This is a genomic window from Dyadobacter flavalbus (genome assembly GCF_006149045.1).
GTDB classification, from domain to species: domain Bacteria; phylum Bacteroidota; class Bacteroidia; order Cytophagales; family Spirosomataceae; genus Dyadobacter; species Dyadobacter flavalbus.
The window spans coordinates 1-44,625 of record NZ_VBSN01000037.1 but is presented as its reverse complement, the minus strand read 5'-3'; the positions used below and the strand labels follow the sequence as shown (position 1 = coordinate 44,625).

40 protein-coding genes are annotated in these 44,625 nt (G+C 39.9%); 18 read left to right on the top strand and 22 right to left on the bottom strand.

Features of this window, described 5'->3' with window-relative positions; genetic code table 11:
• The 3 genes from FEM33_RS27030 to FEM33_RS11890 all read left to right on the top strand — a co-directional run.
• Positions 1-98: integrase core domain-containing protein (locus tag FEM33_RS27030; protein ID WP_139012245.1), on the top strand; the 98-nt coding region annotated here is incomplete at its 5' end.
• A gap of 230 nt (positions 99-328) precedes the next feature.
• On the top strand, positions 329-2,203 hold the full coding sequence (locus tag FEM33_RS11895) for a toprim domain-containing protein (RefSeq protein ID WP_139012244.1): 1,875 nt from the start codon (positions 329-331) through the stop codon (positions 2,201-2,203).
• An 82-nt stretch (positions 2,204-2,285) separates the two neighbouring features.
• On the top strand, positions 2,286-2,537 hold the full coding sequence (locus FEM33_RS11890) for a hypothetical protein (protein WP_139012243.1): 252 nt from the start codon (positions 2,286-2,288) through the stop codon (positions 2,535-2,537).
• On the opposite strand, the gene FEM33_RS11885 is transcribed toward FEM33_RS11890, so the two are convergent.
• The 3 genes from FEM33_RS11885 to FEM33_RS11875 all read right to left on the bottom strand — a co-directional run bounded on the left by FEM33_RS11885 (position 2,515) and on the right by FEM33_RS11875 (position 6,880).
• A complete protein-coding gene (locus tag FEM33_RS11885) occupies positions 2,515-2,913 on the bottom strand; it encodes a hypothetical protein (RefSeq protein ID WP_139012242.1) in 399 nt (132 codons plus the stop codon). The genes FEM33_RS11890 and FEM33_RS11885 overlap by 23 nt on opposite strands.
• An 11-nt stretch (positions 2,914-2,924) precedes the next feature.
• Positions 2,925-3,605 carry a ParA family protein gene (locus FEM33_RS11880; RefSeq protein WP_139012241.1) on the bottom strand — a complete coding sequence of 227 codons (681 nt, stop codon included), beginning with the start codon at positions 3,603-3,605 and terminating at the stop codon, positions 2,925-2,927.
• A 287-nt stretch (positions 3,606-3,892) separates the two neighbouring features.
• Positions 3,893-6,880, bottom strand: a complete 2,988-nt coding sequence (locus FEM33_RS11875) for a Tn3 family transposase (protein WP_139012240.1) — start codon at positions 6,878-6,880, stop codon at positions 3,893-3,895.
• Between the two features lie 119 nt (positions 6,881-6,999).
• On the opposite strand from FEM33_RS11875, the gene FEM33_RS11870 reads away from it, so the two are divergent.
• Positions 7,000-7,614: a recombinase family protein gene (locus FEM33_RS11870; protein WP_139012239.1), complete on the top strand. Its 615-nt coding sequence runs from the start codon at positions 7,000-7,002 to the stop codon at positions 7,612-7,614.
• Positions 7,615-7,651: 37 nt separating this feature from the next.
• Here FEM33_RS11870 and FEM33_RS11865 read toward each other — a convergent pair whose 3' ends face one another.
• The 5 genes from FEM33_RS11865 to FEM33_RS11845 form a co-directional block, all read right to left on the bottom strand.
• Entirely contained in the window at positions 7,652-8,062 is a 411-nt protein-coding gene (locus tag FEM33_RS11865) for a bleomycin resistance protein (protein ID WP_139012238.1), read from the bottom strand.
• An 18-nt stretch (positions 8,063-8,080) separates the two neighbouring features.
• Positions 8,081-8,290, bottom strand: coding sequence for a GDCCVxC domain-containing (seleno)protein (locus tag FEM33_RS26715; RefSeq protein WP_139012237.1), 210 nt, complete (start codon positions 8,288-8,290; stop codon positions 8,081-8,083).
• A gap of 6 nt (positions 8,291-8,296) precedes the next feature.
• Positions 8,297-8,884, bottom strand: a complete 588-nt coding sequence (merTP, locus tag FEM33_RS11855) for a mercuric transport protein MerTP (protein WP_139012236.1) — start codon at positions 8,882-8,884, stop codon at positions 8,297-8,299.
• Positions 8,881-9,267 (bottom strand): ArsR/SmtB family transcription factor, encoded by a 387-nt coding sequence (locus FEM33_RS11850; protein ID WP_139012235.1) that lies wholly within the window; start codon positions 9,265-9,267, stop codon positions 8,881-8,883. Before FEM33_RS11850 ends, merTP begins: the two co-directional genes overlap by 4 nt.
• Positions 9,268-10,559: 1,292 nt before the next feature.
• Positions 10,560-11,501, bottom strand: a complete 942-nt coding sequence (locus FEM33_RS11845; RefSeq protein WP_139012234.1) for a replication initiation protein — start codon at positions 11,499-11,501, stop codon at positions 10,560-10,562.
• 704 nt (positions 11,502-12,205) lie between these two features.
• Between FEM33_RS11845 and tnpA the strand changes: the two genes are divergently transcribed.
• Entirely contained in the window at positions 12,206-12,571 is a 366-nt protein-coding gene (gene tnpA / locus FEM33_RS11840; RefSeq protein ID WP_161597110.1) for an IS66 family insertion sequence element accessory protein TnpA, read from the top strand.
• A gap of 2 nt (positions 12,572-12,573) precedes the next feature.
• Positions 12,574-13,389: an IS3 family transposase gene (locus FEM33_RS11835; protein ID WP_139012232.1), complete on the top strand. Its 816-nt coding sequence runs from the start codon at positions 12,574-12,576 to the stop codon at positions 13,387-13,389.
• Here the strand turns inward: FEM33_RS11835 and FEM33_RS11830 are convergent.
• The gene (locus FEM33_RS11830) at positions 13,374-14,237 is read right to left on the bottom strand and encodes an ArdC family protein (protein ID WP_139012231.1); all 864 of its coding nucleotides are present in this window, start codon (positions 14,235-14,237) and stop codon (positions 13,374-13,376) included. The two genes, FEM33_RS11835 and FEM33_RS11830, sit on opposite strands and share 16 nt — an antisense overlap.
• 880 nt (positions 14,238-15,117) lie before the next feature.
• Between FEM33_RS11830 and FEM33_RS11825 the strand changes: the two genes are divergently transcribed.
• The 7 genes from FEM33_RS11825 (at position 15,118) to FEM33_RS11795 (ending at position 20,169) form a co-directional block, all read left to right on the top strand.
• Complete coding sequence (locus tag FEM33_RS11825; RefSeq protein ID WP_139012230.1) at positions 15,118-15,534, top strand: hypothetical protein; 417 nt, start codon at positions 15,118-15,120, stop codon at positions 15,532-15,534.
• Positions 15,534-16,514, top strand: coding sequence for a DUF5712 family protein (locus FEM33_RS11820; protein ID WP_139012229.1), 981 nt, complete (start codon positions 15,534-15,536; stop codon positions 16,512-16,514). Before FEM33_RS11825 ends, FEM33_RS11820 begins: the two co-directional genes overlap by 1 nt.
• A gap of 1 nt (position 16,515) precedes the next feature.
• On the top strand, positions 16,516-16,968 hold the full coding sequence (locus tag FEM33_RS11815) for a hypothetical protein (protein WP_161597109.1): 453 nt from the start codon (positions 16,516-16,518) through the stop codon (positions 16,966-16,968).
• A gap of 21 nt (positions 16,969-16,989) precedes the next feature.
• Positions 16,990-18,888 (top strand): type IV secretory system conjugative DNA transfer family protein, encoded by a 1,899-nt coding sequence (locus FEM33_RS11810; RefSeq protein ID WP_139012227.1) that lies wholly within the window; start codon positions 16,990-16,992, stop codon positions 18,886-18,888.
• A 12-nt stretch (positions 18,889-18,900) separates the two neighbouring features.
• Positions 18,901-19,143, top strand: a complete 243-nt coding sequence (locus FEM33_RS11805; protein ID WP_139012226.1) for a hypothetical protein — start codon at positions 18,901-18,903, stop codon at positions 19,141-19,143.
• Entirely contained in the window at positions 19,144-19,530 is a 387-nt protein-coding gene (locus FEM33_RS11800) for a hypothetical protein (RefSeq protein WP_139012225.1), read from the top strand. It abuts the gene before it with no gap.
• A gap of 150 nt (positions 19,531-19,680) precedes the next feature.
• On the top strand, positions 19,681-20,169 hold the full coding sequence (locus FEM33_RS11795; protein ID WP_139012224.1) for a DUF6934 family protein: 489 nt from the start codon (positions 19,681-19,683) through the stop codon (positions 20,167-20,169).
• 228 nt (positions 20,170-20,397) lie between these two features.
• On the opposite strand, the gene FEM33_RS11790 is transcribed toward FEM33_RS11795, so the two are convergent.
• From FEM33_RS11790 to FEM33_RS11745, 10 genes are all read right to left on the bottom strand, one after another.
• A complete protein-coding gene (locus FEM33_RS11790) occupies positions 20,398-20,649 on the bottom strand; it encodes a hypothetical protein (RefSeq protein WP_139012223.1) in 252 nt (83 codons plus the stop codon).
• Between the two features lie 469 nt (positions 20,650-21,118).
• Entirely contained in the window at positions 21,119-23,383 is a 2,265-nt protein-coding gene (locus tag FEM33_RS11785) for a DUF5916 domain-containing protein (protein ID WP_139012222.1), read from the bottom strand.
• Positions 23,384-23,553: 170 nt separating this feature from the next.
• The gene (locus FEM33_RS11780) at positions 23,554-23,718 is read right to left on the bottom strand and encodes a chromate resistance protein ChrB domain-containing protein (RefSeq protein ID WP_229214210.1); all 165 of its coding nucleotides are present in this window, start codon (positions 23,716-23,718) and stop codon (positions 23,554-23,556) included.
• A gap of 3 nt (positions 23,719-23,721) precedes the next feature.
• Complete coding sequence (locus FEM33_RS11775; RefSeq protein WP_229214211.1) at positions 23,722-24,627, bottom strand: DUF1259 domain-containing protein; 906 nt, start codon at positions 24,625-24,627, stop codon at positions 23,722-23,724.
• Positions 24,628-24,780: 153 nt separating this feature from the next.
• Positions 24,781-25,881, bottom strand: a complete 1,101-nt coding sequence (locus FEM33_RS11770) for an efflux RND transporter periplasmic adaptor subunit (protein ID WP_161597108.1) — start codon at positions 25,879-25,881, stop codon at positions 24,781-24,783.
• A 13-nt stretch (positions 25,882-25,894) separates the two neighbouring features.
• Entirely contained in the window at positions 25,895-29,035 is a 3,141-nt protein-coding gene (locus FEM33_RS11765) for an efflux RND transporter permease subunit (RefSeq protein WP_139012219.1), read from the bottom strand.
• 6 nt (positions 29,036-29,041) lie between these two features.
• A complete protein-coding gene (locus FEM33_RS11760; protein WP_082218137.1) occupies positions 29,042-30,415 on the bottom strand; it encodes a TolC family protein in 1,374 nt (457 codons plus the stop codon).
• 71 nt (positions 30,416-30,486) lie between these two features.
• Positions 30,487-31,752, bottom strand: coding sequence for a sensor histidine kinase (locus FEM33_RS11755; protein WP_082218138.1), 1,266 nt, complete (start codon positions 31,750-31,752; stop codon positions 30,487-30,489).
• Positions 31,749-32,423, bottom strand: a complete 675-nt coding sequence (locus FEM33_RS11750) for a response regulator transcription factor (RefSeq protein ID WP_139012218.1) — start codon at positions 32,421-32,423, stop codon at positions 31,749-31,751. The genes FEM33_RS11755 and FEM33_RS11750 overlap by 4 nt, the downstream gene beginning before the upstream one ends.
• 68 nt (positions 32,424-32,491) lie before the next feature.
• Positions 32,492-33,094: a recombinase family protein gene (locus FEM33_RS11745; protein ID WP_304488616.1), complete on the bottom strand. Its 603-nt coding sequence runs from the start codon at positions 33,092-33,094 to the stop codon at positions 32,492-32,494.
• Positions 33,095-33,227: 133 nt separating this feature from the next.
• Here FEM33_RS11745 and FEM33_RS11740 point away from each other — a divergent pair, with 133 nt between their 5' ends.
• Entirely contained in the window at positions 33,228-36,317 is a 3,090-nt protein-coding gene (locus FEM33_RS11740) for a Tn3 family transposase (RefSeq protein WP_139012217.1), read from the top strand.
• Between the two features lie 70 nt (positions 36,318-36,387).
• Here FEM33_RS11740 and FEM33_RS11735 read toward each other — a convergent pair whose 3' ends face one another.
• Genes FEM33_RS11735 through FEM33_RS11725 form a run of 3 tightly spaced genes read right to left on the bottom strand, consistent with a single transcriptional unit; the run spans position 36,388 to position 40,687 of the window.
• A complete protein-coding gene (locus tag FEM33_RS11735; protein ID WP_139012216.1) occupies positions 36,388-36,867 on the bottom strand; it encodes a hypothetical protein in 480 nt (159 codons plus the stop codon).
• 36 nt (positions 36,868-36,903) lie between these two features.
• Positions 36,904-37,701 (bottom strand): hypothetical protein, encoded by a 798-nt coding sequence (locus FEM33_RS11730; protein ID WP_139012215.1) that lies wholly within the window; start codon positions 37,699-37,701, stop codon positions 36,904-36,906.
• Positions 37,702-37,723: 22 nt separating this feature from the next.
• Positions 37,724-40,687 carry a helix-hairpin-helix domain-containing protein gene (locus FEM33_RS11725; protein WP_139012214.1) on the bottom strand — a complete coding sequence of 988 codons (2,964 nt, stop codon included), beginning with the start codon at positions 40,685-40,687 and terminating at the stop codon, positions 37,724-37,726.
• Positions 40,688-40,775: 88 nt separating this feature from the next.
• On the opposite strand from FEM33_RS11725, the gene FEM33_RS11720 reads away from it, so the two are divergent.
• The 4 genes from FEM33_RS11720 (at position 40,776) to FEM33_RS11705 (ending at position 44,503) form a co-directional block, all read left to right on the top strand.
• The gene (locus FEM33_RS11720; RefSeq protein WP_139012213.1) at positions 40,776-41,579 is read left to right on the top strand and encodes an XRE family transcriptional regulator; all 804 of its coding nucleotides are present in this window, start codon (positions 40,776-40,778) and stop codon (positions 41,577-41,579) included.
• 85 nt (positions 41,580-41,664) lie between these two features.
• Entirely contained in the window at positions 41,665-42,009 is a 345-nt protein-coding gene (locus FEM33_RS11715; RefSeq protein WP_139012212.1) for a hypothetical protein, read from the top strand.
• A gap of 39 nt (positions 42,010-42,048) precedes the next feature.
• The gene (locus tag FEM33_RS11710; protein ID WP_139012211.1) at positions 42,049-43,935 is read left to right on the top strand and encodes an ATP-binding protein; all 1,887 of its coding nucleotides are present in this window, start codon (positions 42,049-42,051) and stop codon (positions 43,933-43,935) included.
• 136 nt (positions 43,936-44,071) lie between these two features.
• Positions 44,072-44,503 (top strand): hypothetical protein, encoded by a 432-nt coding sequence (locus tag FEM33_RS11705; protein WP_201747738.1) that lies wholly within the window; start codon positions 44,072-44,074, stop codon positions 44,501-44,503.
• Positions 44,504-44,625: the final 122 nt, after the last annotated feature.

Genomic DNA, 44,625 nt, shown 5'->3' with positions numbered 1-44,625 from the left:
TTCAAGATTGGGTAGATGACTACAATAATTTCGCTCCCCATTCAGCTCTAAAAATGAAGACACCAAAAGAATATTTTATCTTTAAAATCGCTGCTTAACTAGTCCAGGTTTTAAGCGGAAAGAGCACGTTCTCTTTTTTTACGATCCTGTTTAATTATGTAATTTACACTGGGATTGTTAATGAATGCACTAGTTAAAATCCTTATAACCTTAGGTTTGTCAAGTTTTTGAGCGTATTTCATAACAGTAGAAATTAATAATAAATATATTTAGTATTCATTTATACATACGCAAAGTATTCATTATTTTTGAAAAAATGTAAACTATTATGAAAAGAGACTTAAATGAACTGGCATCTCGCATCAGTTTAGAAGACTTTGCTAAGTCTGAGTTTGGTTATAAAACAGATCATGAAAAGACATCCAGACGTTGGCCGACCTTAGTTAAGGACGATGAGAGAATCATTATTGGAAATGGGAAGGACGGAGATTTTTATTATAACGTCAATGATCCAAGTGATAAAGGCAACGCAGTGAAATTTGCGTTCAATCGTTCTAATAACTGGAAAGATACTTTTGAACGAATAGATAAATATTTAGAGCAGCCCCATACGGTATCGAGGGATAACCGAATGATCGAGGTTTCGGAGGATCGCCACATCGCTTTAAGTCGGGATTTTCAATTGAAGGAATTGAAGGACAGAAAATACCTTCATGAACGAGGAATTTCTGATGAAACAATTGATAGCGAGTCTTTTAAAAACAGGGTCTTTAATAAGACATTTGACTTAAAAGAGTATACAAATAAACTGATAGAAGAAAAGTTTCCTTCCGGAAGCTCTAAGGAACTTCATAATAAAGCTATTGACTTAGCCAATGCCAAAAACTATTCGGGGGATTACATATCGACGATCAAGAGCTTTAATTCTCAGCAGTCCCCTCTTACAGATTCTGAAAAGATTGAAAGATTATCCATTACAAAAGCACATTTTGACAAATCCGACGATCGTAAGATTGTAAATACTGCATTTCCTTTAAATAGTGAAGATGGAACTATCGGATTGATTGTAAGGAACAAGAATCTAAAAGAGATTGATGGATTCCGGGACATCGGCCTTTGGAGCTCGTCTCATGTTGAAGCTCCCAAATCCATTATCATCACCGAAAGCCCTATTGACTCATTAAGCCATTATCAGTTGCACAAACCAGAGAAGGCGATCTATTATTCTACTGGAGGAAGCCCTAGCAGCAATCAACCGATTATCTTACAAAATGAAATCTACCAATTAAAACCTGAGAAGGTGGTCTTGGCCAATGATAATGACCTTGGAGGTGTTAAATCCAACATTCAAATTCTGGACAAGTTGGAAGGGAAGAAAAATGATTTAGAAATAGGCCTTGTGACTAATGAAAAGTACAGTGCCTTAGCCATACTTAAAAGCCCAAATATAGATGACGCAGCAGCTCGTCTTGAAAATACTTTAAACCAGGGTGACGACTTTAAAGTAGCCCAGGCTAGGAGAACTGGCGATACAACAGCGGAGATACAGTTCCCCAAAAAAATAGAATATTTTCAAAAGATTGAAGAACACTTAATCCGCGAAAAGGGCTTAGAGAATCAAGTAGTTATCCATCGGCCTTTTGGTAAAGATTTTAACGAGGATCTTCAAAATTCACGCCCGTTTAGTCTCATAAAAGAAAAGGGTGACCAAAGGGAATTAATAGGCAAGTACGCTTTGGCTTCTGAGGCGAAAGAAGCTATTGAAAGACAAAACACTCTTGGGAAAGAGGATAGTAATAACAAGTTGTTGCTCGTCACGAGTTACATGGGAAGAGAGATAAGGCTTGCGGAGACTGGTCCGGATAAGAAAATTCAGTTTGATAAAGGATTTGAAAATGATGCGATTACACAAAAAATTGAAGCGGCCAAGTCAAATGTAAAAAATGGAGATGTGTTAGTTGTTGATAAACAGGAGAATAACCTGGCAAGAACTGATTATAAGGTAGAAACAGATGGCAAAGGTCATGTGGAAATTAAAAGGGAGACTAATTATGACCAAGAGCAACTAACCCGGCATAGAACAGGCGGAAAAGATATTCAAACCAGCATTAATAAAGACGTTAATGAAGCCATAAGTGGTAAAAAAGGGAGTGTAGATCTGGACAATCAACAGTATAAGAAAGACAAAGGTATGGGGTTGTAGAATGGGGTATTTTTGGCTTTTGATAAAGATTTTGCCATATTTATACTGCTTAACCCCACTATCATGTTAATAATGCTGTATAATGAAAGAAATCATTCAGGGAGAAACTTTGACCCAATATATTGATCGCAGAGCAATCAAGCACAAAGCGATATTTCAGGAACTCAACGTCACCAGAGATGGATGGTTTAAAAGAAGGACTAAGTTAAGTCGTTTAACTGTTGGAGAGTTAATCTCCTTGGGCTCAATCCTTTCTTTAACGTCTTTCGAAGTGCTTCAACTAGTTGAAAATGAGATAAAAACCTATATGTCTACTCATTCATCAAATCCTTAAGCCTAGCTTGCTCCGCTTTATGATATTCCTGTATCTCTTTTAGGTGGTTTTGATACAGAATATTTATTCCTTCCTGGATAACCGATTTTATGGAGGTATTTAGCCCTCGCGCTATCAATGAAGCTTTTCTGTGCACGGCTTCATCTATTGGTACCGCTTTTTGGGTATTTGAAGCGTATTTTATCTCCTTTTTTGATACTTTTTCTGGGAAAGATTTGGAGGAAGCTACCTTTTCTTTTGGTTTCGATTCTTTTTGTGGACTCGGCGCTTTCTCCTTTTGAACTGGTGATGTCAGCCCAAAACCATTAGTATCAGAAGTAAGATCTAAGTCAAAAGGATCAATATCTGAGTTTTTACCTTTTTTTGAATTTTCCATAGTTCTGATGATTATACCTTTTCAACAAATTCATTAATAAACGGTACCAAATAGGTTTGAACCTTTTCGTTATTGTATTCAGAGTCATTGGTGTTAAAATTATTAAACACCGTAGGAACCTCTCGAATTTCGGTATTGAAGCGGTCAATTTTAAGTCCTTTTATAATCTGCCCCACCTTGTCATTCATCTTTAAACTTGCTCTCTTCTTATTAGCGAGGCCAAAGATGTTCAATACCAAACCTTTTTTCTCCTTAGCTTCCTGCAACGACTTCAATATTTTGATGAACTCAATGGAAGATGTAAGTTCAGATTCCGATGCTAGTAGTGGTACTATCACTGTCTCAGTAAAGACCAGAATTTTAGAAAGAGTTTCAGCATCATAGCCGGTGGTTGAGCGCGGAATGTCGATGAATATATAATCATATTTTTCGGAAGAATACAAATCCCTCGTTATCTGCTTCACATCGTCAAAGGATGACTGATAAATTTCCAGTTTGAAATCCTTTATGCCTTTACTTTCTTCAAGTTTACGACGCTTAACGATTGTTCCTTGCGCATCGGCATCAATTACGGCAACAGTGTAGTTGTATGGTTCTGATGCCAACAACAACGCTGTTTTTATTGTTAACATTGATTTTCCCACTCCACCTTTCATATTGGCGAAGCTTATGATCTTAGTTGCTTTGTCCATTGTAATTAATAGTTCATTGTGCCGATCAATCTAACAGCATCAATGTAAATGTAATAATCAATATTCTATTATCCTATACTTCTATATATTAATAATATATAGAAGTATAAAAATATATAATGTAATTCGATTTTACCTGGTATGGTTACCTAGTTATTTCGCTTATAATATGTTGGTTTTGGAGATAAATGGATTGCGTGAGTTAATTGAAAAGCCGTCCCGATTGTAATTTTTATGGATATGCTTGAGGTTTTCGTTACAAATGGGCGAAAACATACGCTAAGTAACTAGTTACTTAGTTTCGGCTTTCTTAATGGTCGTAAACCGTTGTCTCCAAGCTCTGGATTTGTATTAAAGGAATATTTGCCCAATCGGATGATATGCTCAAAGGGTGCAGGGGAGATAAACTCAAAGTCATTTTCGTCAACAACATATCCTTCCTGGTGTAATTGCTTGATAATTTCCTGCTGATACACTGTGTTCCAGACCAGGATAATATTCGTTATCAGATTCAGGCTCCTGACAATTTTTTGTTGTTGCTCTTCTTGTTTTCTGCGGACAATCCCATCACTGCCAAACCACAGGTAAAGCCTTAGGTTATGAAGCTGTTCTCCTTTGATCAGCTGTGTATTTATCTTTCTGCGTAAAGGCAGGTTAAGCAGGTATTTGAGGATAAAGTTGGTTTTAATCAGCTGGCCGTAAGCTTGCAAAACATACATCAAGTTGTTTTGACGTGGATAAGACTGGAGTTTTGAAATCAATAATGAAGCAGTCACTCGTCCCGATTTAATAGAGGCAGCGACTTTTAAAAGTTCGTCAAAATGTTGTTTTAAATATTCCGGATTAACACGTCCGGTAAATTTCAATGCAGGATATTCCCATTCCTTATCCTTTATTTTACACAACCTCTGATCTTTTATGTCCCGGATCCTTGGGCAAAAATCCATTCCTAGCAAATCAAACAAGGCAAAGATCAAATCTGAATAACCAGCTGTATCAGTGGTATGTTCGAGAATGGGCAAATCGGTTTCATTTCCAATAATTTCATCCAAGACATATGTGGCATCCCTTTCAGTTGAAGAGATGCTACGGCTGCCATACTGGCTATACTGATCAGAAGTATGCGTATAAAAGGTAATGCCTTTACCGTATCCAAAGTAATTGGGTAGTGCTTTCGCATTACGGATTTTTCCACTGGTCGGGAAGCGCTGTCCGTCTGAAGATGAAAGTGTACCCCCTCCCCAATAACCGCTTAGCCATTGCTGGTAATGAAAATTAACAAGAGTATCATTTGCCTTTTTAAGATTTTCTTCTGACAGATAGTTATTGCTTGTCCACCAAAGTGATTGATAGTCAAGTTCACAAGACCTGGCTAGATCCGATAAGGGTAAATTACAACCCGCAGCAAACACAGCAGCGTATAAAAGGGACTGGTGCTCCGGGTTGCGCGGTTCGTTTTCCAGGCCGTGAAGATGTTCTGAAAAGTTTATCCATGCATCTACTTCTTTTATGATATCAGTAATATTGACTTTCGGGAGCCGCTGATTAATCTGCTCTCTAAGGGCTTTTGCTGAAAGGGGAATATTTTCTGCCGGAAGTGCTGGCACTACCAATACACCTTCTTCAAGCCGTATTTCTCCGCCGGCATTAAGCAGTTCATCAAGTGGTTTTAACAGTGATTCCAGTTCATGTAAACGCTGATCAATACGCTCGGTGGGTAGAGAAGGCATTGACATTTGACTACAAAAATCCTTCCGTAGCAATTCCCATTGAGTTTTTGAAAGAAGCAGCGAATTGAAGTCAGCATATTTTCGGGAAATATTTATAAATACATCCCCGGAACGGAGCCGGTCACGTAAGTTAGCCAAGGCACATAATTCGTAAGGCTGGCGTTGTGGGAAAATTTCGGGCTGCTGCTGATCGTTTTCAAAAACCAGTTTATTCCAGGAAGGCGTTATAAAATCGACCGGTGTGTCATCAGGTAATTTCCTTTTCTTTCCAGATTGTAAATCAGTTAGTATCTCGATAACTTTCTGAAAACCATCTTTCGAATGTGCAATTTGAAAATCAAAGGTTTTGAGAAGGTTCGGTGTAAACTGTTTCAAATTGCCATAATAATTATTGAGGTAGTATAAATGGGTCTGCCTGATGGGACGTAGTGCGGACCTTGTAACAAGTAATGCCTCCATGAGAACTTCCTTTGGATATATCTCAAAAATTAAACTCCGTAACTGGTCGTCTGTAACAGTATCGTTAACAATGATGCTGACTGCCTGGGACAAAGTTTTCATTGCTTCGTTCTGCGATTTGAACAAGGACTGCTGGTAGATATCCAGTTCCTTTTTTGAGCCATTAACAATGTGCTCCCAATAATCATCAAACATTTCCAGCACTTTATCATTTGTATCCATCAGGCTTTCATACAGAAAACAGATTAAAATCGGGTACCTTCTGGTAGCGTTCAATCTTTGTAAATACTTGTTTGAAACATTCCTGGCTATTTGTGTTAATCTTTTTCTCCGGTTTAGGCTTATGACCGACAAGTCCCATTCATGGACGTTAAATGATTTCAAAAAGCTTATCTTCTCCAGCGTTTGATTGATTGATCTTGGGGTATTACTGGTAGGTACCTGGCAAAGCCATCGATGCAAAGTAATACCACGGAGAATATCCAATTCTAAAATTTGAGTCAGCCTGGATTTCATATCTTCGGTCAAAAGCAAACTGAACCTGCGGTATGTTTCCTGGTGCAGCTGTTCATCCAGACTCCCTACAATTCGTTCCAATGTTCCAATCGATGGTCTCAAAATTCTTTCCTGTCCAAGCTTTAAACAAACTTGTTCGAGCAATATGGCTTCATTATCATGCTCCATACCTTTGTTTAAAAGCCATGGCGCTAGCCAGAGTTCATCCATGGGTTGCCATCTGCGGAACTTTAAATATCTTAGTACCAGATTCAAGTGTTCTGTTCTGGTTGCATCCCTGTTTCCGTATAGTGCTAATCGTTCAATATTGATATTTAGATGATCACATACCATTGCAGCTACATTTGCCGGAATCTGTACTTGCCATTTGTCGGGAAGAAAACCCATGAAGCGGACAATACCTGTTTGAAGGGCAATCGCTAGCCGGTTATGTTCCCCTCTGAATGATTTAAGAAAAATTTTATCATGATGCGAAATCTGAAAAAATTGCATCAAATCATATTCAGATATTTCCATGGGTACCCGCTCGTAGCGTTCACGCTGCGCCTGGTTTAAAAATAGTGATGCCATATGAAAAACAGTTATCAAAAAGGGTATCAAAATCTACCACGCTTGAAATAGGTTTAAAGCTTGTTTTTTGATATCAAAAACTATCTTTGTAAAGGAACTCCTTTTTGATAGGCAATTAAATGAAAAACCAGGTAATTCAAACCAAACGGGTAGCACTATATGCAAGGGTATCCACCCAGGATAAAGGACAGGATCCGGAAACTCAGTTAACCCAGTTAAGAGAATACGCATCCAAGCGTAACTTTGATGTCATTGGGGAATTTATAGACTATGCATCCGGAACAACCCAGGACAGGATCCAGTATAAATTAATGATGGCCGCGGCCAAAAAGAGAAAACTGGATGTAGTTTTGGTTTGGCGGTATGATCGGTTTGCACGTTCTACCCAGGCACTGGTTAATGCAATGAAAGAATTTCAAAGCATGGGTATCGACTTTATATCCTATCAGGAAAATATTGACACCACCACACCAACCGGTGAGCTGATATTTCATGTGATGGCTTCCCTGGCTCAATTCGAAAGTTCGCTGATCAGTCAAAGGGTAAAAGCGGGTATGGCTAGGGCAAAAGCACAAGGAAAACGTATTTCGCGGCCGACTATATCAATAGATCGGCAAAATGAAATTTTTGAATTACAAAAGTCAGGGTTATCAATGAACAAGATTTCTAAACAGCTAGGGATAGCCTATGGAACTGTTTACAACTACCTATCAAGATCAAAAGATACAGTTTGATCCCGTTACTTTAAGCTCAATGTTGGCGTGGGTTTTTCTAAATCTCCTCATAAAAAGTTAACAGATTACGATGGAGGTCAAGTGCTGGAAATTCCCGGTCTCCCCATGGTTGCTCTTCCACAACAGTTTCGGCGTCATATATAACGCCTTGCTTTTTATATTCGTCGTACAACTCATCAATACCTTGGACTTCAATCCGGCAACTGGCCGTGCCTGCCAGAAAGCTCTCGGCCCCACTGCAGATTGGATCTGCAACCAAGGCTAAGCCCTTGTTCTTCCAGCTCTCATCCGAAGATGCCCATAAATGGATCTCAATTTCATCGCGGACTACCTTGGCAAAGCCGTCGTCATAATATGGTGCCGTGAAACCCAATTTTTCAGAATAAAATTTTACGGACTCTTCAATATTTTGAACAGGAAGGGCCGGAATTGTTTTCATCATTTTCATGGCATTGATATTATATTGTTAGGCACAGCATGACTTGTTCATTTGTATCGGTGGGCACTTCACCGTTCCATAGGTGCAAAATACACAGCAATCACCCGCAGCTGGCCTTAGCAATGTCTTGCAATTTGTGCACTCGTAAAAGTACATACATGCATTAACCGGCATCGTTTCAGCGTATTTGGTATTGCAGTGCGGGCAGGAAATTACAGATTCTAATATTACATTCATAACTGCCTAGTTTGTTTCAACGACTTTATATCCGGTAGCATCGACTGCTTTTTTAATTGCTGCCAGTGATGTTTTTGTACTGTCATACTTAACGGTTGCATTGCCTTTTTTGTACGACACCTGAACCTGCTGTATGCCTTTTAACTTATTGACTTCCTGTGTGACATGATGTTCACACCCTTCACAGGTCATCCCTTTAATTTTTATAATGGCTGTTTGCCCTTTCTTGGAAATGGGTTGTTTTACTTCCTGTTTCTGATGATAGACTAGTCCAGAATAACTCGGGAAAGTAATGAGTAATACTGCTGCAAGGGTTACCATGCTTAAAAACTTTTTGGTTTGCATAAATGGTTTGTTTTCAGGTTCGCAATTACATGAGGCTTCGGAAACTGGTTTTAACTGCTGATACCAGGCAAAACCTAAAATCAATACAGTACCAACAATAAAATAAGGACGAGCAGGCACAATCCAATCAAAAGTTGTTGCCAGGCTGCTTGTCCCGGCCACCATGGCCAGTAACGGTGTGATACAACAAACAGAACTTGCCAATGCAGTAAGAATACCGGCATTAGCGGTAACTTTGGGTGCTTTCATACTGCTATACTTTCTTGATTGGGAATATGCATAAATAATTGGTTAATGACATCTGCCTGATCAGGTATGATCGAATAAAAGATGGTTTGTCCGGATTTTCGGGTACGTACTAAGCTGGCATCTTTTAATTTACGAAGATGCTGAGAAACAGCCGGAACCGTCATATGCAAAATATCGCTTAAATCGCAAGGACAAAGCTCATTCTGCTGCTGGAGAAGATAAAGTATTTTTAGGCGGGCATCATTTCCAGCAAGTGCATAGACCTGAGATAATCGGGTAAAAGCGTCTTCATTTTCAAATAATATTTCCTTACATACCTGGATCTGCACCTGATCAGCGAACAAACGGATACAGCTATTGGCTTGATCTAACTCTTTTTCCATATTTGCCTATGATTTTAGACAAATATAATCATATTTAAGTATTTGCTTAAATATGATTTTTCTGAAATATTGAAGATCCCAAAAATCGGCTGACAATTGTAGATAATAACGGATTGACTGTAAAGCTCAGATGTTAAATGGCAGCGGTATAAACTAGTAACTTAGTTTCTTAGCGTATGTTTTCGCCCATTTGTAACGAAAACCTCTGCTTTTACCCACCTAGCCCTACGGGTCGGAATGTTTACAAGTGCTCAGAGTAATATTACCTAATGATTTCGCTTATAAAATGTTGGTTTTGGAAGATAACAAGGGAATGAACGGGCTACTTAAATAAGCCGTCGCCATTGCAGTTTTATATGGATATGCGTTTATCCACCTAGCCCTATTTGCTTATAAAATGTTGGTTTTGGAAGATAACAAAGGAATGAACGGGCTACAAAAAAAGCCGTCGCCATTGCAGTTTTATATGATATGCGTTTACCCACCCAGGCTCACCGCTTCGGATTGCTTACAAGTTATCCCACCGCTCAAAGTAATTGTATTTTTCACTTCGCAAGCCGGAATGCACTGCTGAAACAGAAAAATGTTACAGCAGAGCCTTCCCATAGCGCATACAAATACTTTCTGCCGGATCACTAAAATCCTGGAAAGAGGAATTTTAATGATCCGGCAGTGCTCAGGCGCAAACAGCAGCATTCCTGGCCAACCCACCCACCCTATTTAAGTTGGGTAAATTGGTGATCCGACCAGCTATAATATTTCCTTATAAACTAATTATTGGATTCACTTACATTGTGCTTAAAGGACAGAGGATTGTACATAGATCTTTCCTTTTTTGATAGCATTGTAAAGTCTTGCTTTACCTGGGGCATGATAGTCTGGAATTGCTAGTAAATTAATTCTGGACTACTTATAAAATGTTGGTTTTACCAAGAGTCGCATTTAGCTAAAAAGTGGTGAATTGGTTATAATTTGTTGGTTTTAGTGCAAGGTGCAACTTATAAAATGTTGGTTTTGGTATATTACACATGCCAAAACTTCGCTTATAAAATGTTGGAGTTGAATGGGGATCGGTAAGTACACTAAAATGTTAATCTTATATACTACTGTATATGAGACTGTTAAGTTGTTGTTTTACTTATTAAATGTTGGTTTTGACAAGATTTCAGACAAGTGGCTTTTACTTATAAAATGTTGGTTTAAATTGCATTATCCTACTGGAAGTGGCTACTTGAATGCCAATTCCAACATATTATTTGCACTTATCAAATGTTGGTTTTAGATATATTGTCTTAAATCTTTGTTTTTAAGATTCCTTTTTTTTGAAGCGTTCCTATAATGTAGGAAGGTAAATCCTTGTCTAGTTTGATTTTTTTGGTTCGAACACCCTCTTTTACTTCGGAAACCACCTTTTCGAATTCTTTGAAGTTTTTCTTGGCAATTATTTTAGCGATTTGTTCATTAATGCCATAGGCCATAATTGCCTTAACATTCAACTGATAGTCAATAGGTTCGTTAAAATCTATCAGCGTTTGTGACACTTCCTGCAAATTCACCAATATCTTTATTTTGGTATATGCCCTACCCTCTTTAATGAGTTTATAATCAAAGTTGATATCAGTGCTTTGGTTAATTTCTCTTTTCGCAACATCCAGGACCCTCTTTTTGAAAGTGCTTATATCTGTATATTCTTCCTTTTCTATTCCCTTCGGATCTTTCAGATATAACATTTCCTTGAGTTCACCTATACGCATTGTCGCGACACCTACTGATCTCCATTGGCATGCAAACTGATAAAGGCGTTTAGAATGTTTACTGGTACATGCCAGCGCCGCTTTTAACTTGTATCTAGTGTAATTGTTCTTTAAATCAAAGAGATATGGCCTCATAGACTCACTTAGGCGTACTTCAATGTGTGCTGCACCATCTATGTAATCTACGTGCTGAAACATCCACATCTGGCGGAATCTGTTTTCGAGCTGTATTGAAAACGTCCTACTACCAAGGCCTTCTGTTGCAAGTTTGAATTGTTGGTGGTTCCACTGCTTCCCCGTAAGGCTCTCAATGTCCTTAATGTAGATTTTATATATCTTGTCTGGTAGATCGTCCTTCCCAAGCTGTGCAATAAGCATAAACATAATGTCAAGCTGTGTTGCATTATACTCGTACCTGCCTGATGTTATCGCATTGTGCTGTAATACAACCTTTTCTAGTGACGGTGTTTCCTCTCTCATGGACAAATCTTTGTTCTAACATTTACTCCTGTCGTAAACTTAGCAAAACAAACTAGTAAAACAAACTGTTGGTTTTAATTTTTCAAACCACAAAGATGAAGTGTTTTGGGTATTAAAACCAAGTGTGGATAAGCAGTGTTGGAGTTAGCTTATGATTTGTTGGTTTTAGCTTATAATTTGTACCGACTAAACTTATAATTTGTTTGAGTTAACTTATTAAATGTTGACTTTAGCATATAATTAGTTGGTTTTATACCACATAAAATTCACTAAATCAGGTAGTTACGGAGACCTAAATTAAAGAAAATAAAATAAAAAATTAAGAAAATAACATAAACAACTATCTTGTTTTCAATTAAAGGGAAAAAATAAAACTAAGGATTTAGTTATCGAAATTTTATTTGGTTCAAAGGTAAGCTATTATCAAAGAGGTAAAATTTGCGCCCAAAACTAAGTGTTTAGTTACACCGAATTTTATTTTGTTGACACCTGGATACTGGCTGTTTTTTGACATTTATTTAAAAAGGGAGACCTAAGCCTCCCCCTCCCCTTTCAGTTAATTTCATTTAGAATATACTTGGTAGCACTTTTAGCTTTACTTGATGCTTCAAACAAGAATTTGTTATCAGATTTTAGTGTTCCTAACCGCTTGAATTCTTGGACCAGTTTGTGGCCTCAAACGAGAAACTGATATGGTATCCGAAATGATTAAAAATGCACGCCTGAGCTCCTCGGGAAGAAAGTTGCTTACTTCGCAACAAAAAGCTTACTTAGTGGAAGAATGGGAATCCTCTGGCTCATCTTGTCCTGAGTTTTGTCGTCAGCACGGTTTAATATCAAGCCAATTATATAAATGGCGTAAGGATGCAAAATCAGGAGCAGTTATGAGTATAAAAAACGATGGTCAGCTACACTCTAGAACGGAGATAGAAGTGCTACGTAGAGAAAATGATGAACTCAAGAAGGCTTTGGGAGAAGCCACTTTGGATATCAAGGTTCTAAAAAAAAAGCTGGAGATGGATCAACAACGAAACCGGCAGTTGAATCGCTATCCAGGGAATTCGGATTAAGTATGAACCGGATCATTAAAATATTGGGAGTTGCCAAATCGAGCATCTATTACCAATCCAGGCCTTATCCTAAGAGAAAGAAAATCGTAAAAAAATGCCTTTCAGATACAGTTAAAGCTCATATCCGGTCAATATCAACCAAAAAATCAACCTACGGAACACCTCGTGTGCGAGCTATTTTGAAAAGGGATTATGGTGTTACATTATCGAAATACATGGTTCACCGCTTTATGAAAGAGGAAGATTTACTGTTAAAACGGTTTCGAACAAGAGGTAATAGTCGGACTCATACTGGAAAAATTGCTGTGGATAAATCTAATACAAGATGGGCAAGTGATATAACCTCGATCAAGTGCTGGAATGGACAAAAACTTCGACTTGCCTTTGTGATTGACTGTTGTGACAGATCAATTATTAGCTGGAAAGCTGGCTTGCATATTCAGGGATGTGATATCGAAATAATGGTACAGGATGCTATTTTTGAAAGATTTGGTGAAAGTCTGCCGCCTAAAGGACAACTTCAATTACTTCATGACAATGGATCGGAATACATAGAAAAAAACCTGAGAAAAAGCCTCAAAAAATGGAATATTCAAGATTGCAATACACCAACATATTCGCCTCAATCAAATGGGATGTGTGAGGCACTTAATGGCACATTTAAAAGAGATTACGTCTTTGAAAATTGCCTTGACAATCCAAGGGTTGTGATGGCACAAATACAAAGCTGGGTAGATGAATATAATAATTTTGCTCCCCATTCAGCTCTAAAAATGAAAACACCAAAAGAATATTTTAACTTTCAAATCGCTGCATAATCAGTCCAGTTTTTAAGCGGAAAGAGCATTAGTTTGTGCAACCATCCTTTTAGGTAAGCTGCGGCATTATCGATTATGACGTTCTCTATACCGCTAATTGTACAGAGATATGCAGCTCCCATTTCGGCTGTTAGTTCTTCCTTTGAATACTCTTGTGAGTTGAAATTTGATATCTGGTTCATTTCTTTTCTGTTGAGTCTTTTTTCATGGCCTGTTGAATGGATAAGCTCATGATAATAGGTTGCATAATATTCCTCAGAAGAATCAAAGTCCATTATTGTTGGCATATTCACTAAATCCATTACAGGACTGTAATATGCTTTGCTTCTGTCTTTTGACTCTAATTTGGGGGGATTAGGCATTTGTGAAATTATGTTTTCACAGTTTTCAAGTGAATTGTTATCTTGATTATTCTCATTTGAGACACTTGGTAAAGACTTAGGTTGTTCAATTGTCGTTTGATCCAGATTGAAAACATAGTACATCTTCAGGAATCCATATTTTTTCTTCTCGGTCTCTCCGGATTTCGGATCCTTTACTTCTTTTTCATTTATGTTCCAATAAACTACTGGAAGAGCCTTTTCACCTTGCTTTACACATCCGTTACACTCTCCTACTTGTTTGAAGGTTAAAAAGTAGGGTGATTCATATGGAGTGCATGAAAGTAATACATAGTTTACTCCATTATATGGCTTTTTTGTCATGTAATTTTGAGGGCCGCCATAATTTGTTTTATGAGCAGCTTTGTTACCCCAGGTTCTTCTCCAGGGTGCCACCCCAGTTTCTAATTTTTTGCAAACTAGGTCTGTTACAAAATCATAAACATCAAATTTTTGTTGCTTTTTCATAATTACTATTGTTTGAGGTTAATAAATTCAGGTCTGTCCACCTGTTTGATTTATTAAAGATAGTAATAATAAAAATATTATACTAATAATAAAAGTATTAATTTTATTATTAGTTGGCTATAATTTAGTTGGTCTGTTTGCGGAACTGGTTGTTGATTCTATACCTCTATATTCCTATATAACTATACTTCTATATAACTATATTTTAGTTGGTCTGTCTTGTGGAACTGGTTGTTGATTCTATACTTCTATATTCCTATATAATTATACTTGTATATAGCTATATTTAGTTTGTCTGTTTGCGGAACTGATTGTTGATTATATACTTCTATATTCCTATATAACTATACTTGTATATAGCTATATTTTATTAGGTCTGTTTTGTGGAACTGGTTGTTGATTCTATACTTCTATATTCCTATATAATTATACTTGTATATAGCTATATTTAGTTTGTCTGTTTGCGGAACTGATTGTTGATTATATACTTCTATATTCCTATATAACTATACTTGTATATAGCTATATTTTATTAGGTCTGTTTTGTGGAACTGGTTGTTGATTCTATACTTCTATATTCCTATATAATTATATGATAAGAGAATTTTCGATTGGTATTTTAGTGAGAATTGATGTAATCTATTGATAGAATACTTCACTTTTTATCCAAATATAATATCTTAGCAAGAAGGACAATGATAAATCACTGTTAATCAATAACATAGTTATTGAAAAGTATCCTAAATTATTTTAACTAATTGATAATAAGTTTGATAGAGATATATAAAAGATATTTTTTACTTTTTTGTATATAAAAAGTATTTATTTTTGTAGTTATTAATTGTACCTTGTAGATAAGTAGGTCTAATTCAAAGATGTTATGAAAATAGAACTGAAAAATGTTAAAGTTAACAATGAGCTTTATGATGAGTTGAAGCGATATCTTTTGACAAGGGTAGGGGAGAAGATTAAGGTGAAGGATTTCGTTGAAGATTCAATTCGATATTTCCTTGATCACGAAATTATACCTTCGGATCTTAAGAAACAGAAAGCAATTCCTGAGCAAATTCAAGAGGTTAAAAATACTACAATTTCATATCTTAAATTGAATGAGGCCAAGTATCTGGGGCCGATGCTATCAAATTTTGAAAGGATTAATAATGATGTTAGTGAGACAAAGCTTCTGTTGAAACTTTTGTTTGAGGCTGTTTATGATACTAGTTCTAAGAGTCCTGACGATATCGTGCGGATAAGGAAGGAAATAGAAAATATTTACGTCAACTCAACAACTGACTAATGTATTCAAAGGTAATAGATCCAGAACGACACGGAAAAGTGGAGTACAACAATAAGTCTTCGGTTAAGAGACTTGTTAATTATCTAGCTCATGAAGCGAAAGAGGATGAGCAGGAAATTCTATTTTTCAATCGGGAACATGGAGTCTATTATGAATCTGATGAAGTAATTTGTCGGATTGATTTTAACGTAAAAGGGTTGAAGGAATCAGATGATAAATTTTATTCCCTTTTGATTTCTCCATCTCAGGAAGAACTTAAACATATAGGGAATAGTCATTTGAAGCTGGAAGACTTTGCAAGAGAGTGTATGGTGAATTACGCTAGCAACTATAAGATCAAGGGTAAGACCTTAGTTGAATCTGACTTGCTGTGGTATGGAACAATTCACAACGATCGAACCTACAAGGGAAACGATGAAAAGGTTGTTTCAGGTGAAAAGAGGCAGGGAGATAAAAAGGATGGTCTTAATACACACATTCACATTATTGTTTCTGCCAGGGACGTCAGTCAGAAAATCGTATTGAATCCGCAGACAAAAAGCACCAAGCGATTTTCTCAGGTAAATTGGGCGGAAGCTAATGCTGAGAGGTTTCAAAAAATGTTTGACTTTGAGAAAGGAGTCACAAAATTTAAGAAGGACGACTTATACAAACGGATCCGAAGGTGCGAGTATATTGTTAATGATCTTAAAAATAAGGGTTATATAAATAAAGACCAGGCTCAAAGGATCGATAATATCTCCCGCGAGAAAGGATACTCTCGAGAATTTTATAATGAGTTAAATCGGAGTAAGAGGAACGCCGACAAAAATAAGAGCTTTGATTCTTCAACCTTCGAAAAGCTAAAAAATTCGAAAGGAGATCCATTACATTATCAAACTAAGCAGCCTATGATTAGGTCTCTATACATTCCGGAATTAGATCGACGGAATTATAAGAAAGCAAATCACCTTGAAGAAAATAATAGATATGAAATGTAAGATGAAAATTTTGCTCTTTCTATTTTTTTTGAGCCTTGTAGCTTGTGAAAAGGAAGACTTATCAGATGAAATTGGAACAAAGGAGACTGAGTACCTTGCTGAGCATTCGCTCAGAACATTTTTTCCAGATTCGTACCAGTCAATGTATGGTAAATGGAAATATAAGGAGAGTAGGAGGGGAGAGCAGATCTTATCCCTCCATTCTGGATTTATAAATTTTACAAAAAGCGGAGATAAAACCATTCAAGATAATTCTCAGTATACAGATCTGCAAGGGGCAAAGGGAGTGAATTATTGGCTGACATATGATCCTCAGACGAATGAGACAGTATCGTTTACTTTGTCGAGTCCAGACATGCTAAGTACAGCTACCCGGAAGGTCTACACCATTTCCGGTAATGACTTGAGAATTAGTTCAAGTGCTACGGAAGCAGATTTTTTTGTCAAGGAATAGTATCCATCATAAACTACGTCTATGGAAAATTCAAAGAGAAACCAAATGTTGATATTTGGAGTAACACTGATTCTATTCCTGGCATTAATTGGAGAATATTGGTTGAGTATCACCACTTCGGCTGAGGGTAATGGACTGTTAAGAAGTGTTTTAACAGGATATTCAAGGGTGGGAACTATCATCAGAATTCTATTTGTCTTATTTTACTTCCTATGTTTTTATGTTGTTGATCAATCTGTTGAAGGGAAGTTGAAGTGGAAAAAGGAGGTGAAAAGTTCTTTTCTTGAACGCTATAAATACTATGGTATTTCAGCTTTTATTATTGGCGGAGCGATTTTAGGTACAATTGAGAATTTTATATTTTTTGAATTGCTTTATCCCTTGGCAATGGTAATGGTACTGGTTGGGGGGTATTTGGTGGGCAATTTACTTCGCCCTTCGTATTTGAAATATGATATTATCAAAACAGATATATCTCCTTTACGGAATCAATACTCTTTTAACATACCATCTACTGATAACCGATTTTTAAATATTCCGAATCCTTTCCGTGGCATTTTCATGATGGCCGGTAGTGGTAGCGGAAAGTCAGTTATTGCTGAGTGGGTCATCAAGCAGGCAGCTGAGAAGCGATATTGTGGGATTATTTATGACTATAAGTTTCCTACCCTTACTGACTTTGCCTACACCCATTACAAGGATCAGGATGATATTGATTTCAAAATTATCAATTTCACTGATTTATCCAGGACTAATAGGATCAACCCAATTAAGCCTAGTTATATAAGCCATAACAGTTTTGCCGCGGTCTGTTCACAGGCCTTAATAAGCAATCTGGCTCCTGAAACAATCGAAAATAAGGATTACTGGATAAGGAGTAGCGCCTGTATCGTTACTGCAGTGATGATTTACCTCAGAAACAATCACCCTGCATTCTGTACAATTCCACATATCATGCACATCATTCTGGGGCATAAGTACAGTGATGTAATTAAATTGATAGAAACAGACTATGATGCCTCGATGTATATGCGTACAGTTTTGACAGCCTACGAATCGAAGGCCGAAGGACAGTTGTCCGGCGTGTTTGGCACATTACAGTCTATTCTGCCAACCGTTACCACTCCTGAGGCCTGCTATGTTTTATCTGGTGATGATTTTGGATTGGATCTTAATGACCTAGATAAGCCGGTTTGTTTATGTCTTGGTACTCAGCATAAACTGAACTCCGTTATTTCTCCGCTTTTAAGTCTGGTGGTTACGATGTCACTGAATAGAATGAATGAGCCGGACAAACAGCATGCGATAGTTTTGTTGGATGAAGCACCCCAAATGTACATTCCGAATCTAGCGGATATTCCTGCGACTGGTCGGTCCAATAAAATTTGTGTTTTTTACATTGCCCAGGATTATGTTCAGATGGTAGCACAGTATGGTGAAACCGAGGCCAAAAAGATCATTGCCAATCTTAATAATCAGATTTATGGTCGTTCATCGGAGGAAGGTAGTATTAAGCGGATTATCAATCTGTTTGGTGATAGGGAGGAAGCGAGCCGTTCTCAGAACAGGAATATAAGTAGCCATAGCGAGATGTTTTCATTCGGGAAATCAAATATCGGATCCGGAGAGAATATGTCAGTACAGCGCAAAAGTCTTTTACGGTCGGAGGATATAACAGGTTTGAAGAGTGGGGAAGTTTTAGGCTTTACAGTGGACGCTGAAAATCCTGAGTTTTTTCTTCGTGTTAAATATGAAGAAAATGCTGGCATTGAGAAGGTCCCTGAGTTCAATCTTGATTATGACGTTCAGATTTGTTACGAGAGAATTAAAGCCGAAGCGCATGGTATCGTGAAGGGTTTAATACCGCCAGGGCATAGTTTCAGGATAGTAAATGATGTAGCGGAGTTAGTGGTCATTTAAACGAGAAAAGTTATGAAACCAGTTAAATTAGTTGGAATCTTGATATTGTTTTTCGGATTGATCGGATTGTTATTTGGTGGTATAGAACAATTGATTGAAAGTTTGTTAGCTTGTGCCGGGGTAGGAGTTTTACTGGCATTTATTTGGTTCATTTCTCCTGTCAGTAGTCAAACAACCAGGCGGCAAACAAGAAAGGATCATTGGGGAGGGCATGGCAATAATGTCCCACCACAAAACAACGATAATGCATTTTAGATGATTGACATTGCAAGGTTACTCTACGTTCGTCATCCGTTTGACGAACAACATAACAATCAGATTGAAGCTCTGGTAAATCTTCCCGATGAAATGAGAGAGAGTATGGCTCAAAATTTTCGATTTGGAAATGCTTCGTACCGATATTATCAAGAACTCGAATCTAATCCGACAAAAGAGGATTATGAGGAATGGTTAACGGGACTACCAGATAATATCCGTTTTAGCGAAATGAAAAGGGGATATGATGCTTGTATGGGATCAGTACCACTCCGCCGTTACAGTTTGGAGAAACGAGATTTCGGTATGTCTGAATATCTCAAAAGGGTTTTAAATGAAAAGGATTGGGAAGAGCATCAAAAGATTGTAAATAGTTGGAGAGAGTAAAATATGCTATAATAGTCAAGAAATACTCAGTGTGAAATTTTTTAATTTTCAACCGAGTACCTTTGTGAAAAACTAAGTTTGAAAGTTGAATTTGAGTTGAGATAAAGCCATTTATTTTCATCTTTTATATCATGAATAATTAAGATTTTAATGAAGGTACCCCAATATAAAATACATTCTGTTGGATTAGAGGAATATAGAGATTATCTGAACTATGTTGATATACTTGACTCGTGCAAGTTTTACAGTATCGGAAAAAGTGGAAATTTTGAGCTTCGTATGCTGATCACCAGAGCGAAGGGTGATTCAGGTTTTAAAGATCTTAACCTTGGATTTGGAGTGTGGAACGAAGAAGCTAGAGATATAGATGACGGTATCGAAACGAGAAATGGCGATATGCAGCGGATTCTGGCCACAGTCGCAAAAAGAGCTTTGGAGTTTTTGTCGAGATATCCGGAGGCTGAGATTTTCGCCAAAGGAAGCACTGCATCTCGTACCAGACTTTATCAGATGGAAATAGGTAAAATCATAAATGAAGTTCCTGATGGCCTTAGAATTGAAGGGCTTATCTCGCAGATCGGGTTTGTTGATTTCCGAAAGGGAATAAATTTTGATGCGTTTTTGTTATCAGCTAAATGATTTGTAAATTTGATATAACAAGATTGACAATATGCCAACTACAATTGTGAAAATAGGTAAGAGAGCTACTAAAAAAGAAAAGGTAGTAAACGTGGGTTACGAGATTGATTATGCGGCGAGTAACATCGTAAGGAAGACCCTTGAAATGGCTGAAACGCTTAAAAAGTATCCTAGACCGGCTCGTAAGTAACTTTTGGTGACTTACAATTAAGATCACCGATATCCTTCTTAACTACCTGATTTTTGCTTAAAGTATAACCACATCTTGATACTGTCAGGAATCAGATTTTCATTTGTCATTACAAACACAAAAAGATCTTCTGGTTGAATAACAGTTACATTTTCGTCAACTGGACTGACACTACCTTGGGTCGTAAACAGAAAAATTTTGTCTGCTGACTTACTAAGTGAGTTATCTAAGCTGTTTTTTCCCTGCTTTACTTGAACACCAACAGACTCACCTGTTTCAGGATCTTTCAATAAATATTCGTAAGCAGAAGTGTCAATCTTGCATGAACTAGGAATTAGGCAATACCCGTATTGACTTTGTAGATAGAGTCCGACAAGATCCTCACAGTCATAGGAACTGATCATTTGAAAGAAAGTATGCGCATCAGGTAACTTAATGATTTGATTGTTTCTACCACTTTCTGGTATATTAGGGTTAAATTAAAAGATTGAACCGAAAGTACCGCGGGTTCGGTAGAGCTGTTTTTCTAGTGAGCCGTTTGCTACGTGTAAATCTCACCGCCATCTTTAAATATTGACGATTTAAAATTTACCTTTTCTCAAACATGCTCTCTGGAACTGGCTGCCATAAAGCATAGACACATTTCTTTCAACTATATTGATGCTCATATTTGCTTCTTAGAAAAGCTTTCAAAAGGCTGGCCGTCATTTATGTACAATTTTTAGCCTAACCCGACATCATGACAAAAGAGGTTTTTGGTTACAGATTCAGCCAATACGTGAATTTGATCACCAAAGCCCGATTTTTAGGTTGCCAGGCCCGCATCAGCCGGTTGTCATCATCGAGGGCTTCGTACGCAAAGTAGTTATCGGTGTACACCACGAACAGGTCCGAGACGGGTTTGTACCGCCACTGGAACCGGATGTTGGTGTTGACATTGTTTATCTGGTTGTTATACTGGACGTAGGCCGTTAGAAACAACGACCGGGTGAAGGACAGATCGACCTTGGGGCCGATCAGCAGCAGGTCCGATTGACTGTGGGGCGCGGGCAGCCGAATACCGTTATAGGTGAAATCAAGCGAGAAAACACCGTAAGGTTGCTGCCGGTAACTCATGACGGTGTGCAACTGCGTGATCCGACCGTTGAAGTACTGCCCGTATCGACCGTTGAAACTATAGAAAAAAGGCTTCCTAACGTTGGACACGTAGGTCAGCCTGTGGCTGAAGTACATGTACGAGGTGTTGGCGGGAAGGGCAATCCCGCCGGTGTTGGATGGGTCGAAGGGCGAGAAAAGGTAGGTGTAATCCCAGCGCAGAAACACAAAACTCAGCTGCGACTGGTTTTGCATCGTGATGCCCCCGAACAGTCCCGCGTCCCAGTCAATCAGGCGGTTCTGCCGTTTCCCATAAATAAAATCCCAGTTTGGTCCCAGGTAAAACCGGTTGATGTGCCGGCCCAGCCGCCCTTTCGGGAAAAGCACCCTAAAGACCTCGCCATGGAATTTCAGCAGGCTCGCGCGGGGGACGTACCCCACGTCGGCCCGGAAGTTATCGCCAATGTCGTAAACGCCAACCCGCCCGTTGACCGCTGGCTTGTCAACGAACAGCAGGGCGCCCACCGCGTAGGGCTGAGCCGGCCGGTCCGGGCTGAACGAGCGGTGGTAGAACGCTTTGCCCCGCCACTGGTTATTGGCCGAAGCCAGGGCATACTCCAGGCCGGCGACCCGGTTATACGGTTGGGCGGCACCGGCTGGCATTATCCCTACGGGGTCCTTGTTTACCAGCAGTGCGCTCAAAAACGAACGGGTCGAAATCCGGCGCTGCACGGCCAGCATCCCGTAGTTGATCGGTGGCAGCGTGACAGAATCGGCCAGCGACCGCCGGCCCGTCTGCATGTTCAGCACCCCGACCCGCCAGTTCCGGTCCAACCGGCCGCTCAGCCGTAACCCGGCCAGAATCGGCACCCGCTCGTTGAACCCAGTGCGGGGATTGCGGACAAGGCCGATGCGCCGGGAGAAAAACGGGTTGGTGACGCTCGTGCCGAATGAGCCGAAGAGGTCGCTGTTTTCCAGGAAAAACTGCCGCCGTTCGGGGAAAAACAACTCAAACCGACTCAGGTTCGTCACTTGCTGATCGACTTCTACCTGCGCGAAGTCTGGGTTTACGGTCAGGTCCAGATTGAGCGAAGGGGTGACGGCCACCTTCACATCGAATCCGGCGTTGACGCCCCGTCGGGGAGGTATCCCCGACGGGTAATCCCGGCCCGTTTCGGCCAGCCCGTACGGAATCAGCGAGACGTTGGCACCGGGCCTGGGGGGGGGCTGCTCCCAGATCAGCCGGCCCGAGAACGCCAGCGCCTGTCCGGTAAAATTAAGGGGTATGGGTGCCCAGGCCGATTGCTCGTTGCGGGCGATGTCGCTGCGGATGAAGTTGATCAGCCACACGTCTGGCCCGTCCCCAGTCTGCCGTTGCTTGTAGCGGAGCGTTTTGAAGGGGATGGCCATCTCGACGGTGTAGCGATCGGCGGCGTTGCCTACCCGGACGTACCACTTGTTGTCCCAATCGGTGGCAAACTCCTGTCCATTGGTGATCAGGCCCTCGCGTTGCACGCCGTACGGGCTTGCCGCAAAATTGAAGCCGTTAAGCTTATCGCCGAAGGGGTCAATGTTAACCTCAAACAGGTCTGACTGCCCGCGGGCAAAGTCGCGTTTGAGCGAAGTGACCACGTACCGGCGGGGTTGATAACATTCGGCGGCTATGTATAGGAACTCCGAGTCGAACAACACCCGTACGCGGGTTCGGGCACCGGCCCGGACGGTGTCATACGGAAAAAACTGCCAAAAGTTAGACACCGTGTCCGCTTTGTCCCAGGCGGCTTCATCCAGACGTCCGTCTAGCACAATCGGTCCGATGGACCGGCGGACATTCAGACCATAGTCGGCTTCGTTCACGCCGAGTGACTGGGCAAACAAACGGCTGCTCAACAGCAGGAAAAGGAAGGGTAAAACTGTTTTCAAAGTCATTCTACGGGCGCTTCTGGCCTCCTTTACAAACACCACTACTCAAAAACTAGTTGCCAGCATCTGGCCGTACTGAAACCCAGGCCCCCGCTTGGGCACACCGAGGATTTTCCTATCGTACCAATACGCGCCCACTTCGGGGACCAGAGTTATGTTGGGCTGGATATCCTTTTTCAACCCTGCGATACGCCCCCGATGTTGACAAAATTAGCCTTAGCGCCCTCCGTGGCTGTTGGTATCCCGAGGTGGAATGTGGCTTCCTTGTCCACAAAGTTTTTGATCAGCCACGGGCAGGCGATCCTATCGATTTTGGGGCGTTCGCGGGTAATCCAGTCCATTTCCTAGTGCGTTGAATGCGTCGCTTTAACAGGTTTTCCTAGAACATCCAGGGCCGATCTGAACCCTTTTGCAAGCGTAGTGGCCGGTCCACGTCCATAATAATGCAGAAATATGATCCTTGGGTTCTCACCAAACATATGATTATGCAATGCCACTACTTCTAGGTTATTGGCCCGAAGCGCTTTGATGACCGTATTAACTTCATCTTCCAGCATGGCAATGTCACCCGCTATATGGGCGCTGTCTTTGTTTCCAGCAAAGCTTGCCCAGGAGTTAAGTCCTATGGCAGCTGTCATTTCTGCACCCATGGCCATAACCGTCAGATCGTCACGGCCAACAGTATATTTATAAGTTGGGCCGTTTACTACGCCGGTATACTTGACAATGCCGTCAAGGGCTGGTATATCAAAGAGTTCCTTGCCCGTAGTGGTGGGTGGCGCAGAAGGCACAGGCTGGTTAGCCGGGGAGATTTTGGCATCTTTAATGGTGGCAGCAAACTTTTTGGCAAGCTCTTGTGGCGTACCCATGCCATGCATGTGCATGTAGAATATGCGTGGCTGCTCATAGAAAAAATGATTGTGAATAGCCCCGATTTCAAGGCCGTTGGCATGCGCCGCTGAAATCAAGGGATTCACTTCTTCTTCCAGCAGAACTGTATCGCTCATTAAAACGGCTGATTTCCCATCTACTGTTTTTTTGATAGACGCCCATCCCCCAAACCCAAATGGAATTGGAACAGGTTCACCTTTGACAGTGACTTTCAAATCGTTGCGTGGAAGCGGAGTGGTATGAACCGCTTGTCCTTCATTATAGTTGCCCTTTTTACCCATAGCAGCTTCAATAGCTGCAATCTCTTCCTTGGTAAGTGCAGGTGTTTTGGCAATCGTCGAAGCTTTCACAGCGTTCATACTTGCCAATCCGGCAACAGTAAAATAAGTGCTGGCTTTAAACCAGTCTCTTCGTGAAAAGTAGTTCATAACTTGGTTTATAAAAGTGCGATTTAATTATTTTTTAAGCTGAATAAAGGGCTAATATTGTTTTTGATTTTAGAAGTATGTAAACTAATTTTTTACAGGCTTTGCGATAACCGAAACATCTGCTTTTAATTCCTCATTGGCTTTTAGTATCAGCGTATCTCCGGGCATGATATTGCCAAATACTTCAATTTTGTCTCCCAGGTTAAGCCCCTGGTTTATGTCAATCCACTGCGTTTTCCCCTGCTTTATTTTAATGGCAAACTTTTTTTCCAAAGTGGTCACAATAGCGGATGATGGTAATGTAACGCCTGGTTGTGAACGCTGAACCTCTAGTCTGGCATCCGCATACATACCCGTTTTCAGTAACTTTTTCGTGTTGGTTACTTCAAATTCCCAAATTTCACTCCGCGTGGCATTGTCTATATTTTCTGATTTACGGACCAGTTTGGCGTCAAATACTTTTTCAGGCATCGCTTTGGTTGTAAATTTGATGCTTTGCTTTTTCAAACTGGTGCCGGTATATATCTCTGGAACAGCTACCCGAAGTCTTAGCCGGGAATTATCTTCAATTTCCAAAAGTGGAAGCTCACCGGGGTTTCCCACAAAAGTACCTTCATGCACATTTCGTTTGGTTACCACTCCGTTAAAAGGTGCGGTGATCGCCAGGTAATTTCCCATTTGCTTATAGGTAGCAGCGGTGAAGATAGCGGCTTTATAATCCGCACTGTCGGCCATAAAGAGATTTTTAACTTTATCCAGTTCACTGGCTGCAATGACACCTTCGGTTTGAGAAGCAGAATAAATACGGTCAAAATTGTCTTTGCTGGCTAAATATTTAGCTTTTGCAGACTGGATCTTTTCGGTTACCTCGCTTAGACGCGAAGCAATTTCCGGCGCATCGATAAGAGCTAGTAACTGCCCTTTACGCACCCTGCTTCCGATGTCAACATTTATTTTTTTCAAATAACCCTGAATCTTTGAACGGATTTCTACGCGTTCATAAGGCAGCAATTCACTGGGTAAAGTAATTTTTTTTTCGACAGAATCGCTTTTTGCAATGTAAATCGCTACCGAATCTTTACCATCCGGGTTGGTTTCAGTGGTTTTGGCACCGGACTGCTCTTTGCTGTTGCAAGAATAAAAGAGAAACATGCAGACACAGCTGAAAAAGAAAATTCTAAGCATATCATTCGTTGTTTTACTGGCCAAAGTTTTTGCTTTCATTGTCATCAGGATCAAGAGAAACGCCTACGTAATTTTTGTTGCCAATCCAGGCGTTATAGATCAGGGGAGTGATCAATAATGTACTTAGCGTTGAAAATATCAAACCGCCGATAACGGCCACACCCAAAGGTGCAGTTTGCTGGCCGCCTTCACCAACGCCCATCGCCATCGGTATCATACCGGCTACCATGGCAATAGCGGTCATCAGGATCGGACGAAGCCTGGTTTTTGCAGCCTGGATACCTATATCTTGACCAGACAGCCTTTGCTTTCGAATGGCTTCTGCATTGGTGACCAAGAGGATGACATTAGCCACGGAAACCCCGATGGCCATAATACAACCCATAAAAGACTGAATATTTAAACTATGTCCCGCCACAAAAAGTAGCAACAACGAGCCGGTTACCACAGCAGGAATAACCGATAAGACGATCATCGGTATTCTCAGTGATTGAAAATAAGCCGATAGCATCAGGAAAATTACAGTCACTGCCAGCAGCAGACCGATGGACAGTTCCCTTAAAGTTTGGGTCAATAAATCAGACTGGCCACGCATATAAACTTTCATACCATGCGGTTGTTCACCAAGCTTGGATATGGCCTGGTTCACATGCGTTACAGCTTCTCCCAGATCCTGGTTGTAAATATTTGCTGTTATAGTGATAAACCGCTGTTGGTTCATCCGGTCGTATTCGCCCACTGAAATGGTTTTTTTCCAATCGGCAATATCGCGTAGGTACAGATTGTCCCCCTTGTCACTACTGATAGGAATCTGTTCGATCTGCTCAGGGCTGTTCATCATATATTGCGGATATTCTACCTGCACCTGGAAGGAATTACCACCCGCCTTGTCAAGCCAGTAAACGGGCTGGGTATTTCGGCTTGATGATACGGCAGCAGTGACCGCCTTTCCGGCCTGTTCGATAGAAAGGCCCATTTGTCCCATTCGGACCCGGTCATAATTGATTTGGATACTAGGGTAATCTAGCGGGATGCCAATTTGTACATCCCGTAAAAACCCAATTCTTTTCATTTGAGATTTTAACCGTTCTGCAAATACTCTGCCTTGCGTTAGATCCTTCCCCTGAACCAGCACTTCAACAGGTGTATTGGATCCCTGGCTCATCACCTGATCAACCAGGTCGGCCGGTTCGAAAGAAATTACAGCATTGGGGATCTCGTTTACTACCTTATCCCTGATCTGTTCTTTCAAAGTTTCAATGTTTATGGCTGACCCTTTCAAAAGATTAACTTTTAAGAGGGCTTCATGCGGCCCACTTGTCCAAAGAAAAATCGAATTGATCGCGTACGTAGATGGCTGTAAACCTACAAAGCAGGAAGTGATGGCAATATTCTCTTTTCCCGCTAAGCTGTTAATCAGTCCCAGTATTTTTTTTGTAGCATCCTCTGTTCTTTCGATCCTGGTCCCTGTTGGCATCCTTAAACGTAGCTGAAACTGGCCACCATCAATTTTCGGAAAAATATCTCTCCCCGATGCATTGTATAAAAGAACCGTAGTACCAACGAAAAGTAAGGTAATCAAAGGAGCGATAAATTTTATAGCACCAAAATGCATCACCGTTTTACCATATTTTTCACTAAACCGATCAAAGGAAGATTCTGATTTTGTTGCTGTTTCATTTTTAAGAAGCCAGTTAGCTAGAATGGGGACCAATGTCTGTGACAACAGAAAGGATGCGGTCATGGCAAACCCAACCGATAAGGACAAGGGGATAAACATCGCCTTAGGCACGCCTGTCATAAATATAGCGGGTAAAAACACTACAAGTACGCTAAGCAAGATCAGTAGTTTGGGAGCCGCAATTTCCAAGCATGCATCCAGGATTGCCCTTGATGTTGATTTGGACATTTGCTGATGCCGATGGATATTTTCAATGGTTACCGTCGCTTCATCAACTAAAATTCCCACTGCCAGTGCCAGTCCACCCAATGTCATCATATTGATGGTCTGCCCAGCCAAATAAAGTCCCACGACAGCTGCAAGCAGAGCCAGCGGAATTGTGAGTACGACAATGAGCGCGCTTCTGACATCGCGTAGAAATAGCAGAACCACAAGTCCGGTTAGTATAGCCCCCAAGCCGCCTTCGAAAAGCAGGCTTTTCAAGGAATTGATCACATACCCTGACTGGTCAAACTCGTAGGATACTTTGATGTCATCGGGAATGGCAGCCTGCATTTGTGGAAGATTTTCTTTAATGCGTTGCACAACATCCCAGGTTGAAGCATCGGCCCGTTTGGTAACCGGAATGTAAATGGAACGCTTCCCATTGATGAGCGCATAGCCGGATGTAATGTCTGCTCCATTTTCCACACTGGCCACATCCCGGACAAAAACAGATGTTCCGTTTACCTCTTTAACCGCGATCTGTTCTAGTTCCTTAAAATTGTCAACCACACTGTTGGAAGGCGTAATCAGTGTTTGATCACCAATACGCACGTTCCCGGCGGGTAAGAGCACGTTGTTTTTGGCAATGGATGCCACCAGTTCGTCGGGTGAAATATTGTAGCTTCTTAGCCGTTCAGGGTTTGCTTTGATCAGAATCGTGCGCTGATTCCCTCCTAATGGCGGGGGAGCAGAAACGCCTGGCAACGCACCAAACATGGGCCGCACTTTAAACAATGCCAGATCCTGGATTTCATTCAGTGAACGGGTAGCACTGCTGAAAACCAGCTGACCAACCGGAAGTGAGCCTGCATCGTAACGCATAACGAAGGGCGGAAACGTACCGGCGGGCATAAAGGAGCGGGCACGGTTGACATAGGAAATGGTTTCAGCCATGGCAGTTGCCATATCCGTCCCTTCGTGAAATTGCAATTTAATGAGCGATACACCCTGGACTGATTTGCTTTCAACAAATTTGATTCCGGTGATGTACAGGAAATGATACTCGTAGTACGAAGCAAGAAAACCTTCCATTTGTTGTGGCGATAATCCGCCATAGGTCTGTGCCACATAAATAGTGGGCGTTCCCATTTTTGGAAATATATCGATGGGCAATTTCCTTATGGCCAGAATAGAAAAGAATAGCATCCCTACAATGGCAACCACTATAAAAACGGGCTTCCTTAATGCAAAACGTATGAGTTGAAGCATAACTTTCTATTTCAGTTCATTTAAAAATATGTTGATATCACCCTTTGTGACAGCCTTATTCAATAGCGCTTTCCAGATGTACCAATAAGACTGCTGTGAATCGGTTTCGGCTTTCAAAAGATTATACTGGGCTTGAATAAGGTCACTGAAATTCACCAGACCGGTATTATATCTGATTTGCATTGCCTTGAAAGCATACTGTGCAGATTGTAATTGCGTAGCTGTTTCAGTGGCGATCAGATAAGCATTGTTGTAGGTCAGCTGGCTGATCTGGTCTTTCTTATCCAGAATAAGCAGATTCTCTTCCACTTTTTGCTGGATAGATTGCGTCATCAGGCTTTGCTGCTGGATTTGTATATTTTTATCCGAAAATTTTAATATTGGGTAAACAATCTGAAATCCCAAGCCGTAATTGAAACGACTAAATCCCAAACCATCACTTGCCTTTACGGTGCCATCATACTTGATCCCTGAACCTCGGGCATAAGCCGTGCTCCATATATTTATCTTAGGCAGATAGGATCGTTTGATTAATTTTTCCTTCGCCAGGCTGTATTCTAAAATACTTTTCGGATAGCTGATATAAGGATGACTGCTAAAATCAGAGGAAATAGCTGCGTGCGCCTGTGGGAACTTTTCAAAGAATAGGCTGTCCTTTGTATTAATTGCCTCATTAACCGCCAAAAATTGGGAAAGTAATATTTTTTGGGTTTCAAATTTTTCTGTGGCATTCAGTAATTCAATCTTGCTTTTAGAAAGTTCCGATTGAAACAAAGCCGTATCCACACCGGGCTTGAGTCCTTTACTTGTGAGTGTGCGCGACTGGATCAATGCAAATTCAACTCTTTTAATATTTTTCTGGTTTATAGCAATCAGCTGCTTTGCCAATGCAACATCCAGATAAGTATTGGTCACTTTGGCCAGATGTCTGAACAATTCCATTTTTGAGTCCGATTCCTTTTGATTTACTCCGGCTGTTGCATATGCGGTTTGGGCATCGCGATGCCCGAAGGTGATTGCCTGCCAGTTCATGGAAAATCCTGCTGCGCTGCCAAAGACAGGCTGATATTTATTCTCGGCGGAAGGTGGCCCGCTTATTGGAAAAATACCGGATGGATCAAGCATTCCCGTAATATTATTGTAGGTCGCCAGATTGGCCTGGTAACTTAGATCCAACGATGGGATAATGGTATTTCGGCTCAGCGCTACGTCCTTCTTTGCCGCTTCTGATTCATAGTACTTGGATTTAAGCAGCGGGTAGTTTTTTTCGGCCAGTAGCAGCGCTTCGCGCAGGGAGACAGTCGTGTCTGGTTTTTGTCCATAGACTAAATAGGAAAGGAACAACAAAAAAAATGTGCTCGTTATTTTTAGATATGGCATAAATAGTAAGCGTTCTGTGAAACGAACGCGAAACTATTTATTGATTTTGGAGAAACTTTGTAGGCTTTGGTTTAACAAAAAAATACTGTGATGCGGTGTTCTGCATTTTCATATTCATATTGAATTTTGAGCTGGTATAACTGGGTAATTTGTTTGACTAATGCAAGCCCTAGTCCCGTGGTTTTAGATGCATCGTCACCTTTTTTAAACCTTTCAAAAAGCTTCTCAGGATCATCTTTGATTTCATTACCTGTGTTAACAATCATCAGTTTTTCGGTGTTCAACTCCACATGAATCCTGCCATTAGGGATATTATGTATTACGGCGTTACCTACCAGGTTGCTAAGTAGGATTTCAAAAAGAGAAAGATTCGCTACAATGATTATTTGTGGTTGAATGGATTTTGTCAATTTCGGGAAATGTTCATAGTGTTCATGATAATTTTCAAGAATTTTTTCAATGACCTGTGAAACATCGACCTGTTCCACTTGTGGGAACTGATTGTTATCGATCTTGGCCAGTAATAATAGGCTTTTGTTTAATTGGCTCAATCTCTCGTTAGCCGCTGTTATGTCGGCCAATAAAACTGCCGTTCTTTCGGTTAAAGCCGGATCATTGATAAGAAACTCAATTTTTGATCGGATAATAGCCACAGGGGTCTGCATCTCATGGGATGCATTCTCAACAAATTGTTTTTGATTCGTATATACTTTGTTCACTTTTCCCACCAGGTCATTCAGCTCATGATTCAGTTGATTGAATTCGGCAATTCCAGTCTGGGAGTCCAGATGCATTGAAGGGTTACGTACCAAATCATACGCAGCGGCTTTTTTCAGTGTAAGAAAAAATGGTTGCCAAAGCACACGCGAGCTCCTTCGGTTGACAATTACGATGGCTAAAAGCAGAAATAAAAGGATAGCGATTTCTGCAAGAAAGACCTTAATAATTAAGTGTGAAACTTCTTTGGAAGAAACATAAGTCGTTAGCCTATAGGGCTCCCCCTTCCAATTCATTTGTCTTGTCAGTATTGCAAATTCGACGAACTGTTTTTTTTCGTGATCAAATAAACTGGTATCGCGTGGCTGATTAGGCAAGTCGTTAATAACACGCTTATTGGCATCGATATCATACTCGCCTGCAATATGCAGAACCATAGATTCAGGGTGTAGCGTGAAAGCTTTCCATATGTTAGCTTGTTTTAGATCCAGCTGCTTTTCCCGCATGTGGTGCGCATGGAAAACAAGCATAACATAAAATAGTGCCGAGCCAACAAGCAGCACAAGTGGCAGCCATATGAAAAGATACCGGGTGTTTTTTTGTTCCAGCGTTTTGGTCATATAGAAAGCTTATAACCTAGTCCGTACACCGTTTGAAGCAAATCTCCACAACCTTTTTCTTTCATTTTTTTCTTCAGATTTTTTACATGTGAGTATACAAAATCAAAGGAGGCGAGATTGTCTGTTTCTTCTCCATATATATGTTCAGCAATGGCTTGTCTGCTTACTACACGGTTTTTATTGGTGAGCATAAAAAGCAGCAGGTCATACTCGTTTTTGGTAAGAACTACTTGTTTTCCACCCCATTCAACCGTTTTTAAAAGTAAATTTACTTTCATATGGCTGATTTCAAGTGTATCCGAACCGGACGCATATTGACGCCGTATCAGTGATTTCACCCTGGCAAACAGTTCGGACAAATGAAAAGGTTTCGTGAGATAGTCATCCGCGCCCAGATCCAGGCCAGCAATTTTATCGTCCAGTGAGCTTCGGGCAGAAATAATGATTACACCTTCACTTTTCTTGTTTTTTCTAAGATATTTTAGAAGCTCTAGGCCGCTACCACCAGGAAGGTTAATGTCCAGGATAATACAATCATATTGAAAGTCCTCTATTTTTTCAATACCTTGCCTATAAGAACCCGCTCCTTCACATAAAAAGTCTTCCTGCGTAAAGTATTCAACAATACTTTGCAGCAAGCTTTCTTCATCTTCGATAACCAGTAATTTCATCTACGGTTTTTTGCTAAGGTAATGGTCAATTTTGGAGAAAGTTTGACGGTGTGAATTTCATTAGAATATTACACCCGTTTCTTTAAAAACCCTTTTATATCTACCCCAGCGTACTTTAAAATCTTGTAAAGTGTAGGTTGGCTTTTTATTTTGAACATCTCTCGGATTTCATCCGTACTCCGGTTGTTCTTTTCATAAATCTCCTTGACCTCAGGTGCGATTTTTCGATAGCGCTCACTTAATCCTTCTGGCCTTCCCCCGGATCTGCCACGTGCACGGGCTGACTCCAGACCAGCTTTTGTTCTCTCGCGGATAATGTTGCGCTCGTGTTCGGCAAGCACACACATAAATTGAAAAAATAGATTACCAGTGGCCGTGCTGGTGTCAATAGATTCAGAAAGTGATTTAAGATTTACTCCTTTATTTTTCAACTCTTCTATTAGCTCAATGAGCTTAATGGTGCTGCGCCCAAGCCGGTCCAGTTTCCAAATTACAATGGTGTCACCTGGCCGTGCATACTCCATCAATTTTTCAAAGTTTGGCTTGGTAGCCTTTACTCCGGAGACCTTATCGGTAAAGACCTGCTTGCATCCCTCTTTTTTTAGGGCGTCCAGCTGAAGGTCCAGATTTTGTTCCTGGGTAGAGACCCGGGCGTATCCTAATTTGATCATTTGTTTACAAAACTTGTTAAAATCAAATATATTACATTTAGTTTAATTATATGGCAATATAAATAATTGAATTGTAAGAAATATCGGGGTTTGGAGTTATGTAAAAATACGGTCGTTAAAATACATAGGTGATATGGCTAGAAAAGAATATCTGACACCGGAAGAACGAACCAGGTTTGATAACCCGCCCCAACTCCTGAGCGAGCAAAAGGGACTGTTTCTTCAAATTCCGGAATGGGCAAGCGCCTATCTAAAAACTTTGCAAACGCCAACAACACAGGTCGGTTTTCTGTTGCAGCTCGGGTATTTCCGTGTAGTTAGTCGCTTTTTTCTGTCTAACAGATTTATTCAGGCTGACATTAACTATATCGTCAGTGGAATAATGGTTGATCCTAATCAGATTGATTTTACAGATTATTTCAGAACCACCTATTTCCGCCATCAAGAAGAGATACTCAAGCAACTAGGCTATACAGGTTATGATAAAGATGCTTCTCAGCTGATATCCCAGGAAATGAAAAGGCTGGTTTCGCTCCGGACCGAACCGGTTCTTATAATGGAATCAGTAATAACCTTTTTGGATGGACATCGTATCGAAATACCGCCATATGCCACACTAAGAGCTTTACTTGAAAAGTCATTTAGGCAATTTGAGCAAGATTTGGAGGCAATTATGGTTCAGTATCTTCAACAGGAGGACAAAAATTTACTGGATTCTTTGCTTGTGCAACATGATTCTTATCAACAGGAAGAGAAAAAACATGTGAAAGTCCAGAGATATCAGCTTACATTTTTTAAAAGGATTACCCAGTCCATGCAGCCATCCGTAATCAAAGGAAGAATAGACAATTTTGTCCGGTTGAAGGAAATGTACTTCCAACTATTGCCCATCATCACCAGGCTTAATCTTCCGGAAGAAACAATAAAGTTTTATGCTGAATATGTGATTGATAACCAGATATTCCAGGTTGCCGACCGGGACAATACCCGCTACCTGCTGCTGGTCTCATTCATAATCCACCAGTACTACCAATTGGGTGACGCGCTTGTGCTCACTTTTAACCAGGCTGTTACCAGTGCCGTAAACGATTGTGAGAATAAAATCAAGGAAAGCCTGTTTGAAAACAGGATGAATACCTCACGTTTAGTGAGCTCCGTTTCTATCCGAAGCGTTACGCATATTGATGTTTTGAGCGAAGTGGAGCGGATTATCCATGATCAGGTAATGGAAGCAAGCCAGAAAGTAGAACTGATTGATGAGCTATTAAGAAAACGGAAGGTTTCTTCTCAGGTACTTTTGGAAGATCAGCAAAGGTTGAATAATTTGAAACTGGTCAATCAGCGGATCAGTGACCGGGAGGACTATTACCAAGCGCTCGAAAAAGGGTCATTGCGTCTACAAATCCGCGTATCTGACTTAATCAAAGTCCTGGCATTTGATTTTGAAACGTCCCAGAAACAATTGCTGGAAGCCATTGATTATTTTCAAAAGAAGGATGGCAATATACAGCAACACAACAGTGTACCGATTGATTTTTTATCTCTTGAAGAGAAACAACGCGTGATAACACCGGATGGAAAGATCAGGATATCACTTTATAAAGTATTGTTGTTCAGAGAAATGCGTGACCATATCCGGGCAGGTGCTTTAAATGTCCGATCCTCGTATTTGTACCGGTCTTTTGAAGAATACATGATTACAAAACTACAATGGGTTAAGGATAAGGATTTTCTTTTAAAACGGGCATCACTAAGCCATCTGCAAAAGCCTGCTCCAATTTTGTTAAAACTGAATGAAGAATTAAATTTTCAGTTTAGGCTTGTCAATCAACACATAGGTAATGGACAGAACCAGCAGGTATATGTTGATGCAGAAGGGCAATGGCATATGCACCGGTACAAACCTGACGAAAATGAAATTGAGGATCCACAGAACCTATACCCACAAACCAGGGCTGTGTCGTTGTTGGAAGTTTTAACAACAATTGACCAGATTAGCGGATTCAATACTGCTTTTCAGCATAAGGGTATTGATTATTTGCCGCCTAGACCAGCGGAAAAGCTATTTTTTGCTACTATTATCGGATTGGGCTGCAACATTGGCATCCCTAAAATGTCAATGATTTCTAAGAATATAGCAGCCAATGCATTACAAACGACTTCGGTTCAGTACTTTTCACCTGATATGACTTTGAAGGCCAATGACCTGGTTGTCGAATTCAGCAACAAGCTGCCTTTGACTGACAAGTTCCGGATTCACCCTGGTTTTATCCATACGAGCAGTGACGGGCAAAAATATGACGTTTCCGTTGCATCGTTAAGAGCAGCATGGTCATTTAAATATTTTGGTAATGGAAAAGGTGTAACCGTATACTCTCATTTGGACGAAGCAGGTCAGCTTTTCTATTCAACAGCATTCAGTTCATCGGATCATGAAGCACCCTATATGATTGATGGCCTGATGCATAACCGTGTGATCCAATCCGACGCACATTCGACAGATACAGGCGGGTTTTCTGAGATCATATTTGCTATTACTGCTTTGCTCGGAATAGCCTTCCGCCCCAGGCTTGCCAAAATCCATGAGCATAATTTGTTCTCGATTGATTCAGTCACAACCTACCGGGACTTTGGATACCAGGTAAAGCCAGATTCAAAGATAAACTTTGAACTGATTATCGAGCACTGGGATGAGATTTTAAGGTTTATTACAACGATAAAGCTGGGCTACTCAAAAGCGTCCACATTGATTAGGAGACTGAATTCCTATTCCAGGCAGCACCCACTTTATAAAGCACTTAAAGAACTTGGCAGGATTTACAAAACCCTTTATATACTTCAGTATATGGATCAGCCAGCTGTCCGTAAATCCGTTGAAAGGGTTTTGAGCAAAGTTGAGAACAGTAATAAGTTCGCCAAAGCAATATCCCACGGCAACAATCAACAGCTGATCGGGGCCACATACCGCGAACAGCTTACGGCAGAAGGCTGCAAAAGGTTGATCGCCAATTCAATTAACTGTTGGAACCTGCTTCACTTATCAGGAAGTCTGGCAGAATGTAAGAAACCGGCAGACCGGGAAGTATTATTAAAAAACATACTGGCCACATCTACCCACAGCTGGGAACATATCAATATGCTTGGAGAATATGACTTTTCAGAAAAAGTAGATTTTCAAGCCTTCAATCTCGATGAAATCTTCAAAGATGGCGCTGAGATTTGAATACAGCTGATCTACTCCCCGTCAATTTTGCTACGCGAAACCCGCGGTACTTTTGGTTCTAACTTTTAATTTAACCCATATTATTAAATCTCCATGCTGAGAATTCCTCCATTGCTGAATCATGTGAAGAAGTTGCAATGGATTGAAATGTTCGTCTGGCCCTGAAGCTGGCTACAATTTTACCTGGAACATTCTGTTCGTTGCCAATAATTAACCAGTTACATTTTCTTTGATTGGGAATGTCTAAATCTAAATGATCTTGGTTGTCAGAGTAATACCAATCACTCATTATCTTACCAAGATAGTATTGTCCCACACGATCCCGAGCCCATATATATTCTCCTATTACTGGCCTTAAAGCGAAATTTACTGAGCTCGGCTTACTGTCATACCTCTTTTTTGCCAGTTCTTGGTATTCTGTGACCGAGGAAGGGAATTTCTCAACCGGCCAACCAATTCCGGCGACGTTATTTTTAAAGCAATAATCTACTACTTGTAGATGAGTATTTGGTGGAGTTGGAGAGGGTTTAAGGTGTAATCGCCAGAGCATTGAGTTTTAAGGAAAGATTGATTTTAAATGTAGAACCTAATGTTTGTTCATTTCAGCGACGTCTCTCATTGCATCGATTTCTTCTGGATTTAAACTAGGTATAAAATCTGTGTGCAGTATAAATGGGTCGAATCCGTATGTTTCAAATTTTTCAAAAAATAATGGAAATGTGGATTTGTAAATTGAATATACTTTTTCATATTTTTCACGAATGCGCTCACTGGGAATATTAAGTCGATAGTAGTTGATTTCTCTCAGAAATCTAATATCTTCTTCAATCCTAAAAAATGTATCTGTTTCTTCAAATATACTAACGTCATCAACCGGTAGAAAACCACTGGTCGTTCTGTAAAGATTTGAAAATGATTGGCATAGAATAACAAAATTGTATTCTTCGCTAAGCGGTACCTCAATAAATGCATTGATATTTCCAGTATCCTGTTTTTTGACAAATAGCCCAAATCCTGGTAAACACTTTTCATCTTTATAAGCGTCAATTAAGGCTTGTCCATGATAGGCCTGGAAATTTGTCAATTTTTTAAAATTGAACTCACCAGTACAAAGGATTGCTTTAAAATAGATGTTTATTTCAGAGAGCTTATAGAATAGCTGTTGTGAATATTCAGTTAGGAATGTGAAATAGTAGTGTATAGGATTTCCTTCATCTTTGCTAAAAACTATGATGGTGTCCGAAAAAACAATTGTTTCAAGGGCGTGGTGTTGGAAAACTTTTAAAGAATCAAAAATCTTGAAGATTCTTTCGACCTTAGCTGATTTCGACCGTACTAAGCTCTCAAAGGCTAGGATATCAATATAGAGGAAAGCTTTTTGCATTTTAGTTAGGTGATAATCTCAACTAAGGTAACAATTTCCTATTTACTGTTTCATGCTCCCATGGATTTGGCAAAAGGGGAATCTTCGCACACCGGCTTACAGTGATGCTGCAATATCCAAATTCCATAGTAATCAGGCCTTCGACCAGATAGACCCCCATGCCCTGGAACCTATAACCTCTTAGAGAATTTGGGAAATGTACAGTATTGAAAAAGTTACCTTGGTCATCGAGGAATGTACCGAACATCATCATTTCTCCCTTTTTCGTTCTAACTGGTTTATAAGTCACAAAATCTCCCACCATACGAACTGTTTTTCCGACGTGCTTATCCATGTCATTGGCATACACACCGCGGAACGTACTTCGAATTAAGCTAAACCAGGAAGCAGTAATGGGAAAGTTCAAATACCTTATTTCGTCATATAAGTGCTCTGGGAGTGAGTATTCAAACTTCGGAACCTCCGGAACCTTAACAGCTTCGTCAAAAAGTCCAACTGGAAGGGATCGGTCTTTAATCTCAGAACAGATATACAAAGATTCCCATTGTAGGTTAGTCTTAACTGTATTTGTAAAATTGAATGCGCCAATCCTAATGAGAATTGAGATCTGTGTTTGGGATACTCCTGTACGCATTATGAAATTCTCAAGACTCTTATATTTTCCGTTTATTTGGCGCTCTTCAAGAATTTGTTTGACAGTTTTCACTTCCAGATCTTTTACCAGGTCAAATCCTATGTAGAGGTCAATTCCATAGATCGTAGTAGTCCAATGGCTCATGTTCACACAAGGATTATGTATCACAGCTCCATCCTTCTTTGCTTCGTTGATATAAACTTGGGGAGAATAAAAGCCACCGTGGTTATTGATTGTGGCGGTCATAAATTCCAAAGGGTAGTAAGTCTTCAGATATAAGCTCTGATAACTTTCAACTGCGAAGGATGCCGAATGTGCCTTGCTGAAACTGTAACCGGCAAAGCTTTCCATTTGTCTCCAAACTTCTTTTGCTATTTCAGCCGGACGGCCTAGTTCCTCACAGTTTTTAAAGAATTTGGATTCAATTTCTTGCAGGTGTGAAGCGCTCCGGTGTTTTCCTGACATCATACGCCTTAGTACATCGGCATCGGCAAGATCCAAACCTCCGAAAAAATGACCTACCTTAATAACATCTTCCTGGTAAACCATTACACCATAAGTTTCAGCCAGCTGTTCCTCCATGACTGGATGCAGGTAAATCGTTGATTCAGGATCCCGGTGTCTTTTAATATAGACATCCATCATCCCGGAACTTCCAACCCCTGGGCGGATAACGGAGCTTGCAGCAACAAGAGTTAGATAATTGTCACATTGAAGCTTTGTGATAAGCTGTCTCATCGCAGGAGATTCAATGTAAAAACAGCCTACTGTCTTGGAAGATTTGAGTTGTTGGCTTATACGTGGGTCCGTAAAAAATTTATCCGGATTAGAGATATCTACTTTTTGTCCCCGATTCTGCTCAATAATTTGAACACAATCTTTTATTGCGCCAAGGCCACGCTGACTCAGAATATCGAACTTTTCAAATTTAATGTCTTCGGCAACATACATATCAAACTGGGCACAAGGGAAATCCATTGGAGGAAAATCCAGCGCGGTGAAGTTTGTTATAGGATCCTCTGAAATGAGTACTCCGCAGGCATGGGGTGTCCGTAAGTTCGGGAAGTCTTCTACCAATCCATAAAGACTTTTGATAAGAGCCACAGCTTCTTCCGAATTATGTGGAGATCCTGGATTTCGGATTAATTCGTCAATTTCGGATTTTGGCAAACCATAAACTTTGCCGAGTTCTCTTATGATACTTCTGTCCCGGAAAGTGCTCATTGCACCCATCATGGCAGTATGTTTTGATTGGTAGCGGGTAAAAATATAAGTGAATACCTCCTTTCGATCCTGCCAGGAAAAATCGATATCGAAGTCCGGTGGTGTTTGCCGTTTTGGATTCAGGAATCTTTCAAAATATAGATCAAGTTTAATTGGACATACATCTGTGATCCCGAGGCAGTATGCGACGATGCTGTTTGCTCCGGATCCACGACCAACATGGTAGAAATTCCGAGAGGTTGTGTAACGAATGATGTCATGAGTAATCAGGAAATAAGAGGAAAAGCATAGTTCATCAATGATGCGCAGCTCTTTGGCAACCCGCTGCTTTGCTTCCTTATTATTATTGCCATACCGGCGCTGCATACCAGAAACTGCTAACTTTTCGAGCAAGAGCTTATCGTCATAGGCATTTCCAGTAAAGTATTTTTTGTTCCGCACAATGGTGAAGTCAAAGCTGAAACTGCACTGTGATAGCAATTTCTCGGTTGCAACAAGTATTTCCGGAAATAGATAAAATTTGTTGATCATATCTCTTCTTTCCGGCATCTTTTCCCAGGAATTGGCCACCATGGATTTTGTGACTTTTGAATAGATAATATTGCGGTCAACTGCCCTTAGTTGCTGATGGAGCCTATAATCATTTTCATTTTTTACAGTGACTGGCCACAAGATTACGTACCTGTCAAAATTAGATCTTGGTTCAAGACTTATTTTGTTAACCTGATCAGGTCTGATACCGATAAACTCATTTTCGCGCAGACGCCTGATTTCTATTGTACCGAGAGGATATACTATAAATGCCTGATTGAATGCAGGTGCAAATTTTGGAAGTGGTTGCTTGTTTCTGTTTGCAGTTGTCATGTGCTCATTGAGCTCTGCAAAGCCAGCTTCATTCCTTGCTATTCCGATATACAATAGCGTATCTCCATTTCTGTATTCCATCCCAACAAGACCATTGATACCCTTTTCTCTACATTTCTTAATAAATGGGAATATAGCGGAAGAGTTATTAATGTCTGTCAGGACTGCTGTGTCATGCCCATGGCTTATGATAAGATCGGTCAGGTCATCCAGGCTAATGGTGCCATAACGCAAACTGAAATAGGAGTGGAGATTTAAAAGCATGTTACTTAAATGACAAGTAGTTCACTATAATTTTTAACTTTGTTTCTAATGGTATCATTTTTATGATTCTAATTGTAACAAATTAAAAATGGAAGAACAAGAAATATTTTTGAAGGAGAATTTGAGATTTCTCCGGAAGCGGAAAAATCTTATTCAGGAAGATCTTGCAGAAAACTTGGGAATGACGAGGGTCAAACTTCATGCAATTGAAAGTGGAAAGACCGTAAATCCAGTTATAGGGGATGTAATTAAAATTGCAAAATATTTTAAGCTAGCAACAGATACGCTGTTGACTGTGAACCTAATGCGGTTAGGTGAATTGAAGTTGCGGGAACTTGAATCCGGAACGGATGTATACCTGACAGGTAAAAACGTAAGAGTCCTGGCTATTACTGTTAATCAGGAGGAAAAGGAAAATGTCGAGTATGTACCGATAAAAGCAAAAGCAGGCTATCGTACCGGATATAGTGATCCGGAATATTTGGCAACGCTACCGAAATTTAGCTTTCCTAACCTTCCAGCAGGTGGAACCTTCAGAATGTTCCCAACTACTGGTGACTCCATGCTGCCAATTCCGGAAGGGAGTGATATCCTAGCCAGGTACGTTCAAAACTGGAAAGAGCTAAGATCCGGGAGTTTAGGTATTGTTATCTTGAAGGGCGAGCAAGATTTTGTTTTTAAGGAAATCACGGTTTTAGCACAAGGATTATCGCTGCATTCATTTAATAAGCTTTATGATGACTACCATGTTGACTTTTCAGATGTTCTTGAAATTTGGGAGTATCATAGTTTTCATAGCAAAGTGCTTCCGGAGCCGGTTACAGATCTGAATCTTGTCATTCGTGAGATCCGTCAATTGACGATACATGCTGAACGAGATGTTTCTCAGTAGTTTCACCCTGTACTAACAATTTTTACTGTATAGGTAAATTATTATTAGTACATTAGCCAAAAATGTATATACCACAAACACCGTAATGCAAAATTCCATTACCAACCGTCTTATTTCTATTTTAACAGAAGTTGAAATGGAAGATATGTACAATCTCTTGGCTATTAAGTTGGGTAAAGTTCAAGCGGCGAAGTCACAGGAGCCAGGAGAAGTAAAGGAACTCCCCGAGTTGAAATTGAACCTGGGAGCACACTGTAAGCGAAAACGTGAGCGACTTGGTTTAACAGTTTATGCTGCTGCAAAGAGTTCCGGGATCCTTCAAAATCAAGTAAAGGTGATAGAAGAAGGGCAGGGGTATAACATTGATGCGCTTCTAAAATTGACAACATCTTTGGGATTGAATGTTGTATTAGCCGAAACAATAGATTAGATACCTGCTGACAGGATTGAACTTTAATACCTCCAAATTATGAGAATTAACTTAAAGAATGCTGTAAAAATATTCTTCCCAAATCCTTCTTTGGAAATGGTTTATTTCGAAGCTGTTGCTAATGCGATGGATGCTAATGCTTCCCTTATTGAAATATTTATAAATATTGATTCCTTATCAAAGACAGAAACCTACACAATTGAAATAGTTGATAATGGAGATGGATTTACAGATAAGAACTTTGAGAAATTCTCTAAATTATTAGAAATCGAAGAAAAGGGACATAAAGGAGTCGGTCGACTAGTTTTCTTGAATTATTTCGAAGAAGTGTATGTAAATAGCATTTACCAAGATCAGAAAAGAGTTTTTACGTTGAGTAATACATTTGACGGAGATAATATTTTAAGTAAAGGACATGGAATTTTGAAAAGAACTAGCTTACTATTCAAGAATTACGTTAAAAATAAAATTAATTCTTATGATTACGTCAAGCCAGAGGCAATTAAAAAAGCTTTAATGGAACATTTTTATCCTCAATTATATCAATACAAGGTTAATGCCAAAGAATTGCGAATATCCATCGAGCTTAAAACAAATAATCCAAACCCTCAATATAATTTTTATCCAGATGTAAAGGAAATAAATGTTAGTCAAATACCAGACCTAAAACTAACAAGTTTTAAATCTGAGGAAATAGACTTGTATGAAAATTTGGATTTATACTATTCAGTTGAACAGAGGGAAGGTGCCATATCAACAACGATAACAGCATTAAGTGTAGATGGAAGGACTATTCCCGTAGATGTTATTTCAAAAGGGGGAATTCCACAGGGATATGAAATAATTTTTTTACTATATTCTAACTTATTTGCTGGAAAGGTAAATATTTCTCGGCAGGAATTAGATATGGATGATGCTGAACTGAAAGTGATTAAGAGAATTTTTGGTGAAAAAATAATTGAAATTCTGGATATAAAAATACCATCAATAAAAACTATAAATGAGGTTACAACAAAATCGTTAGAAAATAGGTATCCTCATTTAAATGGGCTTTTTGAAAGCAATTCTGTGGGATTAGTTGATCGAAATCAATCATTAGAAATCGCTCAACGAAGGTTTTTTCAAGAACAGAAAGAAGTACTGGACGCAGTGTCATTGACAGATGAAGTGTATGAAAAGTCACTACAATTATCAGCTAGAATTCTAACAGAATATATTCTTTACAGAAATATTGTAATTGAAAAATTAAAAAAGGTTGATAAAGAGAATAATGAAGATGAGATTCACAACTTAATTGTTCCAAAGAGATCAACCCTATCCAAGAGTAACTTTCACAATGATCTTTTTACAAATAATGCTTGGTTATTGGATGACAAATATATGTCTTACAAAACTATTTTAAGCGAAAGGCATATGTCAGAGGTTTTAAGCCATCTTGTTATCAGCGATGAAGATTCGGTTGACCAGGAATTAGAAAAGAGTAACAAACGCCCGGACATTACAATAATATTTTCTAACAATCCAGATCAAGTAGAGAAAGTTGATGTAGTTATTGTGGAATTGAAGAAATTGGGTTTAGGCTTAGCGAAAAGGGAAGAGGTTACAAGTCAGTTGAGACAAAGGGCTAGGAAGTTGTTGCAATATTTTCCTGATAAGATTCAGCGTATTTGGTTTTATGGAATCGTTGATATAGATGATGAGTTCAAGGTGTCTTTGTTGGAGGACAAGTACGTTGAACTGTTTTCTTGTGGAACCGTATTTTATAAGGAACAGTCAATAATTACAGATTTAGACAAGAGGACAGAAATTCCTGTTGGTTTGTATGTATTATCCTTTGAAGCATTTCTTAGGGATGCCGAGGTAAGAAATTCAACCTTTCTGAATCTGCTTAAGGAGGAGTTAAAAGGGAGTGATAAGAGCGCGTAGCATTGGATGATCTTCTAAATATTCATCCGTTTAACAAAACTTGTTCATATTGAACACTCCAAATATGTGTATCTCGATTTACTCTAGCTAATCCTTATTTTCAACTTTTTTCACAGCCCGATTACCTCTTAAATTAATGAATTTTACCTCTGGTCAGCGAATCACCAATCGTGATGAAGATTTTATTATAAATGATGCCCTTAACAACAATAATGGCTGGATTCTGAAAGTTGAAGGTATTTCAGAGTTGGTAAAAGGCAAGCGATTTGTCTTTGACACCAATATTGATAAGGAAATAAAGGTGCTCGATCCGATCGATACTAAACTTATACCGGATATTGATTACGGTTATCGAAAAACAAAGCTCTTCATTGAGAATCAAATGCGTAATGCATCTGTGTACAGCAAACAGATAACCATTGCTCACAAAGCTGCGTTTAACCTGGCTACTTACCAGTTGGAGCCTACCCTTAAAGCTTTTAATTTACCGCGGCCACGTATCTTGATAGCTGATGGTGTTGGCTTGGGAAAAACTATCGAAGTAGGTATTTTCCTAGCGGAGATGTAATACTCCCCAAAATTGAGACCATCGGTTAAGTTTAGTAACTTGACATAAAACCGATGAACAAAATGAAACAAAGCCGGAGAAAATTTACAGCAAAGTTCAAGGCGATGGTTGCCGTTGAGGCC

Excerpts from the sequence above, each read along its gene's own strand:
- FEM33_RS11895 (WP_139012244.1), top strand. The coding sequence starts at position 329 with ATGAAAAGAGACTTAAATGAACTGGCATCTCGCATCAGTTTAGAAGAC.
- FEM33_RS11890 (WP_139012243.1), top strand. The coding sequence starts at position 2,286 with ATGAAAGAAATCATTCAGGGAGAAACTTTGACCCAATATATTGATCGC.
- FEM33_RS11885 (WP_139012242.1), bottom strand. The coding sequence starts at position 2,913 with ATGGAAAATTCAAAAAAAGGTAAAAACTCAGATATTGATCCTTTTGAC.
- FEM33_RS11880 (WP_139012241.1), bottom strand. The coding sequence starts at position 3,605 with ATGGACAAAGCAACTAAGATCATAAGCTTCGCCAATATGAAAGGTGGA.
- FEM33_RS11875 (WP_139012240.1), bottom strand. The coding sequence starts at position 6,880 with ATGGCATCACTATTTTTAAACCAGGCGCAGCGTGAACGCTACGAGCGG.
- FEM33_RS11870 (WP_139012239.1), top strand. The coding sequence starts at position 7,000 with ATGAAAAACCAGGTAATTCAAACCAAACGGGTAGCACTATATGCAAGG.
- FEM33_RS11865 (WP_139012238.1), bottom strand. The coding sequence starts at position 8,062 with ATGAAAATGATGAAAACAATTCCGGCCCTTCCTGTTCAAAATATTGAA.
- FEM33_RS26715 (WP_139012237.1), bottom strand. The coding sequence starts at position 8,290 with ATGAATGTAATATTAGAATCTGTAATTTCCTGCCCGCACTGCAATACC.
- merTP (WP_139012236.1), bottom strand. The coding sequence starts at position 8,884 with ATGAAAGCACCCAAAGTTACCGCTAATGCCGGTATTCTTACTGCATTG.
- FEM33_RS11850 (WP_139012235.1), bottom strand. The coding sequence starts at position 9,267 with ATGGAAAAAGAGTTAGATCAAGCCAATAGCTGTATCCGTTTGTTCGCT.
- FEM33_RS11845 (WP_139012234.1), bottom strand. The coding sequence starts at position 11,501 with ATGAGAGAGGAAACACCGTCACTAGAAAAGGTTGTATTACAGCACAAT.
- tnpA (WP_161597110.1), top strand. The coding sequence starts at position 12,206 with ATGATTAAAAATGCACGCCTGAGCTCCTCGGGAAGAAAGTTGCTTACT.
- FEM33_RS11835 (WP_139012232.1), top strand. The coding sequence starts at position 12,574 with ATGAACCGGATCATTAAAATATTGGGAGTTGCCAAATCGAGCATCTAT.
- FEM33_RS11830 (WP_139012231.1), bottom strand. The coding sequence starts at position 14,237 with ATGAAAAAGCAACAAAAATTTGATGTTTATGATTTTGTAACAGACCTA.
- FEM33_RS11825 (WP_139012230.1), top strand. The coding sequence starts at position 15,118 with ATGAAAATAGAACTGAAAAATGTTAAAGTTAACAATGAGCTTTATGAT.
- FEM33_RS11820 (WP_139012229.1), top strand. The coding sequence starts at position 15,534 with ATGTATTCAAAGGTAATAGATCCAGAACGACACGGAAAAGTGGAGTAC.
- FEM33_RS11815 (WP_161597109.1), top strand. The coding sequence starts at position 16,516 with ATGAAAATTTTGCTCTTTCTATTTTTTTTGAGCCTTGTAGCTTGTGAA.
- FEM33_RS11810 (WP_139012227.1), top strand. The coding sequence starts at position 16,990 with ATGGAAAATTCAAAGAGAAACCAAATGTTGATATTTGGAGTAACACTG.
- FEM33_RS11805 (WP_139012226.1), top strand. The coding sequence starts at position 18,901 with ATGAAACCAGTTAAATTAGTTGGAATCTTGATATTGTTTTTCGGATTG.
- FEM33_RS11800 (WP_139012225.1), top strand. The coding sequence starts at position 19,144 with ATGATTGACATTGCAAGGTTACTCTACGTTCGTCATCCGTTTGACGAA.
- FEM33_RS11795 (WP_139012224.1), top strand. The coding sequence starts at position 19,681 with ATGAAGGTACCCCAATATAAAATACATTCTGTTGGATTAGAGGAATAT.
- FEM33_RS11785 (WP_139012222.1), bottom strand. The coding sequence starts at position 23,383 with ATGACTTTGAAAACAGTTTTACCCTTCCTTTTCCTGCTGTTGAGCAGC.
- FEM33_RS11780 (WP_229214210.1), bottom strand. The coding sequence starts at position 23,718 with ATGGACTGGATTACCCGCGAACGCCCCAAAATCGATAGGATCGCCTGC.
- FEM33_RS11775 (WP_229214211.1), bottom strand. The coding sequence starts at position 24,627 with ATGAACGCTGTGAAAGCTTCGACGATTGCCAAAACACCTGCACTTACC.
- FEM33_RS11770 (WP_161597108.1), bottom strand. The coding sequence starts at position 25,881 with ATGCTTAGAATTTTCTTTTTCAGCTGTGTCTGCATGTTTCTCTTTTAT.
- FEM33_RS11765 (WP_139012219.1), bottom strand. The coding sequence starts at position 29,035 with ATGCTTCAACTCATACGTTTTGCATTAAGGAAGCCCGTTTTTATAGTG.
- FEM33_RS11760 (WP_082218137.1), bottom strand. The coding sequence starts at position 30,415 with ATGCCATATCTAAAAATAACGAGCACATTTTTTTTGTTGTTCCTTTCC.
- FEM33_RS11755 (WP_082218138.1), bottom strand. The coding sequence starts at position 31,752 with ATGACCAAAACGCTGGAACAAAAAAACACCCGGTATCTTTTCATATGG.
- FEM33_RS11750 (WP_139012218.1), bottom strand. The coding sequence starts at position 32,423 with ATGAAATTACTGGTTATCGAAGATGAAGAAAGCTTGCTGCAAAGTATT.
- FEM33_RS11745 (WP_304488616.1), bottom strand. The coding sequence starts at position 33,094 with ATGATCAAATTAGGATACGCCCGGGTCTCTACCCAGGAACAAAATCTG.
- FEM33_RS11740 (WP_139012217.1), top strand. The coding sequence starts at position 33,228 with ATGGCTAGAAAAGAATATCTGACACCGGAAGAACGAACCAGGTTTGAT.
- FEM33_RS11735 (WP_139012216.1), bottom strand. The coding sequence starts at position 36,867 with ATGCTCTGGCGATTACACCTTAAACCCTCTCCAACTCCACCAAATACT.
- FEM33_RS11730 (WP_139012215.1), bottom strand. The coding sequence starts at position 37,701 with ATGCAAAAAGCTTTCCTCTATATTGATATCCTAGCCTTTGAGAGCTTA.
- FEM33_RS11725 (WP_139012214.1), bottom strand. The coding sequence starts at position 40,687 with ATGCTTTTAAATCTCCACTCCTATTTCAGTTTGCGTTATGGCACCATT.
- FEM33_RS11720 (WP_139012213.1), top strand. The coding sequence starts at position 40,776 with ATGGAAGAACAAGAAATATTTTTGAAGGAGAATTTGAGATTTCTCCGG.
- FEM33_RS11715 (WP_139012212.1), top strand. The coding sequence starts at position 41,665 with ATGCAAAATTCCATTACCAACCGTCTTATTTCTATTTTAACAGAAGTT.
- FEM33_RS11710 (WP_139012211.1), top strand. The coding sequence starts at position 42,049 with ATGAGAATTAACTTAAAGAATGCTGTAAAAATATTCTTCCCAAATCCT.
- FEM33_RS11705 (WP_201747738.1), top strand. The coding sequence starts at position 44,072 with ATGAATTTTACCTCTGGTCAGCGAATCACCAATCGTGATGAAGATTTT.